The organism is Klebsiella sp. CN_Kp073 (assembly GCF_040065495.2).
In the GTDB taxonomy this organism is placed as follows: Bacteria; Pseudomonadota; Gammaproteobacteria; order Enterobacterales; family Enterobacteriaceae; genus Klebsiella; species Klebsiella aerogenes.
Genome location: NZ_CM198051.1, coordinates 3,484,891 through 3,541,762, shown reverse-complemented (window position 1 = coordinate 3,541,762; position 56,872 = coordinate 3,484,891). Strand labels below are relative to the sequence as shown.

54 protein-coding genes and 4 pseudogenes (2 of these 58 running past the window's edge) are annotated in these 56,872 nt (G+C 53.9%); 28 read left to right on the top strand and 30 right to left on the bottom strand.

All coding sequences use genetic code 11. The annotated features are described in order from the left end of the window. A protein-coding gene (locus ABLV66_RS17200; RefSeq protein WP_063415072.1) for a hypothetical protein crosses the window boundary here: on the top strand, positions 1-127 show its 3' portion. Its footprint begins 95 nt before the window's first position; the window shows 127 of its 222 coding nt (coding positions 96-222); the start codon falls outside the window, past its left edge; its stop codon occupies positions 125-127. Between the two features lie 75 nt (positions 128-202). Here the strand turns inward: ABLV66_RS17200 and ABLV66_RS17195 are convergent, their stop codons facing one another. The 4 genes from ABLV66_RS17195 to ABLV66_RS17180 form a co-directional block, all read right to left on the bottom strand. Continuing rightward, positions 203-538, bottom strand: a complete 336-nt coding sequence (locus ABLV66_RS17195) for a hypothetical protein (RefSeq protein ID WP_045396334.1) — start codon at positions 536-538, stop codon at positions 203-205. A 173-nt stretch (positions 539-711) separates the two neighbouring features. Further along, positions 712-1,410, bottom strand: a complete 699-nt coding sequence (locus ABLV66_RS17190) for a DUF6216 family protein (protein WP_348876921.1) — start codon at positions 1,408-1,410, stop codon at positions 712-714. A 383-nt stretch (positions 1,411-1,793) separates the two neighbouring features. Further along, positions 1,794-2,126, bottom strand: coding sequence for a hypothetical protein (locus tag ABLV66_RS17185; RefSeq protein WP_348876920.1), 333 nt, complete (start codon positions 2,124-2,126; stop codon positions 1,794-1,796). 105 nt (positions 2,127-2,231) lie between these two features. Beyond that, entirely contained in the window at positions 2,232-3,248 is a 1,017-nt protein-coding gene (locus tag ABLV66_RS17180) for a phage integrase (RefSeq protein WP_348876919.1), read from the bottom strand. Positions 3,249-3,396: 148 nt separating this feature from the next. Here ABLV66_RS17180 and ABLV66_RS17175 point away from each other — a divergent pair, with 148 nt between their 5' ends. Further along, complete coding sequence (locus ABLV66_RS17175) at positions 3,397-4,317, top strand: DUF2971 domain-containing protein (RefSeq protein WP_348876918.1); 921 nt, start codon at positions 3,397-3,399, stop codon at positions 4,315-4,317. A gap of 94 nt (positions 4,318-4,411) precedes the next feature. Here the strand turns inward: ABLV66_RS17175 and ABLV66_RS17170 are convergent. Then, a pseudogene (locus tag ABLV66_RS17170) lies at positions 4,412-5,391 on the bottom strand (SNIPE associated domain-containing protein); the annotation flags it as partial. Positions 5,392-5,394: 3 nt separating this feature from the next. On the opposite strand from ABLV66_RS17170, the pseudogene ABLV66_RS17165 reads away from it, so the two are divergent. Beyond that, a pseudogene (locus tag ABLV66_RS17165) lies at positions 5,395-5,892 on the top strand (contractile injection system protein, VgrG/Pvc8 family); the annotation flags it as partial. Between the two features lie 24 nt (positions 5,893-5,916). Here ABLV66_RS17165 and ABLV66_RS17160 read toward each other — a convergent pair. Continuing rightward, positions 5,917-6,249, bottom strand: a complete 333-nt coding sequence (locus tag ABLV66_RS17160) for a hypothetical protein (protein ID WP_512174201.1) — start codon at positions 6,247-6,249, stop codon at positions 5,917-5,919. On the opposite strand from ABLV66_RS17160, the pseudogene ABLV66_RS17155 reads away from it, so the two are divergent. Continuing rightward, positions 6,208-6,357 (top strand): annotated as a pseudogene (locus ABLV66_RS17155) (ogr/Delta-like zinc finger family protein); the annotation flags it as partial. The gene ABLV66_RS17160 and the pseudogene ABLV66_RS17155 sit on opposite strands and share 42 nt — an antisense overlap. Before the next feature lie 241 nt (positions 6,358-6,598). Here the strand turns inward: ABLV66_RS17155 and ABLV66_RS17150 are convergent. Beyond that, positions 6,599-8,284 (bottom strand): aspartate:alanine antiporter, encoded by a 1,686-nt coding sequence (locus ABLV66_RS17150; protein ID WP_045374103.1) that lies wholly within the window; start codon positions 8,282-8,284, stop codon positions 6,599-6,601. A 266-nt stretch (positions 8,285-8,550) separates the two neighbouring features. Here ABLV66_RS17150 and ABLV66_RS17145 point away from each other — a divergent pair, with 266 nt between their 5' ends. Then, positions 8,551-8,934 (top strand): inner membrane protein YbjM, encoded by a 384-nt coding sequence (locus ABLV66_RS17145; RefSeq protein ID WP_015367534.1) that lies wholly within the window; start codon positions 8,551-8,553, stop codon positions 8,932-8,934. Positions 8,935-8,940: 6 nt separating this feature from the next. On the opposite strand, the gene ABLV66_RS17140 is transcribed toward ABLV66_RS17145, so the two are convergent. Further along, positions 8,941-9,204, bottom strand: coding sequence for a GrxA family glutaredoxin (locus ABLV66_RS17140; protein WP_045396328.1), 264 nt, complete (start codon positions 9,202-9,204; stop codon positions 8,941-8,943). A 186-nt stretch (positions 9,205-9,390) separates the two neighbouring features. Between ABLV66_RS17140 and ABLV66_RS17135 the strand changes: the two genes are divergently transcribed. From ABLV66_RS17135 to ABLV66_RS17080, 12 genes and pseudogenes are all read left to right on the top strand, one after another. Then, a complete protein-coding gene (locus ABLV66_RS17135; protein ID WP_047065002.1) occupies positions 9,391-9,681 on the top strand; it encodes a YbjC family protein in 291 nt (96 codons plus the stop codon). Further along, positions 9,665-10,387 (top strand): annotated as a pseudogene (gene nfsA, locus ABLV66_RS17130) (nitroreductase NfsA). The gene ABLV66_RS17135 and the pseudogene nfsA overlap by 17 nt, the downstream one beginning before the upstream one ends. 66 nt (positions 10,388-10,453) lie before the next feature. After that, positions 10,454-11,356: a 30S ribosomal protein S6--L-glutamate ligase gene (rimK, locus tag ABLV66_RS17125; protein WP_032714148.1), complete on the top strand. Its 903-nt coding sequence runs from the start codon at positions 10,454-10,456 to the stop codon at positions 11,354-11,356. Between the two features lie 88 nt (positions 11,357-11,444). Beyond that, on the top strand, positions 11,445-11,930 hold the full coding sequence (locus tag ABLV66_RS17120) for a type III secretion system chaperone family protein (RefSeq protein WP_348876917.1): 486 nt from the start codon (positions 11,445-11,447) through the stop codon (positions 11,928-11,930). A 330-nt stretch (positions 11,931-12,260) separates the two neighbouring features. Beyond that, positions 12,261-13,373, top strand: coding sequence for a spermidine/putrescine ABC transporter substrate-binding protein PotF (potF, locus tag ABLV66_RS17115; protein WP_032711260.1), 1,113 nt, complete (start codon positions 12,261-12,263; stop codon positions 13,371-13,373). 123 nt (positions 13,374-13,496) lie between these two features. Then, positions 13,497-14,630, top strand: coding sequence for a putrescine ABC transporter ATP-binding subunit PotG (gene potG / locus ABLV66_RS17110; protein ID WP_015367526.1), 1,134 nt, complete (start codon positions 13,497-13,499; stop codon positions 14,628-14,630). Between the two features lie 10 nt (positions 14,631-14,640). Beyond that, complete coding sequence (potH, locus tag ABLV66_RS17105; RefSeq protein WP_015367525.1) at positions 14,641-15,594, top strand: putrescine ABC transporter permease PotH; 954 nt, start codon at positions 14,641-14,643, stop codon at positions 15,592-15,594. Continuing rightward, positions 15,591-16,436, top strand: coding sequence for a putrescine ABC transporter permease PotI (gene potI, locus ABLV66_RS17100; protein WP_015367524.1), 846 nt, complete (start codon positions 15,591-15,593; stop codon positions 16,434-16,436). Before potH ends, potI begins: the two co-directional genes overlap by 4 nt. A 58-nt stretch (positions 16,437-16,494) precedes the next feature. Further along, positions 16,495-16,983 (top strand): YbjO family protein, encoded by a 489-nt coding sequence (locus ABLV66_RS17095; protein WP_045396319.1) that lies wholly within the window; start codon positions 16,495-16,497, stop codon positions 16,981-16,983. A gap of 42 nt (positions 16,984-17,025) precedes the next feature. Continuing rightward, positions 17,026-18,153 (top strand): 23S rRNA (uracil(747)-C(5))-methyltransferase RlmC, encoded by a 1,128-nt coding sequence (rlmC, locus tag ABLV66_RS17090; RefSeq protein WP_047049062.1) that lies wholly within the window; start codon positions 17,026-17,028, stop codon positions 18,151-18,153. Positions 18,154-18,230: 77 nt separating this feature from the next. Further along, positions 18,231-18,947 (top strand): response regulator transcription factor, encoded by a 717-nt coding sequence (locus ABLV66_RS17085; RefSeq protein WP_015704857.1) that lies wholly within the window; start codon positions 18,231-18,233, stop codon positions 18,945-18,947. Further along, positions 18,944-20,416 (top strand): sensor histidine kinase, encoded by a 1,473-nt coding sequence (locus tag ABLV66_RS17080; RefSeq protein ID WP_348876916.1) that lies wholly within the window; start codon positions 18,944-18,946, stop codon positions 20,414-20,416. The genes ABLV66_RS17085 and ABLV66_RS17080 overlap by 4 nt, the downstream gene beginning before the upstream one ends. A gap of 62 nt (positions 20,417-20,478) precedes the next feature. Here ABLV66_RS17080 and artJ read toward each other — a convergent pair whose 3' ends face one another. The 8 genes from artJ to yahO form a co-directional block, all read right to left on the bottom strand. Continuing rightward, positions 20,479-21,210, bottom strand: a complete 732-nt coding sequence (artJ, locus tag ABLV66_RS17075) for an arginine ABC transporter substrate-binding protein ArtJ (protein ID WP_348876915.1) — start codon at positions 21,208-21,210, stop codon at positions 20,479-20,481. A 179-nt stretch (positions 21,211-21,389) separates the two neighbouring features. Further along, positions 21,390-22,058: an arginine ABC transporter permease ArtM gene (artM, locus tag ABLV66_RS17070; protein WP_015704859.1), complete on the bottom strand. Its 669-nt coding sequence runs from the start codon at positions 22,056-22,058 to the stop codon at positions 21,390-21,392. Next, on the bottom strand, positions 22,058-22,774 hold the full coding sequence (gene artQ / locus ABLV66_RS17065; protein ID WP_015367517.1) for an arginine ABC transporter permease ArtQ: 717 nt from the start codon (positions 22,772-22,774) through the stop codon (positions 22,058-22,060). The genes artM and artQ overlap by 1 nt, the downstream gene beginning before the upstream one ends. 6 nt (positions 22,775-22,780) lie before the next feature. After that, positions 22,781-23,512, bottom strand: coding sequence for an arginine ABC transporter substrate-binding protein ArtI (artI, locus tag ABLV66_RS17060; protein ID WP_348876914.1), 732 nt, complete (start codon positions 23,510-23,512; stop codon positions 22,781-22,783). A 19-nt stretch (positions 23,513-23,531) separates the two neighbouring features. Continuing rightward, positions 23,532-24,260, bottom strand: coding sequence for an arginine ABC transporter ATP-binding protein ArtP (gene artP / locus ABLV66_RS17055; RefSeq protein ID WP_285198814.1), 729 nt, complete (start codon positions 24,258-24,260; stop codon positions 23,532-23,534). A gap of 226 nt (positions 24,261-24,486) precedes the next feature. After that, positions 24,487-25,002: a lipoprotein gene (locus ABLV66_RS17050; protein ID WP_045396309.1), complete on the bottom strand. Its 516-nt coding sequence runs from the start codon at positions 25,000-25,002 to the stop codon at positions 24,487-24,489. A gap of 146 nt (positions 25,003-25,148) precedes the next feature. After that, positions 25,149-26,336: an OmpP1/FadL family transporter gene (locus ABLV66_RS17045; RefSeq protein ID WP_348876913.1), complete on the bottom strand. Its 1,188-nt coding sequence runs from the start codon at positions 26,334-26,336 to the stop codon at positions 25,149-25,151. Positions 26,337-26,636: 300 nt separating this feature from the next. Beyond that, on the bottom strand, positions 26,637-26,909 hold the full coding sequence (gene yahO, locus ABLV66_RS17040) for a DUF1471 family periplasmic protein YahO (protein ID WP_045396302.1): 273 nt from the start codon (positions 26,907-26,909) through the stop codon (positions 26,637-26,639). Positions 26,910-27,273: 364 nt separating this feature from the next. On the opposite strand from yahO, the gene ABLV66_RS17035 reads away from it, so the two are divergent. Both ABLV66_RS17035 and ABLV66_RS17030 read left to right on the top strand, forming a co-directional pair. Beyond that, positions 27,274-28,413, top strand: coding sequence for a GGDEF domain-containing protein (locus tag ABLV66_RS17035; protein ID WP_348876912.1), 1,140 nt, complete (start codon positions 27,274-27,276; stop codon positions 28,411-28,413). After that, positions 28,401-29,243: an N-acetylmuramoyl-L-alanine amidase gene (locus ABLV66_RS17030; protein ID WP_045396293.1), complete on the top strand. Its 843-nt coding sequence runs from the start codon at positions 28,401-28,403 to the stop codon at positions 29,241-29,243. Before ABLV66_RS17035 ends, ABLV66_RS17030 begins: the two co-directional genes overlap by 13 nt. A 45-nt stretch (positions 29,244-29,288) precedes the next feature. On the opposite strand, the gene ABLV66_RS17025 is transcribed toward ABLV66_RS17030, so the two are convergent. The 4 genes from ABLV66_RS17025 to poxB all read right to left on the bottom strand — a co-directional run bounded on the left by ABLV66_RS17025 (position 29,289) and on the right by poxB (position 34,601). After that, complete coding sequence (locus ABLV66_RS17025) at positions 29,289-30,302, bottom strand: 3-beta-hydroxysteroid dehydrogenase (protein WP_045396289.1); 1,014 nt, start codon at positions 30,300-30,302, stop codon at positions 29,289-29,291. 87 nt (positions 30,303-30,389) lie between these two features. Continuing rightward, complete coding sequence (locus tag ABLV66_RS17020; RefSeq protein WP_348876911.1) at positions 30,390-31,832, bottom strand: SDR family oxidoreductase; 1,443 nt, start codon at positions 31,830-31,832, stop codon at positions 30,390-30,392. Between the two features lie 10 nt (positions 31,833-31,842). Beyond that, positions 31,843-32,844, bottom strand: coding sequence for a low-specificity L-threonine aldolase (ltaE, locus tag ABLV66_RS17015; RefSeq protein ID WP_348876910.1), 1,002 nt, complete (start codon positions 32,842-32,844; stop codon positions 31,843-31,845). Between the two features lie 38 nt (positions 32,845-32,882). Continuing rightward, positions 32,883-34,601, bottom strand: coding sequence for a ubiquinone-dependent pyruvate dehydrogenase (gene poxB / locus ABLV66_RS17010; RefSeq protein ID WP_348876909.1), 1,719 nt, complete (start codon positions 34,599-34,601; stop codon positions 32,883-32,885). Positions 34,602-34,753: 152 nt separating this feature from the next. On the opposite strand from poxB, the gene ABLV66_RS17005 reads away from it, so the two are divergent. Further along, on the top strand, positions 34,754-35,188 hold the full coding sequence (locus ABLV66_RS17005) for a DoxX family protein (RefSeq protein ID WP_289577042.1): 435 nt from the start codon (positions 34,754-34,756) through the stop codon (positions 35,186-35,188). A 645-nt stretch (positions 35,189-35,833) separates the two neighbouring features. On the opposite strand, the gene hcr is transcribed toward ABLV66_RS17005, so the two are convergent. The 4 genes from hcr to aqpZ all read right to left on the bottom strand — a co-directional run bounded on the left by hcr (position 35,834) and on the right by aqpZ (position 40,322). Continuing rightward, positions 35,834-36,802: an NADH oxidoreductase gene (gene hcr / locus ABLV66_RS17000; RefSeq protein WP_348876344.1), complete on the bottom strand. Its 969-nt coding sequence runs from the start codon at positions 36,800-36,802 to the stop codon at positions 35,834-35,836. Between the two features lie 11 nt (positions 36,803-36,813). Continuing rightward, positions 36,814-38,466 carry a hydroxylamine reductase gene (gene hcp, locus ABLV66_RS16995; RefSeq protein ID WP_045396269.1) on the bottom strand — a complete coding sequence of 551 codons (1,653 nt, stop codon included), beginning with the start codon at positions 38,464-38,466 and terminating at the stop codon, positions 36,814-36,816. 143 nt (positions 38,467-38,609) lie between these two features. Next, positions 38,610-39,509, bottom strand: a complete 900-nt coding sequence (locus tag ABLV66_RS16990; protein WP_047065549.1) for a LysO family transporter — start codon at positions 39,507-39,509, stop codon at positions 38,610-38,612. A gap of 117 nt (positions 39,510-39,626) precedes the next feature. After that, a complete protein-coding gene (aqpZ, locus tag ABLV66_RS16985) occupies positions 39,627-40,322 on the bottom strand; it encodes an aquaporin Z (protein WP_015367500.1) in 696 nt (231 codons plus the stop codon). Positions 40,323-40,717: 395 nt separating this feature from the next. Between aqpZ and ABLV66_RS16980 the strand changes: the two genes are divergently transcribed. The 3 genes from ABLV66_RS16980 (at position 40,718) to macB (ending at position 45,589) form a co-directional block, all read left to right on the top strand. After that, the gene (locus ABLV66_RS16980) at positions 40,718-42,376 is read left to right on the top strand and encodes an ATP-dependent endonuclease (protein WP_045396265.1); all 1,659 of its coding nucleotides are present in this window, start codon (positions 40,718-40,720) and stop codon (positions 42,374-42,376) included. Positions 42,377-42,530: 154 nt separating this feature from the next. Then, complete coding sequence (macA, locus tag ABLV66_RS16975; RefSeq protein WP_045396263.1) at positions 42,531-43,646, top strand: macrolide transporter subunit MacA; 1,116 nt, start codon at positions 42,531-42,533, stop codon at positions 43,644-43,646. Continuing rightward, entirely contained in the window at positions 43,643-45,589 is a 1,947-nt protein-coding gene (gene macB / locus ABLV66_RS16970) for a macrolide ABC transporter ATP-binding protein/permease MacB (protein WP_047049037.1), read from the top strand. The genes macA and macB overlap by 4 nt, the downstream gene beginning before the upstream one ends. A 68-nt stretch (positions 45,590-45,657) precedes the next feature. Here macB and cspD read toward each other — a convergent pair whose 3' ends face one another. Continuing rightward, positions 45,658-45,879: a cold shock-like protein CspD gene (cspD, locus tag ABLV66_RS16965; protein WP_015367495.1), complete on the bottom strand. Its 222-nt coding sequence runs from the start codon at positions 45,877-45,879 to the stop codon at positions 45,658-45,660. Between the two features lie 325 nt (positions 45,880-46,204). Here cspD and clpS point away from each other — a divergent pair, with 325 nt between their 5' ends. Genes clpS through ABLV66_RS16950 form a run of 3 tightly spaced genes read left to right on the top strand, consistent with a single transcriptional unit; the run spans position 46,205 to position 49,412 of the window. Further along, on the top strand, positions 46,205-46,522 hold the full coding sequence (clpS, locus tag ABLV66_RS16960; protein WP_015367494.1) for an ATP-dependent Clp protease adapter ClpS: 318 nt from the start codon (positions 46,205-46,207) through the stop codon (positions 46,520-46,522). A gap of 30 nt (positions 46,523-46,552) precedes the next feature. Further along, complete coding sequence (clpA, locus tag ABLV66_RS16955; protein WP_015367493.1) at positions 46,553-48,832, top strand: ATP-dependent Clp protease ATP-binding subunit ClpA; 2,280 nt, start codon at positions 46,553-46,555, stop codon at positions 48,830-48,832. A gap of 19 nt (positions 48,833-48,851) precedes the next feature. Next, positions 48,852-49,412 carry a hypothetical protein gene (locus tag ABLV66_RS16950; RefSeq protein WP_131631709.1) on the top strand — a complete coding sequence of 187 codons (561 nt, stop codon included), beginning with the start codon at positions 48,852-48,854 and terminating at the stop codon, positions 49,410-49,412. Positions 49,413-49,489: 77 nt separating this feature from the next. Here the strand turns inward: ABLV66_RS16950 and infA are convergent, their stop codons facing one another. From infA to trxB, 5 genes are all read right to left on the bottom strand, one after another. Then, positions 49,490-49,708 carry a translation initiation factor IF-1 gene (infA, locus tag ABLV66_RS16945; protein WP_001040187.1) on the bottom strand — a complete coding sequence of 73 codons (219 nt, stop codon included), beginning with the start codon at positions 49,706-49,708 and terminating at the stop codon, positions 49,490-49,492. A 359-nt stretch (positions 49,709-50,067) separates the two neighbouring features. Continuing rightward, the gene (aat, locus tag ABLV66_RS16940; protein ID WP_045396250.1) at positions 50,068-50,772 is read right to left on the bottom strand and encodes a leucyl/phenylalanyl-tRNA--protein transferase; all 705 of its coding nucleotides are present in this window, start codon (positions 50,770-50,772) and stop codon (positions 50,068-50,070) included. 42 nt (positions 50,773-50,814) lie between these two features. Continuing rightward, on the bottom strand, positions 50,815-52,536 hold the full coding sequence (cydC, locus tag ABLV66_RS16935; RefSeq protein ID WP_348876342.1) for a heme ABC transporter ATP-binding protein/permease CydC: 1,722 nt from the start codon (positions 52,534-52,536) through the stop codon (positions 50,815-50,817). Further along, a complete protein-coding gene (gene cydD / locus ABLV66_RS16930) occupies positions 52,537-54,303 on the bottom strand; it encodes a heme ABC transporter permease/ATP-binding protein CydD (protein WP_047065541.1) in 1,767 nt (588 codons plus the stop codon). 114 nt (positions 54,304-54,417) lie between these two features. After that, complete coding sequence (gene trxB / locus ABLV66_RS16925; RefSeq protein WP_045396241.1) at positions 54,418-55,386, bottom strand: thioredoxin-disulfide reductase; 969 nt, start codon at positions 55,384-55,386, stop codon at positions 54,418-54,420. A gap of 532 nt (positions 55,387-55,918) precedes the next feature. Between trxB and lrp the strand changes: the two genes are divergently transcribed. Together lrp and ftsK are read left to right on the top strand one after the other, a co-directional pair. After that, positions 55,919-56,413, top strand: a complete 495-nt coding sequence (lrp, locus tag ABLV66_RS16920; RefSeq protein ID WP_000228469.1) for a leucine-responsive transcriptional regulator Lrp — start codon at positions 55,919-55,921, stop codon at positions 56,411-56,413. 135 nt (positions 56,414-56,548) lie between these two features. Next, on the top strand, positions 56,549-56,872 hold the 5' end (the start) of the coding sequence (gene ftsK / locus ABLV66_RS16915; protein ID WP_430915793.1) for a DNA translocase FtsK. It continues 3,792 nt past the right edge of the window; the window shows 324 of its 4,116 coding nt (coding positions 1-324); it begins with the start codon at positions 56,549-56,551; the stop codon falls past the right edge of the window.

The following is a 56,872-nucleotide window of genomic DNA, read 5'->3' as shown; positions in this document are numbered from 1 at the left end:
TATCGCCGCTTTTGTTTGTTTTGTTGCTCTGGATGGCTGGTTATTCAAGCTGGGTGGTTTCGCCATCTGTTTTACGCTGGTGTGCTTGATAAGCTTTATCGCCGATTATTTAAGAGGGGATATTTAAGTGGCATGTTGAGGACATATCAGTTATACAACATAGGGAGAACGTATCGTACTAATGAAAAAACTGCTTGTTAAATTAATTTGGGTAGAGTTTCTTTCTTAAGAATGTTATCGCTTTCCATGAAAGCGGGTAAGGTGTTGCTAATAGTGCAAAGGCGCAGCAAACTGCAGTCACAGTAAAGTAAGCCAGCCCATTACCGGTATTATTAGTCAGCGTCGCGTAGCTGCAAAAGATAAGCAGGGCAATGATGATGATACAGGACATGTAAAAACGACGCCTCAGTTCTTCCAACAAGGCCTGCAGGCTTTGATCTTTACGTTGTGGACTCTCAAGTCCTTTACGCAGCACATTGATCTCTTTGCTGGTAAAACCGTGCTCCTGAAGTTTTTGTTCCTGCTGTACATCAATCATGTTTTTACCTTCAACCGATATACCTGTTAATCGTTGCGGATAATAATATCAACAATTATCACAGGATGATAGGCTCTGCAGTTCCAGTAACAATATTACCGGAACTGGTAATATACGTCGTGCAAATGACAAATGTAACAGAGTTCTCACCCCCTAAGCTAAAGGTTGGAGTGCTATGTTAGATAGTCATAGGCTTTTTCATGCTCCCGGATAATGAATTGTTTAAGTCTGAGAGTATATATTAACGTTAATATTAAGCTGCTTATGAACCATATGCAGCCAACGGTAATGATCGAGATGAGAAAGGTAATGATAGGTTTATTGTGAGTGGTATCTTTAATGGATTTCTTTATTTTCTCTTTGTCATCTGCATTGGTGAAGGATTCACAAATAAATTTCCCTAGTTGTGGTGTTATTATTTTGTCATTTGCCAGTTGCGTGGCCTCGCCAGAGATACAGCTTTTTTCTGTGAGATGCCAGGAGGGATGGAATGCGTGTTCTGATGCTTCTGTTTCCGAGATTAAAAACCATTCATCCGTTTCTTTAAGAATTAAAGATGTCCAGCCCGGACGTATTTGTAATAGCTTGACGCCATAATATGAACTGGTTGCGAAACTGGCTAAAAGAAATAATAACACGACAGAAAACAATATCACATTTGCGCGAGTCAGCCTGGGTATCTCTTTTGTCGATATTTTGATCATGAAAAAGCGAATTCTCCATGTGCTTAATTTGGCTTTTTTATATATATCATCGATGTCATCTAAAGGTTTGTTTAAGTAATTTAAAATGGCTTTTATGATGGGCAGGGCGGCAATAATCGTCCCTATCATTTCTTTACTGAATATATTAATAAGACTTTGAGTTAACATCTGAATTCCTTATCAGTAGAAGTAAAGTATCAACACTACGTTTTACATAGCAGGATAAGAACGTCAATTCAATAGCAGTAACTATCGGACGTTGAGGAAGCGCTTTTCTGCGAGGAGAAAGCAAGACCAGAGACTTCTGTAAGAGTGGGGCGGTTTTCACGGGAAGGTCATTGCATGCAGAAACGAGTTGTCTGCTAAGAGGTTGATTCTAAGGAAGCTGAATTTCAGGCAACAAAAAACCCATTTATGTAAATGGGTTAGTAAAAACAACGACTTGTAGAATAATCAATAAGTTAGTTTGGTGGTGAGAAGTGACGATTACGGGGTACTGCCAACCGCTGTCGCCACTTTGTCGCCATCGGATCAACTCGGTTTGCGCCACGCTAACGGATTGAACCATCAGGATACAAATACATTCCACCTTCAAGATACATTGGTTCACCGTCTTCAACTGCAATGTCTTGATAAAGTTGAGCCATCTCATTAGGTTCATTTTCTAATAAATTATATGTATCAACATCATATCCGAGATTTTTTAACTCATCATCTGAAGTTACCCCTTGTTTTTGCTTAAGCGCAACAATATCAAAAATCCACTTTTTGCCATCTTTGACGTAATACGCTCCTGAATCATACCCACGATCATCAAGCACTTTTTCAAATCCCATCGATAATGCTCTTTTGACAGTATGTTTTTTTACGTTAACGATAGCCATGTAACTCCTTAAAGTAGTTAATAAAATGAACTGATTTATTGGCAAGAGTTTACTCTGACTTATATAGCTCAGGTAGCGGAGATGATGTTATTTTGCATAAGCAGATCACATTTCTAGCGTTGCAAGAGGGTTGAATCTCAAAGCTGTTTCAAGGTGATCGGGGGCCAGGTGAGCATAGCGCATAGTCATTTTTATATCGTGATGCCCTAGAATTTTTTGTAGTGCAAGAATGTTTCCGCCCGACATCATAAAGTGTGCTGCAAACGTATGGCGTAGGACGTGGGTAAGTTGGCCGCGCGGAAGCTCGATGGAGGTTTTCTCCATCACAGACAAAAACTGGAAGTAGCAATCAGTAAAGAACTTGAAGCCGTCCAGGGAAATGATTTCCTCGTAAAGCTCTTTACTAATCGGAATGCTTCGGTTCTTTTTGCCTTTGGTCCTGACGAACGTGATTCGGTACTTAGTGACCTGAGAACGTGTAAGGTTTACAGCCTCGCGCCAGCGTGCTCCGGTACTCAAGCAGATTTTAACGACCAGAGCGAGAAGGGCGCTTTGACGTTGGCAATCGTAAAGAAGCTCAGTGATCTGCTCATGCGTCAGCCAGGCCATTTCCTTTTCTGCAATGGTGAACTTACGCATGTTCTCAAGTGGGTTCGGCGCATTCCGTTCTCCCAGACGGGCCAGCTCGCTAAAGACTCCGCTCAGATAGCTTTGCTCAAGATTAATAGTTACCGGGCTGGCACCTTTCTTCCACTTCTCACTAAAATAGATTTCACCCGTCAGGCGTTTGTCACGGTAATGTGCGAACAATTTGGAACTGAGATCTGTAGCAAGAGGGTTTCCGAGTGCATCGACCATCAGGATTAGCTTGTCGTAAACATGCTCGCCAGCAGTCAGGGATTTGCCGTGCAGTTTGAACCAGAGTTTAACCACATCTTTCAGAGTCCGACGGTCTACCGATTCACCCAGCCAGGGCTTAGCCTCTGCCTCATCCATCGTGTGACGCTCAAAAGCCATCGCTTCGCCTTTGGTGGCGAACTGCTTACGCACACGTCGCCCACTGCGTCCAGCAGGGTAGCATTCACAAATCCATTTTCCTGTGGGGAGTTTTCGTACTACCATAAAAAAGCCCTCATGTATGAGGGCTAAATTTGACTGTGTATTTGAACAGTGGTCAATGTGTGTTTTTGAAAAATAAAACATTGCTGTATAGCTTAGCAAACATCTAAGTTATAAAATGCTCGTGAAAATTATCGAAAGAGAAAATTATATGAATAATCTTGTACGAACTACTCCGAGCATTTTGTTCAAATATAGAGATGATTCCGTAAATACAGAGAACATAATTACAAATAACAAAGTTTGGCTTTCCTCTCCAGATAATTTGAACGACCCGTTTGAATGTCGAATAGGAGAAATCCCTAGAGATTGGGAAACTAAAACAATCCGGATGATGGAAGAAGGTCAAATAATGGGGGTGATCTCAGTATTTCCAACCTTTCAGCCACCAAAAACTCTTTATTCTTTAAATGAAAAAGCCACAAAGCTATGGCTTAAACGTTTTAGAAATCTTGACCATTCTAGAAAAGTAAAGGCAATGAGGGCTCTTCAATCTGATCATGGTGTCGAATTATCCAGGCCTCAGGATGTATTTAAAGATATGCGTGAGCGCCTTGCTAAACTAGGGGTATTTAGCCTTAGTGAAACTAGTGTCAATGAATTAATGTGGGCCCATTATGGTCAAAATCATCGTGGAATTGCCTTTGGGTTTAGTACGTCTGGTAATTGTAAACTAGCACAGTCTCGTCATTGTTTACCAGTTGAATATGTCATGGATAAACCAATTTTTAAAGAAGGCTTTTCGAGTGAGGTACAAATCATGGCTCCTGGGAGTGGGATTCGAAATGTTCATAGAGTGTCATTTGAAGATACGACATTTAGATCCACTATCAGTACCAAAACACCATCTTGGGCTTATGAAATGGAATGGCGTTACATAGAGGAAACTTCAGGGTTATTTGATTTTCCAGGGGAGTTAAATCAAGTTATTTTTGGATTAAGGATGACGAAAGAACGCAGGGATTTTTATAGAGACCTTGTATTAAAACATGTTAATAGTAAAGTTTGTTTTTATGAGGTTTATGAAAACTCTAAGCTCAATGGGATTGAACTTCGAGAATTGAGATATTAATATAATTTTGTGAATATAATTAAAAATGGCTATTCTTTCATTCAATGACCTGACCTATTGATGCAAGGTCAGGTCATTGAGTGTTTACAAAATATTATGCAACTACCAATTCCTTGTTTTCTTTAAATACCATGTTGCGTTCATTCTCAATGGCTAAAGATTCTCTGTGCTCTTTTGCTTCTGCAAACATTGTCCAATGCGCATCAATACTCATTTCTTTAATCGTAGATTTTATGTCTTTTATACCAACATTGAAGAACTCTTTGCGTGAGTTAACTTTGTTCACTTGCTTATCGTTAAACACTTTGTGGAGATGATTTTCGAGTGATGGGGCATCATCACTATAGATCATTGCATGCACATCGAATGAGAAAGGCACGCTGGCATCTCCCAGTTCACGAACACGATCAAGCGGTTCAAGTCTTCGCGTCATCCCAATCTTATAAACGTTTTCTCCAAAGGAGCCGATGTTACTGATAACATATTCGTGACCTGAGCGTGTTTGCTGCGCCATCGAAATGGCCCGTTGGTTTTTGGCTTCAGCTTCTTCGTACTTAATTTGCAGCTCAGCCAGTTTCTGTTCGAGGGCTATACGCTGTTCTTCGCTTGCGAACATCAGTTCTTTAGTCGCTTTATCAATAGCTTGTTGAATAGACTTTTCTTCTTTTTCAGTTTCTTTTATCGCTTTTTCGTATTCACGACGCGCTTTTTCTTCTTCGCGCAACTGTTCTTTAATTCGTCTTTGTTCTTCTCTTTCTTCGATCATAATTTCATTTACAGCCACCCCCATCTAAGTTCGTTAAGTCGGGCTTGTAAGTAGATATCGGTGATCTTAGCGGACCTAAAGGCTGAACCGTTAAAATTAACAAGTTCAAAAGCATCTTTTATTTCTTGGGATAATTTACCGTAATTGTAATGTTTGATTTTTGAAAGGGTGCTATCGACCTTTCCATTAAAAGCATCTAGCACAAATTTAATTGCGGTGTTTCGTCTGTTCGGTTCGACATACTCACAACTTGCCGCTTTGCTCGTTTTGATAAGAGACTGAGTCAACTCCCTGGCTTTTCGCAGCTCTTACTGCCGGTCATCACTATTACCCGCCGGGAAGGTGACAGTCATCGATTCAGCCTGGCGGACAGGGGAGCGTACACCGGGGTAATTGCTCACTGGTTGCATACGCGCGAACCGGAGAAAAAAGAAACCACCAAAGTGAAGCGCCGCCGGAAGACGACAAAGCCAAAAGAGCCAGAAGCAAAGCAGGGAGATTACCTGATCGGGACGGATGAGAACGTCCTGGTTCTGAACCGGACCTATGCGAACCGCAGTAATGCGGAGCGCGCAGCAAAAATGAACTGGGAGCGGCTACAGCGTGGTGTGGCATCATTTTCCCTGCAGCTGGCAGAAGGCCGCGCGGATCTCTATACGGAAATGCCCGTGAAGGTCACCGGCTTTAAACAACCCATTGATGATGTCAGGTGGACCATCACCACGTTAACGCACACGGTAAACCCGGATAGCGGATTTACAACCAGCATCGAGCTGGAAGTGAAAATTGATGATTTAGTAATGGACTGAGGTTTTCAAAAAAGAACTTAAAGTTCACAAAATGAGATAATATTGTATCTTTATTGCGATTTCAGGAAAAGTGCAAGAACGTAAAAACGATGATTTGCCCATTGTGTGGAAGTGGAGCCCATACTCGCAGCGGTTTCCAGGTTCTTCAATGACCAATGACCAATGACCAATGACCAATGACCAATGACCAATGACCAATGACCAATGACCAATGACCAATGACCAAAGACCAAAGACCAAAGACCAAAGACCAAAGACCAAAGACCAAAGACCAATGACCAATGACCAATGACCAAAGACCAAAGACCAAAGAACAAAGAACATTATAACCAGTGCCAGAATATCAACTGCAGCCATACGTTCCTAACGTATGAGGCTTTTGTGCGCTCAATCTCTACACCTAAAGAGGCCCATCCTGTGCAGCCTCACCCCTCAAACTTAGGTCAAGCAGCACTGTTTCTTTGAGGCTGACGCCACTTTTTCGCCATTGGCTAAAATGAGGGTTTTTAACCCAATGATTTTAAAGGTTATAAAATTCAGGCAACAAAAAACCCATCAACCTTGAACCTAAACGGCGGGGTTGATGGGCTCCACAAAATGGGGACATCAAAGAAAAGCAGTGGCACTAGTTATGACTGACGTCCTGGGAAAAAGTTCTGTTCATCACCGATTTTTTTGCGAAAAAGTTAAAAATTTTCGGCCGGGGCTAGCCAAGGCCCGGCCAGATGATGACGATCAACGTACCGGCAAGGGTGAGCAGCACGTTGGCGATAGCGTAGGTGCCAGCGTAGCCGAGCGCGGGAATATTGCTCCGTGCGGTATCGCTGATAATTTCCATCGCCGGGGCGCAGGTACGCGCGCCCATCATCGCGCCGAACAGCATCGCGCGGTTCATGCGTAGCACATAGGCGCCGAACAGGAAGCAGATCACCACCGGCACCAGGCTGACGATAAGGCCGGCGGCCAGCATTTGCCCGCCAATGGCGCCCAGACCGTTATTGATACCCGCGCCGGCGCTCAGGCCGACCCCGGCCATAAACACCATCAGGCCGAACTCCTTCACCATATTCAACGCCCCCTGCGGGATATAGCCGAAGGTCGGATGGTTAGCTCGCAGGAAACCGAGCATAATGCCGGCGAACAGCAGGCCGGCAGCGTTACCGATGCCGAAGCTGAACGAGCTGAACTGGAAGGTGATCATGCCGATCATCAGGCCGACGATAAAGAAGGCGCAGAAAGCCAGCAGGTCGGTCACCTGGCTGTGAATCGAAATAAAGCCGATACGGTCAGCGACGGTTTTTACGCGGCGGGCGTCGCCGCTCACCTGCAGCACGTCGCCTTTGTTAAGCACCACATTATCGTCGATTGGCATTTCAATCTGGCTGCGGATCACCCGGTTTAAGAAACAGCCGTGATCGGTCAGCTTCAGCTGCGCCAGGCGGCGGCCGACGGCGTTATGATTCTTAACCACAATCTCTTCGGTGACGATACGCATGTCGAGCAGGTCGCGGTCAAACACCTCTTTACCGTTGCGGAAGCTTGGATCGAGACGGGCATGCGCGTCCGGGTAGCCAACCAGCGCGATATCATCGCCCATCTGTAGTACCGCGTCGCCATCCGGGTTCGCCAGGATACCGTTACGACGAATACGCTCGATATAGCAGCCGGTCTGGCGGTAAATCCCCAGCTCACGAAGATTTTTGCCGTCCGCCCACGCGACCAATTCCGGGCCGACGCGGTAGGCGCGGATAACCGGCAGATAGACTTTACGCTTGGAGTCGGTATCCAGACCGCGCTCGCGGGCGATCTGCTGGGCGCTGGTCTGCAGATCCTGATGCTGCAGCTTCGGCATATAGCGCGCGCCGACGATCAGGCTCACCAGGCCAACCAGGTAGGTCAGGGCGTAGCCGAGGCTCAGGTGGTCAAGCGACTGCGCCAGCTGATCGCTGGGCATGCCAAAGTGGCGCAGGGTATCGCCGGCGCCCACCAGCACCGGGGTGGAGGTCATGGCGCCCGCCAGCATCCCGGCGGTCAGGCCGATGTCCCAGCCAAACAATTTGCCCAGCCCCATAGCGATTAACATCGCGCTGGCCACCATCACCAGCGCCAGCATCAGATAGTTTTTGCCGTCGCGGAAAAAAATCGAAAAAAAGTTGGGGCCAGCTTCGACACCGACGCAGAAAATAAACAGCATAAAGCCAAGATTTAGCGCATCAGTGTTAATGGCGAAGTGCTGCTGACCTAATAATAAAGAAACGACTAAAACGCCAATGGAATTACCAAGTTGTACTGACCCGAGGCGAAGTTTCCCCAGGCAAAGACCCAGTGCGAGTACAACAAACAATAACAGGATGTAATTCCCGTTTAACAAATCTGCGACGTTTATATTCACGAAAGCCAACTTCTCGTTTACTAGTAAGTTGTTGAAGGAAATGGTTTTTTGGTCTAAGGTTGCTCAAGCGTTCGCACTATGCCGAACGTTATTCTGGCATCCCGTTAATACCGATAAAACAGTGCCGCTAGTTTAATCTTTCCTGGTTGCTGCGGCTAGTCACAATCGTTTTACTCTGACGGGAGCGTTATAAGCATGGACTGCCAGAATGCTATTTCTGACTGGATGAAGTGAAAGATAGTTAGAGGCGAAATCAGGAGGATGTCGTGAAATCTGAGCGCGCGTGGGCCGGTATAATTTGTGGGTTCTTTCTGTTTATTGTGGTCTGTTTATCGCTGTTGCTGCATATGAAAGGGGCTTTTCGGCAAACGGGCAACCCCGAGCTTGGGCTGCTTTTCTTTGTGCTGCCTGGGGCGGTGGCGAGCTGCTTATCCCCCGGCCGGCGCGTCATACGTCCGCTGATTGGCGCCATGCTGGCGGCACCGGTTTGTTTGGTGGTGATGCGGATGTTCTTTATTACTCATCGATCGTTCTGGCAAGAACTGGCGTGGTTATTTAGCGCGGTGTTCTGGTGCGCGCTTGGGGCGCTATGCTTTTTATTTATTTGCGTCTGGCTGGACGCCAGACGCAGGCACTCAACGGAAGAGTAAAAATTCTCAAGCGAACAGGCCGAGATTCTCTTTCGCCCAGGCTTCGAAATCCGTGCAGCCGCCGATGTGTTTCTGATCGACGAAAATCTGCGGTACGGTTTCTACCGGCTTACCGACGGTTTTTTCCAGATCGGCTTTGCTGATGCCTTCCGCGTGGATATCAATGTAGCGATAGCTGAAGTCATCGCGCTCGTTGCTCAGTTTCTCGGCCAGCTCTTTGGCGCGAACGCAATACGGGCAACCTGGGCGACCAAAAATAACGGTAAACATGCTTCTCTCCTTAAATCTCAGCCGGATGGCGAATGTGGCTATGATGCCGCGTTCCGTTAACAAGGGAAAGCAGGTTTTACCTTTTATAGCGATGGTTGCGGGTTATGCTTGATAAATATCATCTGCTGCAAGACCCTACACAGACGCGCCAGCGATACGCGTGGCATGAGTATATTGAGGAGCGTTATGCGATCGCCTGCCGCATTACCCAAAAGCATTCTGATTGTTGAGCTCGTCGGCATGGCGCTGCTGACGCTGGCCTGGCTGTCGTTGAACCAGTATGTTCAGCTGCCGGCGCCGTTTGCCAGCCCGACGGCGGCGCTTATCATGATCTTTGCCGGGATCCTGCTGATGATCCCGGCGGCGATAGCCTTAATGTGGCGAATAGCGAAAATTGTCGCGCCGCAGTTGACCGATAATAAGACCTCATCTTCTACCCCGTCCGAAAGAGAAAAACGCCATGACGCCGACCATTGATCTGCTGCGCCACCACCGTTCCATCCGCCATTTTACCGACGCGCCGATTAGCGACCAACAGCGTGAGGCGATCATCGCCGGGGCGCAAGGGGCGTCCAGCTCCAGCTTTTTACAATGTACCTCGATTATTCGCATTACCGACCCGCAGCTGCGTGAGCAGCTGGTTCCGTTGACCGGCGGCCAGCAGCACGTGGCGCAGGCGGCGGAGTTTTGGGTGTTCTGCGCCGATTTCAACCGCCACCTGCAAATTTGCCCACAAGCGCAGTTGGGGCTGGCTGAACAGCTGCTGCTGGGCGTCGTCGACACCGCGCTAATGGCGCAGAATGCCTTAATCGCCGCGGAATCCCTGGGATTAGGCGGCGTTTATATTGGCGGCCTGCGCAATAACATTGACGCGGTAACCGAGCTGCTGCAGCTGCCGAAGCACGTGTTGCCGCTGTTTGGCCTGTGCCTTGGCTGGCCTGCTGACGACCCGCAGGTTAAGCCGCGTATTCCGCCTGCGATGCTGGTGCATGAGAATCACTACCAGCCGCTTGATTAACAGGTGCTGGCGCAGTATGACGAACAGCTGGCGGATTATTATCTGTCGCGCGGCAGTAATACCCGCCGCGATACCTGGAGCGACCATATCCGCCGCACCATCATCAAAGAGAGCCGGCCGTTTATTCTCGACTATTTGCATAAACAGGGCTGGGCAACGCGCTGATTCCCTATACACTTCACCCTGCAAACGCAGTGTGCTGGCTGCCAGTTATTTTCTAAGAGGTGTTGGGTGAAAATCGCTATATTATCCCGGGATGGAACGCTTTATTCTTGCCGCCGCTTGCGTGAAGCCGCGCAAAAACGCGGGCATCAGGTCGAGATCCTCGATCCGCTCTCCTGCTATATGAGCGTCAGCCCGGTTGCCTCCTCAATTCACTATAAAGGGCGACAGTTGCCCCATTTTGATGCAGTCATTCCGCGTATCGGCACGGCCATCACCTACTACGGCACCGCCGCGCTGCGGCAGTTCGAGCTGCTGGGCAGCTATCCGCTAAACGAGTCGGTGGCGATTACCCGCGCCCGCGATAAGCTGCGCTCGTTGCAGCTGCTGGCGCGTCAGGGAATCGATCTACCGGTCACCGGTATTGCCCACTCGCCGGACGACACCAGCGATCTGATCGCGATGGTCGGCGGCGCGCCGCTGGTGGTGAAGTTAGTCGAGGGGACGCAGGGGATCGGCGTGGTGCTGGCGGAAACGCGGCAGGCGGCGGAAAGCGTGATTGACGCCTTCCGGGGTCTCAATGCGCACATTCTGGTGCAAGAATATATCGCTGAGGCAAAAGGGTGCGATATCCGCTGCCTGGTGGTTGGCGATGAAGTGGTGGCGGCGATTGAGCGGCGGGCGAAAGAGGGCGATTTCCGCTCTAACCTGCACCGCGGCGGCGTCGCCACTACGGCCACGCTTAGCGATCAGGAGCGGGAGATGGCGATTAAAGCGGCGCAAACGCTGGGTCTGGACGTGGCAGGCGTGGATATCCTACGCGCCAACCGCGGTCCGCTGGTGATGGAAGTTAACGCCTCGCCGGGGCTGGAAGGGATTGAAACCACCACTCACGTCGATATTGCCGGGCGAATGATCGCGTGGATCGAGCGCCAGGCCACGCCTGGATATTGTCTAAAAATGGGAGGGTAGCGTCACTTCGTTATCCTTTCATGGAATGCGACGCATTTTTTGCGTAAGCTATGCGTCGTTTTTTATCCAGCAAGAGGTCACAGGCACTATGGATTCACTGGTCGTTCCGGGTCTTGATACGTTACGTCATTGGCTCGACGAGTTAGGCATCAGTTTTTTTGAGTGCGACTCCTGCCAGGCGTTGCACCTGCCGCATATGCAGAATTTCGACGGTATTTTCGATGCCAAAATCGACCTGCTGGACAACGTGGTGTTGTTTTCGGCGCTGGCGGAAGTGAAGCCCTCTGCGCTGCTGCCGCTGTCGGCGGATCTGTCGGCGATTAACGCCAGTTCGCTGACCGTAAAAGCGTTCCTTGATATTCAGGATGATAACCTGCCGAAGCTGGTGGTCTGCCAGGCGCTGCCCGTTGGCGCGGGCGTCACTCTCGAACAGTTTGCCTGGTTCTTCCGCCAGAGCGAAGAGCAGGTCTCGATGGTCATTTTGGAAGCAGGCGCCAATCTACTGCTGTATAAAGCGGAAGAGCAGGAAGAAGAGGCCGCAGCCGAAGAAGTGCAATACCATTTTCTGCACTAATTAATAAAAGCAGCCGCTGCGATGGCGGTTGCTTATTTATTCTGTCTCAAACCCTTCTTTAAAGAATTATTCACTGCTGTTTTAGCGCTTCGCTTTTATCTCGTAGACCTTTATTGGCTGGAAATATGATCCAGGGCGTTTTTTTGCCTGGGCTATATCCTCTTATTCTGGCTACAGTTATTCTGGCGAGGCGTCCTTTTGCGGGCAGCCAATCAGGGAGAGGTTTCCTCTCCTTATCTCAGGCAATGAAAAATATGCATGATTCTTGCATGCGTTCAGGTTCGTCTATTGCGTCCGTGAATTAACGGGCCTTGAGAAGGAAATACAGATATGACCGCCTTGGGTAAAAAATGGTTAACAGGTGTGATTACGGGTGCGCTGATGGCCGTTTCTGCCGGCTCGCTCGCAGCGGAACAAAAAACGCTGCACGTCTATAACTGGTCTGATTATATTGCGCCGGACACGGTCGCCAATTTTGAAAAAGAGACCGGTATTAAAGTGGTGTATGACGTATTTGATTCCAACGAGGTGCTGGAAGGTAAATTAATGGCCGGCAGCACCGGGTTCGATCTGGTGGTGCCATCGGCAAGCTTCCTTGAACGCCAGCTGGCGGCCGGAGTGTTCCAGCCGCTGGATAAAAGTAAACTCCCGAACTGGAAAAACCTCGACCCGAAAGTTTTACAACTGGTGGCGCGTCACGATCCCGATAACAAATATGCGATGCCGTACATGTGGGCGACTACCGGCATCGGCTATAACGTCGATAAAGTGAAAGCGGCGCTGGGTAAAGACGTACCGTTGAACAGCTGGGATCTGGTGCTCAAACCGGAAAACCTTGAGAAGCTGAAAAGCTGCGGCGTCTCCTTCCTTGATGCCCCCGAAGAGATTTTCTCGACGGTGCTGAACTATCTCGGCAAAGATCCAAACAGCACCAAAGCCGATGATTACACCGGACCGGCAACCGATCTGCTGTTGAAGCTGCGGCCCAATATCCGTTACTTCCACTCTTCGCAATATATTAATGACCTGGCAAACGGCGATATCTGCGTCGCTATCGGCTGGGCGGGCGATGTCTGGCAGGCGGCGAACCGGGCGAAAGAGGCGAAGAACGGCGTCAATATCTCCTACTTTATTCCGAAAGAGGGGGCGCTGGCCTTCTTTGATGTCTTCGCCATGCCGGCGGATGCCAAAAATAAAGACGAAGCCTATCAGTTCCTGAACTATCTGCTGCGCCCGGAGGTCATCGCCCACATCAGCGATCACGTCTACTACGCTAACGGCAACAAAGAAGCGACGCCGCTGGTCAGCGCCGACATCCGCAACAATCCGGCGATTTACCCGCCGGAGGATGTCTTCGCCAAGCTGTTCACCCTCAAGGTGCAGGATCCGAAGATTGACCGCGTGCGCACCCGCGCGTGGACCAAAGTGAAAAGCGGAAAATAACGCCATCAGGCCCGGTACGCCGGGCCTGTAAAGGCCTGACCGACTGTTCGCTGGTGAACATAGAACTGAAGAATGTATGGCAACCGGGCCATACGGTGATTGTATTTGCCGGAGAGCACCCGAGTGAATGACGCAATGCCCCGCCCACAGGCGAAAGCCCCCAAAGCGCTGACCCCGCTGCTGGAAATCCGTAATTTAACCAAATCCTTCGATGGGCAACACGCCGTCGATGATGTCAATCTCACTATTTATAAAGGTGAAATATTTGCCTTACTGGGCGCGTCCGGCTGCGGTAAATCGACGTTGCTACGCATGCTGGCAGGTTTTGAGTTGCCCACCGCCGGGCAGATTGTGCTGGATGGCGTCGACCTGGCGCGCGTGCCGCCGTATCAGCGGCCGATCAATATGATGTTCCAGTCTTACGCGCTGTTTCCCCACATGACTGTTGAGCAAAATATCGCCTTTGGTCTCAAGCAGGACAAGCTGCCGAAGGCGGAGATTAACGCCCGCGTCCAGGAGATGCTGGCGTTGGTGCATATGCAGGAGTTCGCCAAACGCAAGCCGCACCAGCTTTCCGGTGGCCAGCGCCAGCGCGTGGCGCTGGCGCGAAGCCTGGCGAAGCGGCCGAAACTGCTGCTGCTTGATGAACCGATGGGCGCGTTGGATAAAAAACTGCGCGACCGGATGCAGCTTGAGGTGGTGGATATTCTTGAGCGCGTCGGCGTCACCTGCGTGATGGTCACCCATGACCAGGAAGAGGCGATGACCATGGCGGGCCGTATCGCCATCATGAACCGCGGAAAGTTCGTGCAGATAGGCGAGCCGGAGGAGATCTATGAACATCCGACGACCCGCTATAGCGCCGAGTTTATCGGTTCGGTAAACGTCTTCGAAGGGCTGGTCAAAGAGCGACTGGAAGATGGTCTGGTACTGAATGCGCCGGGGCTGGTGCATCCGCTGAAAGTCGATCCGGATGCCTCGGTGGTGGATAACGTGCCGGTCTGGGTGGCGCTGCGTCCGGAGAAAATCATGCTCTGCGACGAACCGCCAGCGGACGGCTTTAACTTTGCGGTAGGCGAGGTTATCCATATTGCCTACCTCGGCGATCTGTCTATCTATCATGTCCGTCTGAAAAGCGGGCAGATGATTAGCGCCCAGCTGCAAAACGAACATCGCCATCGCAAAGGCATGCCGACCTGGGGTGATGAAGTTCGTTTGTGCTGGGACGCCGATAGCTGCGTTGTTCTGACGGTGTAAGGAGAGGGCGATGAGCACATTAGAACCTCCAGCCGGCGGCAAAAAGCCCGGCGGTTTTGCCCTGTGGCTGGCGCGCCAGCAGATGGCCCACGGGCGTAAGCTGGTGATTGCGCTGCCGTATCTGTGGTTAATCCTGCTGTTTTTACTGCCATTCCTGATCGTTTTTAAAATCAGCCTGGCCGAAATGGCGCGGGCGATCCCGCCCTATACCGAGTTACTGTCGTGGGCCGACGGTCAATTGACGTTGACGCTTAATCTCGGCAACTTCCTGCAGCTGACCGACGATCCGCTGTACTTTGAGGCTTATCTGCAGTCGCTGCAGGTGGCGGCAATTTCCACCTTTTGCTGTCTGCTATTGGGCTATCCGCTGGCGTGGGCGGTGGCGCATAGCAAGCCCTCGACGCGCAATATCCTGCTGCTATTGGTGATATTACCTTCGTGGACCTCATTCCTCATTCGCGTTTACGCCTGGATGGGGCTGCTGAAAAGCAACGGGGTGCTCAATAACTTCCTGTTATGGCTTGGAGTTATCGATCAACCGCTGGAGATTTTGCATACCAACCTGGCGGTGTACATCGGTATCGTTTACGCCTACCTGCCGTTCATGGTGCTGCCGATTTATACCGCGCTGACGCGTATCGACTATTCGCTGGTGGAAGCGTCGCTGGATCTCGGCGCCCGGCCGTTAAAGACCTTCTTCCAGGTGATTGTTCCGTTAACGAAAGGCGGCATTATCGCCGGCTCGATGCTGGTGTTTATTCCGGCGGTGGGCGAGTTCGTCATCCCGGAGCTGCTCGGCGGACCTGACAGCATTATGATTGGCCGCGTGCTGTGGCAGGAGTTCTTTAATAACCGCGACTGGCCGGTAGCATCGGCGGTGGCGATTGTGATGCTGCTGCTGTTGATCGTGCCGATCATGTGGTTCCACAAACATCAGCAAAAACAGATGGGGGATCATGGATGAATGACTTACCGGTAGTACGTTCGCCATGGCGAATTCTGATCCTCGTGCTCGGTTTTACCTTTCTGTATGCGCCGATGCTGATGCTGGTTATCTATTCATTTAACAGTTCGAAGCTGGTGACGGTATGGGCGGGGTGGTCGACGCGCTGGTATAGCGAGCTGTTTCATGATGACGCGATGATGAGCGCGGTGGGGTTAAGCCTGACCATTGCCGCCTGTGCGGCGACGGCGGCGGCGATCCTCGGTACGATTGCCGCGGTGGTGCTGGTGCGTTTTGGCCGTTTTCGCGGTTCCAACGGTTTTGCTTTTATGATCACCGCGCCGCTGGTGATGCCCGATGTGATTACCGGGCTGTCGCTGCTGCTGCTGTTCGTCGCGTTGGGGCATTCCATCGGCTGGCCATCGGATCGCGGCATGTTGACGATATGGCTGGCGCACGTCACCTTCTGTACCGCCTACGTGGCGGTGGTGATCTCTTCACGTCTGCGCGAGCTGGACAGGTCAATCGAAGAGGCGGCGATGGATCTCGGCGCCGCGCCGCTGAAGGTGTTCTTCGTGATAACCTTGCCGATGATTATGCCGGCGGTCATTTCCGGCTGGTTGCTGGCCTTTACCTTGTCGCTTGATGATCTGGTGATTGCCAGCTTCGTTTCCGGGCCGGGGGCGACAACGCTGCCGATGCTGGTCTTCTCCAGCGTGCGGATGGGCGTTAACCCGGAAATTAACGCACTGGCGACCTTAATCCTCGGCGTGGTGGGAATTGTCGGTTTTATCGCCTGGTATTTAATGGCTCGCGCAGAAAAGCAGCGCGTGCGCGATATCCAGCGTGCAAGAAGGGGCTGAACCCACTAAAATCGCTAACAGAGCCTATTATCGGCGCCGCACACGTGGCGCCGTTTTCATGGATGACTTTACGTTGGGATTGTTTACAAAAACTCGATCGTCTCATGCTCGTCTTAACGTCCCTGTGCTGGTACAGGTGGCGGCCTTTGCTATTATCTTAATTCGCGGTCTCGACCTGTTAATGATCCTCAATCAGCTTGGCGTGCAGGGAATTGCCGATTTTATCCATCGTAGCGTGCAAACCTGGGCCCTGACGCTGGTGTTTCTGGCGAGTCTGGCGTTGGTGTTTATCGAGATCTGGTGCGCCTTTTCGCTGGTGAAAGGCCGTAACTGGGCGCGCTGGCTCTACCTGCTGACGCAAATTATCGTCATCTCTTATCTGTGGGCGGCCTCGATTGGCTATGGCTATCCGGAACTGTTCAGCGTTGCCGGGGAGTCAAAGCGGGAAATTCTCCATGCGCTGTTTCTGCAGAAGCTGCCGGATCTGCTGGTGCTGGCGCTATTGTTTATCCCGGCGTCGTGCCGACGGTTTTTCCGCTTGCAATAACGGTGATACAATCCCCGCCCCGGTTTTTTTGAAGGTCTTCTTATGCACTGCGCACTTTACGACGCGGGCCGCTGCCGTTCCTGTCAGTGGCTGGAATTGCCATTGACGCAACAGCTCGCCGATAAAATGGCGAACCTGCGCGAACTGCTGGCGGGTCAGCCGGTGATGACATGGCTTGCTCCGGTCTCAGGTCCGGAGACGGCGTTTCGCAACAAAGCGAAAATGGTCGTAAGCGGTAGCGTAGAGCGCCCGCTGCTCGGCATGCTGCATCGCGATGGCACGCCGGAAGATCTCACCGATTGCCCGCTGTACCCGCCGAGTTTCGCGCCGGTTTTCGCCGCGCTGAAGCCGTTTATCGCCCGCGCCGGACTCACCCCCTATAACGTTGCCCGCAAGCGCGGCGAGCTGAAGTATTTGCTGCTGACCGAAAGCCAGCAGGGCGGCATGATGTTGCGTTTCGTCCTGCGCTCTGCGGATAAGCTTGCACAACTGCGCGCCGCGCTGCCGTGGCTGCAGCAGCAGTTGCCGCAGCTTAAGGTGATTACCGCCAATATTCAGCCCGTGCACATGGCTATCATGGAAGGGGAGCAGGAGATTTTCCTCAGCGATCAACCGGCGCTGGCGGAGAACTTTAACGGCGTACCGCTGTGGATCCGCCCGCAAAGCTTTTTCCAGACCAACCCGACGGTGGCGAGCCAGCTCTACGCTACCGCCCGCGACTGGGTGCGCGCGCTGCCGGTCAACCACATGTGGGATCTGTTTTGCGGCGTCGGCGGTTTTGGTCTGCACTGCGCCACCCCGCAGATGCGCCTTACCGGTATCGAAATCGCTCCGGAAGCCATCGCCTGCGCGAAGCAATCCGCGGCCCAGTTGGGGTTAAGCAATCTCCATTTTCAGGCGCTGGATTCCACGCAATTCGCGACGCATGAAGACGATATTCCACAGCTGGTGCTGGTCAACCCGCCGCGGCGCGGCATCGGCGCCGAACTGTGCGATTATCTAAGTCGCATGGCGCCGCCGTATATCATTTACTCGAGCTGTAACGCCCGGACAATGGCCGCAGATATTGACCGTCTGCAGGGCTATCGCGTTGAGCGTGTACAGTTGTTCGATATGTTCCCACATACCGCGCATTATGAAGTGCTGACGCTGCTGGTTCGTGAAGTTTAAACAAAATGTGAACTCTTTAAGCGGCTGAAATCGGGTAAGCTTTATGAAACGAGCGTGAAATTCGTGGAGCGAATCTGATGAGTAAAAAAATCCTGCTGGTGGAAGATGATGATGATATCGCGGCTTTGTTGCGCCTGAATCTGCAGGATGAAGGGTATCAAATCGTGCATGAAGCGGACGGCGCGCAGGCGCTGCGCCAGTTGGATAACGGCGTCTGGGACGCGGTGATTCTTGACCTGATGTTGCCCAACGTCGACGGGCTGGAGATTTGCCGCCGCATCCGCCAGCAAACGCGCTATCTGCCGGTGATTATTATTAGCGCCCGTTCCAGCGAAACCCAACGCGTGCAGGGGCTGGAGATGGGCGCCGATGATTATCTGGCGAAACCTTTTTCCCTACTGGAGCTGATTGCCCGGGTGAAGGCGGTGTTCCGCCGTCAGGAAGCGATGGGACAAAATCTCTTGATGGATGCTGGACGTATCGCCTGCCACGGCCTGAATATCGACCCGCTGTCCAGGGAAGTCAGGCTACGCGGTGAACTGGTGGATCTCACGCCGCGCGAATTCGATCTGCTCTATTACTTTGCCCGCCATCCCGGCGAAGTTTTTTCGCGCCTGGCGCTGCTGGATAGCGTCTGGGGCTATCAGCATGAAGGCTATGAACATACGGTCAACACGCATATTAATCGTCTGCGCACGAAAATAGAGCGCGACCCGGCAGAGCCGGACATTATTCTTACCGTCTGGGGGAAGGGCTATAAATTTGCCCCCTACAGCGCCGGGGCGCAGTCATGATCCGCCGACTCAGCCTCAGCCAACGGCTGTCGTTGGTGTTTATCGGCTTGCTGCTGCTGTGCGCGCTCTCCGTCTGCCTGCTCCAGCTCTATAGCAGCGCGCAGTACGGTAACGTCATGGTGCAGCGGCTTTCCGCCGGGCTGGCGCAGCAGATTGCTGCTCGCGAGCCGCTGCTCAACGCCCGCGGCGAGGTCGATCGCGCGGCATTGAAACCACTATTTGACCGTCTGATGGTGTTTAACCCAAGCGTCGAGCTGTACCTCGTTTCGCCGGATGGCGAGCTGCTGGCGGATGCCGCGCCGCCGGGGCACATTAAACGCCAGCGCATTGCCATGGCGCCGGTGCAGGCGTTTCTCTCCGGCGGCGCGTGGCCGATTTATGGCGACGATCCGCGCAGCATGGACCAGCAAAAAGTGTTTAGCGCCGCGCCGCTACGCCTTGACGGCCAGCTACGTGGCTATCTTTATATTATTCTGCAGGGCGAAACGTTTAATGAACTGGCGCAGAGCGCCTGGCAGAAGACGCTGTGGAGCTTGCTGCTATGGACCCTGCTGCTGGTGGCGCTATTTGGCCTGTTGGCCGGCGGCCTGGCGTGGTACTGGGTAACGCGCCCGGTACGCCAGCTGACGGCGCTGGTGGCGGCGGGGGATAGCGACAGCATTCGCGCAATCAAAGCGCTGGCGGCGCAGGCGCCGGACCCGTATCCCGGAAATGAAGTGGCGCTGCTGCATAACCGTTTTATCGAACTGGCGCAGCAGATCGCCGGGCAGTGGGATCGGCTGGCTGATAGCGATCGTCAGCGCCGGGAGTTTATTGCCAATATTTCGCATGACCTGCGTACGCCGCTGACTTCGCTGCTGGGGTATCTGGAGACGCTATCGCTTAAGGATGATCGCCTGACGGCGCAGGAGCGCAAGCAGTATCTGAATATCGCGCTACGCCAGGGAAATAAAGTTCGTCATCTCTCACAACAGCTATTTGAGCTGGCGCGCCTTGAACACGGCGGTATTAAGCCGCAGCCGGAAAAGTTTATCCTTGCCGAGTTGATTCAGGACGTGGCGCAAAAATTCGATCTGGCGATTGCCACCCGCGAAATCCGTCTGCGCCTGGAATTGGCGTCAGGTTTGCCGTTGGTTGAGGCAGACCTCTCGATGATGGAGCGGGTATTAACCAATCTGCTGGATAACGCCATTCGCCATACTCCGCACGGGGGCGAAATTCGTCTCTCCTCGCGCCAGCAGGGGGCACAGGTGGTGGTCGAGGTGGCCGATAGCGGCCCGGGCGTCGCCGGTGAATTACGGGCCAATCTGTTTGAGCGGCCATCGGTACTGGAACCGGGGCAGCAGAGCGCCTCACGAGGCGGGCTGGGGTTGATGATTGTTCGGCGGATGCTGCAACTGCACGGGGGCGATATTCGCCTGCTGGAAGTACCGGCAGGGGCCTGTTTCCAGTTTATCCTGCCGCTGTAAGGGGGAGCGTTGCCGTTTGACCCGGCTCAGGCGGTTGCGCCGTAAGCCGGGAAGCGCAGGTCTTACTCCGGGAACCACTGGTTGCTAATTTTCTGGTAGGTTCCGTCAGCTTTAATCGCTTTCAGCGCGGCGTTGAGTTTTTCCAGCAGCGCTTTATTATCCGGGCGCACCGCAATGCCAAGACCGGTACCGAAGTACTGCGGGTCGGTCACTTTCGGCGTCGCCGCGCCTAACTGCGGGTTGGTCTTCAGCCATTCGTTGACCACCGCGGTATCACCGAAGACGCCATCGATACGGCCGTTTTTCAGGTCGATAATGGCATTCTGATAGCTATCGTAAGCGACGGTTTTCACTTCCGGGTGCTTATCCTGCAGGTATTTCTGGTGCGTAGTGCCGTTTTCCATGCCGATACGCTTACCCTTCAGGTCATCAAAAGAGTGGTACGCGTCTTTTTTGGCGATCACCAGCGCCGAGTTGGCATAGTACGGGTCGGTAAACGCGACCTGTTTGCTACGCTCAGGCGTGATGTCCATGCCGGAAATTACCGCATCATACTTTTTAAATTTTAGCGCCGGGATCAGGCTGTCGAAAGCGTGGTTGGTAAAAGTACAGTCGGCCTGCATTTGCTTACACAGCGCTTTAGCCAGATCGAGATCGAGACCGACAATCTGGTTATTCGCATCCATGGATTCAAATGGCGGATAGGTCGCGGAAACGCCAAAGCTGATTTTTTCCGCGGCAGCGGCGCCAAAGGCGAAAGAGCTAAGCAGAGCGGCCAGAACTAACTTTTTCATAGTGGGACTCCCGTCGGTCAATCTTATGATGTTGTGCCGGTTTACGGCTGAAGTTCACAATGCCATTAAATGAATTTATATGCAATAAAGTTGTATGTTTATTTTATTGGTTGTAAAAAAAACGGGTAAGCATTGGCACTTACCCGTTTCATTATTTACTGTTTATGCATTTCGTAATGTTAGTTACGACGCTCGAAGGCCAGCGCTTTTCTTTCCACCAGACGCATCAGCAGCGTCAGCAGGCCGTTCACCACCAGATAAATGATACCGGCTGCGCCGAAGACCATCACGTCATAGGTGCGCCCGTACAGCAGCTGGCCATGACCCATCACTTCCATCAGGGTGATGGTGTAAGCCAGCGAGGTGCTCTTAAAGACCAGTACCACTTCGTTAGAGTACGAGGAGAGGGCGCGTTTAAAAGCATACGGTAGCAGAATCGCCAGCGTATCCTTCTTGCTCATCCCCAGCGCGCTGCAGGACTGCCACTGGCCGTCCGGAATGGCGCGGATGGCGCCGTAGAACAGCTGGGTAGTATAAGCCGCGCTGTTTAACGATAAGGCGATCAGCGCGCACAGCCAGGGCTCAGAAATCAGATGCCACAGCACCGGGTAATTCTGCAATGACGGGAACTGTCCTGGCCCGTAGTAGATCAGGAAGATCTGCACCAGCAGCGGCGTCCCGGTAAACAGGGTGATATAGCCGCGGACGATCCACACCACCACCGGCGTTTTTAACGTCAGGACGATAGTAAAGATCAGCGCCAGGATCAGCGCCACGACGATCGATGCCGCGGTCAGCGTCAGGCTGGTATGCAGCCCTTTCAGCAGTTCGGGTAAGTAATCGAGCATCAACCTGGTCTCCGTTCGAAGCGCGTCGCACGCTGGTCAATACGCTTGAGGATGTATTGACTCAACAGGGTGATGACGAGATAAATCGCTGCCGCAATGATGTACCAGTTAAACGGCTCCTGAGTACGGGTAGCAATACTCTTGGTTTGCAGCATCAGGTCGTTGACGCTGATAAGGCTGACCAGCGCGGTATCCTTCAGCAGCACCAGCCATTGGTTGCCCAGACCCGGCAGAGCATGGCGCCACATCTGCGGCATCACCAGGCGAAAGAATATCGCCGCCTTCGACAAACCCAGCGCTTGTCCGGATTCCCACTGCCCCTGCGGCACCGCTTTCAAGGCGCCGCGCAGGGTCTGCGAGGCATAGGCGGCATACAGTAGGGAAAGCGCAATGGCGCCGCAGAGGAACGGGCTGACGTCGAAATTCTCAATTTGCATCTGTACCGGAATCTGCACAAACCCAAGATTGAGAGTAAAACCGTCAGACAGCGTCAGCAGCAGCTGTGAGGAACCAAAGTAGATAAACAGCACCACCAGAATTTCCGGTAGGCCGCGTAAAATCGTGACGATGCCGGTCGCCAGCCATGCCACAGGACGCCATTTCACCGACTCCAGCACGGCGAAAAGCATCGCCAGCACCAGGCCGATGACCAGCGCGCAAACGGCAAGGCCGACGGTCATCCCGGCGGCGCTTGCTAATGGAAAAAATTCGTTCATTCAGCGTTACTTCTGGAACCATTTGCTATAGATGGTCTGGTACGTCCCATCTTTCTTCACTTTTTCCAGCGCAGCGTTAAATTTCTGCTGCAGCTCGGTATTGCCCTGACGAACCGCAATGCCGAGGCCGGTACCGAAGTAGTCTTTATCCGTCACTTTATCACCCACTGGCGCCAGCTTCGGATTGCTCTTCAGCCATTCGGTCACTACCGCCGTGTCGCCGAAGACGGCGTCAATGCGGCCGTTTTGCAGATCCAGTTTGGCATTCTGGTAGCTGTCGTAAGGAACGGTGGTGATTTCCGGATGCTTTTCAGTGATGAATTTCTGGTGGGTAGTGCCGTTCTGCACGCCAACTTTTTTGCCTTTAAGCTGGTCAATGCCGGTGAACTTGCCCTGCTGGCCGACGAACAGCGCCGAGTTTTCATAATACGGGGTGCTGAACAGTACCTGTTTTTCACGCTCAGGGGTGATATCCATACCGGCCATGACGGCGTCGAAGCGGCGGAATTTCAGCCCTGGGATCAGACTATCGAAAGCCTGGTTAGTAAAGGTGCAGGTCGCGTCCATCTCTTTGCACAGCGCGTTAGCCAGATCGACGTCAAAGCCGACGATTTTGTTGTTGGCGTCTACCAGCTCAAACGGAGGGTAGGAGGCCTCGGTGGCGAAACGGATGGTCTGGGCTGCGGTAGCGGAAAGGCTCATGCCCGCGAGCAGAGCGGCAATCAGTACTTTTTTCATCGTTATTTCCCCGAAAACATCAATGTGAAAGATAGTTTTTAAAGGCGTCGGTTTGCGGATGCGCGAAGCAGTTAGCATCCCCTTGCTCAACGATATGCCCGTTTTCCATATACACCACGCGGCTGGCGGTTTTACGCGCCACTTCCACTTCGTGGGTAACGATAACCTGGGTGATTCCGGTCTCCGCCAGTTCGCGAATGATGCTGACGATCTGGGCAGTGATTTCCGGATCCAACGCGGCGGTGGGTTCATCAAATAGCAGCACCTGAGGCTCCATCATCAGCGCGCGGGCAATCGCTACGCGCTGCTGTTGACCGCCTGACAGATGCAGCGGATAGCGGTCGCTGTAAGGTTTAAGGCGTAAACGCTCGAGTAGTTTTTCGGCGCGCACCAGCGCCTGATCTTTGGTTAATCCCAGCACGCGGCACGGGGCTTCGATCAGGTTTTGCACCACGGTCAGGTGTGGCCACAGATTGTACTGCTGGAAGACCATCCCGACATTCTGGCGCAGCTCGCGAATAGCTTTGTCAGACGGCGCTTTGGTGAAGTCGAATTGATTACCGGCGATGTTTAAGGTACCGGAACGCGGCATCTCCAGCAGGTTGAGTACGCGAAGCAGCGAGCTTTTACCGGCGCCGCTTGGGCCGAGGAGCACCAGCGTTTCCCCCTGCGGGCAATCCAGCGTGATGTCGAACAGCGCCTGGTGCGCGCCGTAGAAGCAATTAATGCCGTTTAGTTTAATACTCATCTGGGCAGTCTGATACGAATAGCTATTGAGGCCGCAAATAGTACCTTTGACAGAATAGTTATGCAATATTTATGCGTTAAAAGTTAAATGTAAACCACATTTATCACTAAAGTTAGCACAAAATATGGGTTCGTGTGGTAGGGGGGAACAAATGTCGGCATTACCGCACGGAATACCGACATTTTACCGGGGTTATCGTTTCAGCGGGGTGGCTTTAACGCCGAAATCAGCGTTTCTCAAGACTCTGACGCAGCGTACCCGCCGGAGCGTGGCTGTTTATGCCAAGGTAGCGGACATCGTCAACCGCCCAGCACTGGCCTTCCTGAATCATCAGCACTTCATCTTTCCAGCTCTGCGTACCCTGTTTCAATTCGACGCGCAGCGGAATATTGCGCGCATCGCGGTTCGGGATGGTCGAGGCGCTGGCGACGTCGGCGCTATCCGCCGGGGTGGAACTGCTGGAGAATGGATTTGATTGCAGCAGCGCGTTACGCGATGGATCCTGACGGGCGTCGTTCAGCAGTTTAGCCAGATCGTCGCTCAGATACGGGCGCAGCGCGGTGAGATCGTTATTTCGGTGCTGGATTTGATAATCATAGAACTGCTGCGCTACCTCGTCCGGGCCGCCCTCGATGCAGGAACCGCTGCGGGTGCCGTTGTCTTTATAAGCCGGGGTCACGGTGGTACAGGCGCTCAGCGCCAGTGCGCAAGGCAAAACAAGTGCAAGAATGTTGTAGCGCATGATGATTTCCTTATGAACTCACTACGTTGTTAGATTCTGCTAAAGCATAGCGTAAGCGCGCCAATTGTACTTGACGCAAAGAGCTAAGACCTTGATGTGACAACGACCATCGGCTGCCCGCGCCTCTTGTGCGGGCAGCCGGCGTATCAGAACTGATAACTATAGTTGACGCTGGCGAACCACAGGTAAGGGCGATCGTAGCTGCCGGAGATGATTTCCGGTGATTTTACGTGGGAAGATTGCATGTGCAGATAAGAGACCGCGACGCCGATATTGCTGGCGGGGGTTATCTGGTATTGCGCGCCGGTGGCGAAGCGCCATTCATCGCCGGTTGGCAGGGAAAGCGCCGTGTCGCTTTGCGAATCATAAACCGTACTGTCGAAACCGACACCGGCGTTCAGACGCCACTGCTCGGTCGGCCGGTACTGCACGCCGACGGCGGTATGCCAGGAGTCCTTCAGGCGGTTATTTTTATTACTTTCGTGACCGGCAACGGTGATTTGCGGGCTGCCGAACTGGCTCCAGTCCTGCCAGCCGAGATCGCCCATCACCGACCACTGTTTATTAATATCGTGGACCATGCTGAGCATGATCTGCTGCGGCGCGCGGACCTGGGCGGAGATAGGCAAATCATACGAAACGTTCGGTAAATTGGGGAAACGCGCTTTCCCCTTAACGTTAAAGTCATAATCGGTTTTACTGTTCCAGGTGATGCCAGCGCGGGTCTGTTCGGTTAACTGCATCAGCAGACCCAGACGGTAGCTCATCGCCCAGTCATGGTCTTTATCTTTCTCGTCATTACCGTCGACGTTACGCGTCAGCGATAAATAACCATAGTTCAGGTTGGCGGAGGCGCCGACAGAGAGACGATCGTTAAGTTTCCACGCCAGCGACGGGCTCAGCGTCATCGCCACCATGGTGCTTTTCTTGATAAGACGATCGCCGGCCCAGTTGCCAAAATCGATGCCTAAACCGTAGTTGCCGTACAGGCCGATCCCGGCATACACCTCATCATTAATCTTCTGCGCATAAAAGCCGCTGGCGTTAGGAAACAGATTCATCACGTTTCCAGGGCTATTGCCGCCGTGGTCATTATCCATCTGATAGGAGATATCGCCGCCCATCAGCTGCGCGCCGCCGGTAAACATATGGTCAGGCAACCGGGTCATGCCGGCAGGATTGGTGACAATGGTGGAGGCGTCCTGCGCGCGGGCGGCCTGGCCTGCGCCTGCCAGGCCGACGTCTTCGGTGCCGATTTCATAAAAATAGAGCGCGCTGGCATGGGTAAAGCCAGAGCAGAGCAACCCAGAAATAAGAAATGCGATTTTTTTCATTTGCCACCTGCGGTAATTTAAACGCGAGCATCTTCTTATGCCCAAAAGTATAGAGGACATCTCTTTTTTGGCGTCGAATTTATACTGATAGTCCAGGGGAATATATTGCGAGTCCGATAACGGAGTGGATTAACTATTTTAGACGTTATCCGGATTAGCATCCTGATGAAGGCGCATATTTGATATGACTAGTCGCGGATGGTAAATGAGAAAGGCGTATAAAAATAAATGTTCGCAGGAAAATTAAAAAGAAGCATTATCATCCTCAGATGATAATGCTCTTATAATGCGAAAAACTAATTATTTCTTCTTATAGATATTCGCGGATACGTGCAGTTTCTTGTCGGTATTGCCGGAAGAGAGAACTACAACGTCAGCGCCTTTTTCATCGGCTTTTTTGATCAGTTCTTCGCGCGCATCGCTTGGCGCAGTTTGACCGGTAGAGGAGATGGTACCAATTTTGTGGTATTGACCCTGTACTTTAGCGAAATCTTCTTTGCTCAGAATTTCTGCAGAAAATGCGTTCGCGGTTAAAAACAATGCTGCACCTGCCACTAAAGCTGCATATTTCATATTATTAATCTCCATTGTTTATCTTGCTATCATCATGCCCTTGTTTTAACTAACCAATGAGCGCCATCAGATTGAATCAAGCCCGTCTTTTTTTCAAGCGAAATGCTGCATTTTTATGACCTTTAATTAACGATTTTTTAAAGAAAAGATGACGTGGTTCTCATTGATAACGCTTGCTTTTTATTGCGCAATAGACTGTATCGGGGCGTAAGATCTTTTTCATCTGTCGTTAGCTGAAAATGACGTTAAGCGGCGAGTGGCTGAAGCGGCCGGCAACAGACATTCCCGGATTGATGGTTTATCATATAGAAAAGTTACCGCGGGCAGCTTAACGCATTGTCCAGATGCTGAAAAAGGAGTAGCTATGCCGACAGAACAACGGCTGGATCCGCGCGAAAATCGAACGATGCTGTGGGCCAGTCGCGAAAATGTGCAAAAACACGCGCTGTCGCGCAGCATGCCGTGGCTGGCGTTCGTCAATATTGCCTTTGCCTTGATGGTCATCTTCCGCAACGTTCTGTTCACCGAGTTCAATCATCAAAGGTTGACTAATCCAGATATTATCCCTTATCTGGAGATGGCGCTCGGGGCCATTATCGTTTTCTCGCTGGCGCTTTGCGTGATGGTTATCTCCGGGCGAATATTAAGTGGTATTTATGCCACTAAAGTGATTTCTGCTATCTTATTGATCCTCAGCTTATGTTGGGCGATGAGTAGTTACTGTTTCATCATTTTATGGTCGCTGCCGTTCGCCTGGCCGCTGCTGGTTATTTTAATGACCACCGGTCTTGCCGCGCTCTATTATTTCCCGGTGGGCCTTGTAGCTTACCTTGTTCCTTTATGGGGTACTTCATTACTCGCTGGGGTGCAAATACATCACGGCGTCGATTTACGTTTTTTAATTCTTTGGGTAATTTGTACCGCTATTATGGTATACGGCCGTCAGATATTGCAGCGCTGGTATGATGAAGCCTGGAATACCCATCAGGAGAATATGCAACTGATTAACCGGCTGGAAAACATGGCTAATCAGGATGCGTTGACGGCGACGGCTAACCGCCGGGCGCTGGACAATTTTTTGGCTCAGGCCTGGGAACGTAAAGAACCGCTGGCGCTGATCATTCTCGATGTCGACTTTTTTAAACGTTATAACGACCACTATGGTCACCAGGCCGGTGATTACTGCCTCTCCTGCATCGCCTCAGTGCTGAAGATGTCGGTGCGCGCGCAGGATGATATGGTGGCGCGCTATGGCGGCGAGGAGTTTGTGATTGTCCTGCCGCTGCAATCATTAGATAGCGCTACGGCGGTGGCGCAGCGGATCCAACAGAAAATTCGCGAAGCGGCGCTGCCGCATGCCAAATCCGATGTTGGGCCGCTGGTGACGGTCAGTATGGGGATTGTCGCTTCAGAGGGAGGCACCCCGCCTTCAGAGTTGATCGCGCAGGCGGATGCGGCGCTGTATAAAGCCAAGCAAGAAGGGCGTAATCGATGGTCTTATTAGGAAAGCGCATTATCCAGCTTGCGCTTGCCGCGTTGCTGCTGGCAGGCTGTGCGCAGGAGCAGGGCATTGTCGACAAACAGGGTTATCAGCTGGATACCCGTCATCCGGCGCAGGCGGCTTATCCTCGTATTAAGGTCCTGGTCATTCACTATACCGCCGATAACTTTGATGTCTCGTTGGCGACCCTGACCGATAAAGAGGTCAGTTCGCACTATTTAATCCCCGAACAACCGCCGCTGCGCCACGGTAAACCGCGTATCTGGCAACTGGTGCCGGAGGAAGATTTAGCCTGGCACGCCGGCATCAGCTTCTGGCGCGGCAGCACGCGGATCAACGATACCTCGATTGGTATTGAGCTGGAAAATCGCGGCTGGCAAAAAAACGGCGATATAAAAAGTTTTACCCCATTTAATCCAGCGCAAATTGCAGCGCTTATCCCGCTGGCGAAAGATATCATCGCCCGCTATCACATTCAGCCGCAGAACGTCGTCGCCCATGCCGATATCGCGCCGCAGCGTAAGGACGACCCCGGCCCGCTGTTCCCGTGGCGAGCGCTGGCGCAGCAGGGGATTGGCGCCTGGCCCGATGATGCGCGTGTCGCTTTTTATCTGCAAGGGCGCCCGAGCTGGCAGCCGGTCGATCGCGGCGAATTGTTAGACCTGCTGTCGCGCTACGGCTATCAGGTCACCCCAGAGATGACCCCGGCGCAGCAAAAACGGGTGATCATGGCTTTCCAGATGCACTTCAGGCCATCACGCTGGGACGGCGTGGCCGATGCGCAAACGCAGGCCATCGCCGAGGCGTTGCTGGAAAAATATGGACAGGGGTGAACATTTGGCAGCAAACAGGATGGTTTGCTGCCGTAATCGACGGTTTTAATCGTGCAGTTTACCGTGGTCTTTTAACCACGCTGCGGTGCGCGAAACGCCCTCATCCAGGGTAACGATCGGCTGATAGCCAAGTTCCTGCTGGGCGCGGGAGATATCGAGGGTAAAGTCGAAATTGAGCTTTGAGACGCCGTAATGGGTGAAGGCCGGTTCTTTTGCCGATTTATTACCGAAATGCTCCATGCTACGGGCGATAATATCCAGCATCGGATAGGGCACCGAACGGATTCGGCACTTGATGCCCAGCTCGTCAATAAGCTTCTGCACAATGCTGCGCAGCGTCCGCGGCTCGCCGTTGCTGATATTCCACGCCCGCGCGGAAGGTAAGTGGTCGCACTGCGGCTGACTGGCCAGCCACATCGCATGCACCGCATTTTCGTAGTAGGTCATATCCACCAGCGCGTTACCGCCGCGCGGCAGGAGCACGCTGCCGTAGTGGCGCATCATCTGCACCATTCGTGGAATAAAGACCTTATCATGCGGCCCGAACAGGCTTTGCGGGCGCAATATCGTAAAGCGGGTATGCGGGTTCGCCTGCGCCAACAGATTGATAACCTCTTCGCTGGCCGCCTTGCTGCGGGCGAATTCATTGGCGAAGCGGTGCGGGCGGAAATCTTCCTGAATATCGCGATGGTGGTGATAATCGAAATAGAGCGAAGGCGAGGAAATATGGACGAAATTGCGTACGCCCCAGGCCACGGACCATTCGCCAAGGCGGCGCGTTGCGCGAACGTTGGCTAAATCGAAGGCTTGCTGGGTTCCCCACGGCGAGGTAAAGCTGGAACAGTGCCATAGCGTATCGATACCGGCGAGCATCACTTTAGCCTGCGAAGAGACCAGTTCGGTTAGATCAGCAGGAATAAATTCCGCGCCCATTTTGCTCAGAAGCTTACCCATCGCTTCGTTGCGCCCGGTTGCTCGCACGCTGATGCCCTTGTTGCGCAGATATTCCACCGCATTACGGCCTAATCCGCTGGTCGCACCGGTAACCAGTACCTTCATATCAATCTACTGTCCCAGAAAAGAATTTCGTGCGCATTTTTCCGTGATTCTCCCGAGTATGCAATGAGAATCATGAAAGAATAACGCTTAATCTTCGTTTTTGCCTGTGATTTGCTCGGCCTGGCGGGCGATGCGTCGCGCCATGCCGCGAAAAATAAACAGATGCGCCGGGATCATCAGCAGCCAGTAGAACAGGCCAGGCATGCCGTGTGGATGCCACCAGGCGCGAACGTCGAGCTCGCGATGGTCGCCTTTATCGCGAATGGTAAAGCTTAAACGACCAAGACCGGGAGCTTTCATGCCAAACAATAGGGTTAACTGTTGTTCTTCTTCCACAATAATCACTTTCCAACTGTCGACCGTATCGCCGGTTTGCAGATAGTCATGCCGCGGTCGCCCCTTGGCCAGGCGGTGGCCGACCAGCAGATCCATGGCGCCGCGGATTTTCCACAGAATGTTGCCGAAGAAATAACCCTCTTTACCGCCGATTTGGTTCACCACTCGCCACAACGCCTTACGGCTCGCCCGGGTGCTAACGGTGCAGCCTGCCTGCTTGGGGTAATAGCCATACTCCGGCCGCCAGCGGGCGAAAGCCTGAGCGTCGTAGCCCCAATCGCTGGAGTTCACCAGCTGTTCTTCCTCTTTCAGGGTACGACGCACCGCCTGATCGAAGGGAATCAAGGTTTGCGGGATCAGCGCGCGTAGCGAACGATCGTCGGCGATCAGATCGTGCTTGAGCCCCTGAATTAGTGCTTTAGCGATGGTGGGGGGCACCGAGGTGATAACGTTCAGGAACCACACCGAAATCCAGCGGGTCGGAAAGGGGATAGGGATCAACAGGCGATGCTTACCGCTGACCGCCATAAAATGGGTGAACTGCTGCTGATAGCTGAGAACATCCGGGCCGGCGGCCTCGAAAACGCGGTGTTCACGGGCCGGATGGTTGAGTAACTCCACCAGATAGTAGAGCAGGTTTTCCAGCGCGATGGGCGTGGTGCGCGATCGAACCCAGCGCGGCGGCGTCAGCACCGGCAGGTTGTAAACCATGTCGCGCATCACTTCAAAAGCGGCGGATCCGGCGCCGACGATGATACCCGCCCGTAACTCGGTGACGGGGATCCCTGACTCGCGTAGAACATCGGCCGTCACCTGGCGGGCGCGCAGATGGTCGGACTGCTCCTGCGCCGGAGCCTGCAGCGAGCTGAGAAATATCACCTGGCGCACCGGCGTCTGACGCAAAGCATCGCGCACGTTAACGGCGACCCGGCGTTCATGAGCGATGAAATCACCGCCTTCGCCCATGCCATGCACCAGGTAGTAAAGGGTATCGACCCCGCGAAGCAGAGCAGGGAGATCCTGCGGCTGATTGAGGTCGATAGTGTGGCAGGTGACGCCGGGAAGATCGAGCTTCTGCAGCCTGTCGATATGGCGTGCCGCCGCCAACACCGGATAACCTCGCGCGCTTAATTCGCGCACCAGATGCTGGCCAATATAGCCGCTGGCGCCAAGCACCAGAATAGATTGCGACACGCCTGACTCCTTAGCGTTGTAAAAAGGCTTGCCAGTGACCGACCACTTCCGTCAACTGCTGGCGGTTAACATCGAGATGCATGACCAGACGCACGACAGGCGAGGCGTTGATCAACACGCCGCGGGCCTGCATGAATTCGCCGAGCGCCCGAGCCTGCTCCTCACCGACGCGCACGAACAGCATGTTGGTGTCGTGGCGCATCACGTCAGCGCCGACGGCGCGAAGCTGTTCCGCCATCCACGCGGCGTTGTCGTGATCCTCCTGCAGACGGGAAACGTTATTCTGCAGAGCATACAGACCGGCGGCGGCCAGAATGCCTGCCTGACGCATCCCGCCGCCGACCATTTTACGCCAGCGAATGGCGCGGCGGATGTACGCTTCGTTGCCCAGCAGCAGAGAACCGACCGGCGTACCGAGCCCTTTTGACAGGCAAATGGTGAACGAATCGCAGTACTGCGCGATATCGCGCAGCTCGCAGCCGTACTCTACAACGGCGTTGAAGATACGCGCGCCATCGACGTGTAGCGCCAGATTGCGCTGGCGGGTGAACGCCCAGGCCTCTTGCAGATAGCCGCGTGGCAGCACCTTACCGTTGTGCGTGTTCTCCAGGCTTAACAGGCGGGTGGGGGCGAAATGGATATCGTCGGGCTTTATTTTGGCCGCCACTTTATCCAGCGGTAGCGAACCGTCCGCCGCGGCATCGATCGGCTGCGGCTGAATGCTGCCCAGCACCGCAGCGCCGCCGGCTTCATACAGATAGTTATGCGCGCCCTGGCCGACGATGTACTCTTCGCCGCGCTGACAGTGGCTAAGCAGGCCAACGAGGTTGGCCTGGGTGCCGGTAGGCAGAAACAGCGCCGCCTCTTTACCTGCGAGCTCAGCGGCATAGCGCAGGAGTTCATTGACGGTCGGGTCGTCGCCATACACATCGTCCCCGACCGGGGCGGCCATCATGGCCTCCAGCATGGCGCGCCCGGGGCGGGTTACGGTATCACTGCGAAGATCTATCACGGCATATCCTTGTTCTGATTCAGGGTGATAGCATTGTTTTACCTGAGCCAGTTGGTTTTCGCTAGTTCAATGACTTCGTCTCCGCGTCCGCTGATGATCGCGCGCAGCATATACAGGCTAAAGCCTTTAGCCTGCTCCAGCTTAATTTGCGGCGGGATCGCCAGCTCTTCCTTAGCGACAACTACATCGACTAATACCGGACCGTCGGTGCTAAAGGCGGTCTGCAGCGCCTCATCAACCTCAGAGGCTTTCTCGACGCGTATCCCTTTGATCCCGCAGGCTTCGGCAATGCGGGCGAAGTTGGTGTCGTGCAGTTCGGTTCCATCGGTCAGATAGCCGCCGGCTTTCATCTCCATCGCCACGAAGCCGAGAATGCTGTTATTAAAAATGACGATTTTTACCGGCAGCTTCATCTGCGCCAGCGATAAAAAGTCACCCATCAGCATGCTGAAGCCGCCATCACCGCACATCGCGATGACCTGGCGATGCGGCGCGGTCGCTTTGGCGCCAATAGCCTGCGGCATGGCGTTGGCCATCGAGCCGTGGTTAAACGAACCCAGCAGGCGGCGTTTGCCGTTCATTTTCAGATAGCGCGCCGCCCAGACGGTAGGGGTACCGACGTCGCAGGTAAAGATCGCGTCGTCGTCGGCAAAGCGGCTAATCTGCTGCGCCAGATACTGGGGATGGAGCGCTTTCTCGCTGGGTTTGGCGAGATCGTCAAGCCCTTTACGCGCTTCGCGATAGTCCTCCAGCGCTTTATCGAGGAAGCGGCGATCGGTTTTCTCTTCCAGCAGCGGCAGCAGCGCTTTCAGGGTCGATTTGATATCGCCCACCAGCGCCATATCCACCTTACTGTGCGCGCCGATGCTACCGGGGTTGATATCGATCTGGATAATTTTGGCGTCGGTGGGATAGAACGCGCGATAGGGGAACTGGGTGCCGAGCAGGATCAGCGTGTCGGCGTTCATCATGGTATGGAAACCGGAAGAGAAGCCGATAAGCCCGGTCATGCCAACATCGTAAGGATTATCGTATTCGACGTGCTCTTTGCCGCGCAGAGCATGGACGATAGGGGCCTTAATTTTCGCCGCAAACTCCACCAGCTCCTGGTGCGCGCCGGCGCAGCCGCTGCCGCACATCAGGGCAATATTACTCGAGTAACGGATAAGCTGCGCCAGCTTGTGCAGCTCTTCGTCCGCCGGGGTGACCGTGGGCTGCGGCGCATGATACCAGTGGCTGCTGGCGCTTTCCGGAGCCGGTTTCAGCGCTACGTCGCCGGGCAACACAACTACCGAAACGCCGCGGTTAATGACCGCCTTACGCATGGCGATAGCCAACACCTGCGGAATTTGCTCCGCAGTGGAGACCAGCTCGCAGTAGTGGCTGCATTCGCGGAACAGCTCTTGTGGATGGGTTTCCTGGAAATAACCGCTGCCGATTTCGCTCGAGGGAATATGGGCGGCGATGGCCAGCACCGGTACGTGGTTGCGATGGCAATCGAACAAACCGTTAATCAGATGAAGGTTGCCCGGCCCGCAGGAACCGGCGCAGACCGCCAGCTCGCCGGTGAGTTGGGCTTCGGCACCGGCGGCAAAGGCGGCAACCTCTTCATGCCGGGTCGGCATCCATTCGATGGTCCCCATGCGGTTTAAACTGTCGCTCAAGCCGTTGAGGGAATCCCCGGTTACGCCCCAAATACGTTTAACGCCAGCTTGTTCAAGGGTTTTTGCAATATATGACGCCACGGTCTGTTTCATGGTTTTCCATCTCCTTTTTGTGATAACGCTATCAAGCTTAGATGAAACTACAGGTCGCGTTGCCGATTGCCCCTTATTTTTCGCTGGTTTTATTGGCGGAATATTGCGCATACTCTGGGAACACATAGGGTGTAAAACAGGAAGCACATCAAATGGTTAAGGGATTGTTAAACACAGTAAATAAAACGCTATCGCATGAAGATGCCGGTAAACTCTTGTTACGACTTGCCGTTGGCGGCTTAATGTTGTTTCACGGTCTGCATAAGCTAATCGACGGCGTGGATGGCATCAGCGGGATGCTGGTCGCGAAAGGGCTACCGGGGTTCATTGCCTACGGCGTGCTGGTGGGGGAAGTCGTCGCGCCTTGTTTACTTATTCTTGGCGTCTTGACGCGCCCGGCGGCGCTGATGTTGGCGTTCACCATGGCGGTCGCCTGGTTGATGGTTGGGACGGGTAAAACTTTCGCGCTGGATGCCGTCGGCGCATGGGCGATTGAAAGCCTGGTCTATTTCTTTATCGGCGCGTTGGCGATTGCGCTATTAGGGGCTGGGCGTTATTCGTTGGCCGGTCAGTCGGCCTGGCGGTAAAAAAGTGCCGGATGGCGGCATTAATGCCGCCATCCGGCCTACGGTCCGTGCGGCCTGCCTTTAATTTATTCACCACGCTGGCTGACACTATTGGTGCTGGTGATCTCAAAATCCCCCGGTGGCGCTAGCGCTTACCGGGGCTACAGCACGATGCGATTTGGTAGCCCGGAGAAGGCGCAACGCGCCGCGTCCGGGAAAACCCTTAAAAAAGTTGCAAACCGATAACAGTGCGGCCTGCCTTTAATTTATTCACCATGCTGGCTGAAACTGTCGGTGTTGGCGGCCTCAAAATCGCTGAGACGTTCCCGGAAGGCCGGGGCAGCCCGCATGGATGCGGGCTGAGGGCCGTGTTTTGCAAGGACGCTGCCTCGGCCCGACCCGAAGCCTGTAGGGATAAGTCGAAGGTACCACGAAGTGGCGATTTTGGCGGCCAGAGCCCGGGGGTACAGGGGGCGGCGGCGACTGGCCGCCCCCTGTACGCTCCCTGCGCCATGAGGGGCATAACGCAGAAGAAATATCGGAGCGCAATGTGCTCAGAATTAACACAAAGCACATGTTTTCCCCGACCAAAACCGTTGCAAACCGATAACAGTATCTACGGCCCTGTAACCCCGGTAAGCGGTAGCGCCCCCGGGGATTTCAACCTCAGGCGAGAACCAGATCGCTCTGCGGGTGGCAGGAACAGGCCAGCACGTAGCCATCGGCGATTTCCGCATCGGTCAGCGTCATGGTGCTGGTAACGCTGTATTCGCCGGCAACCACTTTGGTTTTGCAGCAGCCGCAGACGCCAGCGCGGCAGGCGACGGTCACCGGTACCTTATTGCTTTCCAGCGCTTCCAGCAACGTGGTGCCGACCGGTGCGTAGAACGTTTTCGCCGGCTGCAGCTTAGTGAATTTCAATCCGTTGGAAGCGGCTTCCGCCACCGGGGTAAAGAACTTCTCTTTAAAGAAACGCGTCACGCCAAGCGCCGTCACTTCCTGTTCCACCATCTCCATATAAGGCGCCGGGCCGCAGGCCATCACGGTACGGCTGGCTAAATCCGGCACGCTTTGCAACAGCTCGCGGGTGAGGCGCCCGGCGATAAAGCCCGGCGTCGCGTCGTTTTCCGCCACCAGCGTGACCGGGTATTGACGCCACTCTTCGGCAAAAATCACATCCTTCGGCGAACGCACGTTAAAGATAACCTGCACATCCGCCTGCGGGCGGTACTTCGCCAACCAGCGGCGCATCGACATAATCGGCGTCACGCCGCAGCCGGCGGCCAGCATCAGAAAACGATCGCTTGTTTTATCTTCACAGGTAAATTCGCCCATCGCATCCGACAGCCAGATATAGTCGCCGCGTTTTACGTCGCGGGTTAACCACTGTGAGCCTGCGCCATCATCAATACGACGAACGGTCAGCGTAATGTATTCACTGACCCCGGGCGTTGAGGAGAGCGTGTAGGCGCGCAGCGTATCCGCCGAATGGCGCACGCTAACCAGCGCGTACTGCCCGGCGCGATAGGGATAGTAGTCGTGGCACAGCAACGAAATCGTCCATACGTCCGGCGTTTCCTGCTGAATATGATGAACCTGCATTCGCCACGGGCACTGTTGAGTTGGCATTGTCATGCGGTGACTCCTTATGCGCTCAGCAACTGCTGCATATCTTGTTCTACGGTAGTGACGGAACGCAGACCGAACTTCTCGTTGAGGACAGCCAGCAGGTCCGGGGTGAAGAAGCCTGGCGCGGTCGGGCCGGTGACGATGTTTTTCACCCCGAGCGACAGCAGCGTCAGCAGGATGACGATGGCTTTTTGTTCGAACCAGGAGAGTACCAACGACAGCGGCAGATCGTTTACGCCACAGCCCAGTTTTTCCGCCAGCGTTACCGCGAGAATAATCGCCGAGTAGGCATCGTTACACTGACCGGCGTCGACCAGACGCGGCAGGCCTTCGATATCGCCGAAATCCAGCTTGTTGAAGCGGTATTTACCGCATGCGAGGGTTAAAATCAGGCAGTCGTCCGGTACGCTGGTGGCGAAATCAGTGAAGTAGTTACGTTCGCCGCGCGCGCCGTCGCAGCCGCCGACGAGGAAGATGTGGCGCAGTTTTTCACGGCTGACCAGATCAATCAGCGTATCCGCCGCGCCGAGCAGCGTCTGGCGGCCGAAGCCGACGGTGATCAGATGCGGGATTTCGCTATACGGGAAGCCGGCCATTTGCTGCGCCTGGGTGATAACCGGGGAGAAATCTTCGCCTTCCAGATGGTTGACGCCCGGCCAGCCGACGATGCTGCGGGTCCAGATGCGATCGTCGTAAGCGCCTACGGTCGGGTCGATGATGCAGTTGGAGGTCATCACGATGGGGCCCGGGAAGCGGGCGAATTCAACCTGCTGGTTCTGCCAGCCGCTGCCGTAGTTGCCGATCAGGTGTTTGAACTTACGCAGTTCCGGATAACCGTGCGCCGGCAACATTTCGCCATGGGTATAGACGTTAACGCCGGTACCTTCGGTCTGCTCCAGCAGGTTATAAAGATCTTTCAGATCGTGGCCGGAGATCAGGATGCACTTACCTTCGGTGGCTTTAACGTTGACCTGAGTCGGCGTCGGGTGGCCATATTTCGTGGTTTCACCGGCGTCGAGGATGCTCATCACTTTGAAGTTCATCTGGCCGATTTCCATCGAACATTCCAGCAGAGCGTTCATATCGGCAGGCCAGGTCCCCAGCCACGCCATGATTTTATGGTACTGGGCGTAAATGTCGTTGTCGTACTGGCCGAGCACGTGCGCGTGTTCCATATAGGCCGCAGCGCCTTTCAGGCCGTACAGGCACAGCAGGCGCAGGCCGAGGATATTTTCACCGATCGCGGCTTTGTCTTTATTTGGCGTATAGTCCGCCGCCTGACGTTGCAGATCGCCCAGATCATCGCTAACCAGCTGCAGATCGGCGACCGGGCTGTCGACGGCGGCGTTGGCGTCAATATTCAGGCATTGCGCTTTCAACGCCTCGCGCATCGCGATCGCCTGACGGGCGTAGCCGACGATACGCGGCGAGTCGAAGTTCACGTTGGTCAGAGTAGAGAAGAACGCGCGCGGGGCGAAATTATCCACCTCATGATCGATGATGCCATATTCACGTGCCTTAACGGCCCATGCGGAGAGCCCCTGCAGCGAAGCAATCAGCAGATCCTGCAAATCGGAGGTTTCAGCGGTTTTACCGCACATACCCTGCGCGTAAGAACAGCCATTTCCTGCCGGCGTACGGATAGTTTGTTCACATTGCACACAAAACATGATCACACCCTTTAAAGTTATATTTTAGATACATGTTTAAGGTTATGCCTGTGTCTGTACGGAGAAAAGGTATTTCTGATACAACTTAAAGGGAGATTGATTTAGCGCAATTTTGGCGGTAGGGATCTACCGCCACAGGGGGATCAGGCTGAGAAGAACGCCATCAGCACCGGCACCAGCAGGCTGAGGATAAAACCGTGTACGATGGCTGCAGGCACGATTTCCACGCCGCCGGAGCGCTGTAGCACCGGCAGAGTAAAGTCCATCGAGGTTGCGCCGCACAGCCCAAGCGCGGTGGAGCGGCTACGCATTACCATGCCCGGGATCAGCATAATAGCCAGCAGCTCACGGGCCAGATCGTTAAAGAATGTGGCGCTGCCTATGACCGGGCCGTAGGATTCGGTCATCAGGATCCCCGAAAGGGAGTACCAGCCGAATCCGGACGCCATCGCCAGACCGGTTTTAATGGGCAGACCAAGAATAAGGGCATTAATCACTCCGCCAAATAATGAACTGGCTGCGACCACTACCGCGACAATCATGCCACGACGATTAAGGACTATTTGCCGTAATGTCATTCCATTATTACGTAGCTGAATACCGATAAGGAATAATAAGAAAATTAAAGTATATTCGCTGGCTTCGGTCGCATGTTGTAAAAAAGAGAGGCCGCTTAACCCCAACAGAAAACCAATTAGCACGACGCCAAGCAGCTGCAGCGACTCGAGAGCCATCGCCAGGCGCGAGGGTAATTTTTCCGGACGATGCTTAACCCGCCACGGCATTTTTTTATCCAGCCATAGCAGTGCTGCAATATTGCACAGAATAATAACTACAATGCTGACCGCGGAGTAATGCAGTATTGATAACAGATTGCTGCTGAGATTATCGAGGAAGGCAAGGCTAATCCCCATGAAAAAGAGGATGACGTAAACAATCCAGCTAAGCAGCCGGGTAATCAGTTTCAGTGCGGAAGGGTGACGCAGAGGAATCAGATAGCCGACAATCAACGGCAGCAGAATGATTAATAGTCCCGAAAACATGAACGGCAAGGTCCTTGCAAATTAAGAATAGCGCCAATGACACTACCCAATTCGCCAGGCCGAGTAAAGCTGTCGGCAAAAAGAAAAAGCCCGGCATCGCCGGGCTTCTTGCGAGGATTAGTCGCGTTTTTCGAGCAGGGTGCGGTACAGCACGCCGCCGAGGATACCACCGATGATTGGCATCACCCAGAACAGCCACAGCTGCTGCAGCGCCCAGCCGCCCTGGAAGATAGCGACCGCGGTGCTACGCGCCGGGTTTACGGACGTGTTGGTGACCGGAATGCTAATCAGGTGAATGAGGGTCAGCGCCAGGCCGATGGCGATCGGCGCAAAGCCCGCCGGGGCGTTTTTATCGGTCGCACCGTGGATAACCAGCAGGAATCCGCAGGTCAGCACGATTTCGATAACGATAGCGGACAGCATCGAGTAGCCGCCCGGGGAGTGTTCGCCGAAACCGTTTGAAGCGAAGCCGCTCGCGGCAGCGTCAAAACCGGCTTTACCGCTGGCGACAACGTACAGCACCGCGGCGGCAATAATACCGCCGACCACCTGGGCGATAATATAACCGATGACGTCTTTAGCCGGGAAACGACCGCCGGCCCACAGACCTAAAGTTACCGCCGGGTTAAAGTGACCGCCGGAAATATGACCCACGGCAAAAGCCATGGTTAATACGGTTAAACCGAAGGCCAGGGCGACGCCGGCAAAACCAATTCCCAATTCCGGGAACGCTGCTGCCAGCACTGCGCTGCCGCAGCCGCCGAATACGAGCCAGAATGTGCCGAAGCACTCTGCTGCTAATTTTCTGAACATAACCACCTCAAATAATAATGTAAACGAACACGTTATGACGTGCCGGTCTTTATTTATCGACGCAAAGGATGACGATAAAAATAAAGCGTCGCTATTTTAGGGACGAACGCCACCCTCGGACTAGTTAAATAAATTGATGTAATTTGATTTAGAGCAATGAGATGATTTTCCTTTCACCATGCATGATTTATGCAAGTGTAGAACACAACGCTGAAAAATAAACTACTACCGAAGATGAATTAATTTATTAATTATATGAAATCAAGAGCCGATACCTTACAAACTCATTTGCTTCTGGATTCCATTGTCGGCGTGGGAAGCAGGGGGTGCCATGTCGTCTGCGCCTCGCTATACTGCTGATTACTGAAGGAGAATGTGGGCCAGGCGGAGGGGATATGCATCTTGAGCGTGTAGAGATCGTCGGATTTCGCGGTATCAACCGTTTATCGTTGATGCTCGAGCAAAACAATGTGCTAATCGGCGAAAACGCATGGGGTAAATCCAGCCTGCTGGACGCTCTGACGCTGCTTTTATCGCCTGAGTTTGACCTGTACCATTTCGTGCGCGATGACTTCTGGTTTCCCCCCGGCGATATTCAGGGGCGGGAGCATCATCTACATATCATTTTAACTTTCCGCGAGAATGAACCCGGGCGCCATCGCGTGCGCCGTTTTCGTCCGCTTAGCGATTGCTGGGTGCCGTGCGATGACGGCTACCAGCGTATTTTCTATCGCCTTGAGGGCGAGCTGGCGGATGACGGCAGCGTCATGACCCTGCGTAGTTTTATTAACTGCCAGGGAGAGGCGCTGGAGCTGCATGATATTGACGATCTGGCGCGCCACCTGGTACGCCTGATGCCGGTGCTGCGCCTGCGCGACGCCCGCTTTATGCGCCGAATTCACAACGGTACCGTGCCGCATTCGCCGCAAATTGAAATTACCGCCCGGCAGCTGGATTTTCTTTCCCGCGAGCTGGTCAATCACCCGCAAAATCTCACCGATGGGCAAATCCGCGAAGGGCTGTCGGCGATGGTGCAACTGCTAGAACATTATTTCGCCGAGCAGAGCAGCGCGCAAAGCCGCAATCGCCTGATGCGCCGACGTTCTCATGATGAACAACGCAGTTGGCGCTATCTCGATATTATTAACCGAATGATTGATAAACCCGGTGGTCGTAGTCACCGGGTGATCCTGCTTGGGTTGTTCTCCACTTTATTGCAGGCGAAGGGGACCGTCCGCCTCGATCGCGATGCGCGGCCGCTGCTGCTGATTGAGGACCCGGAAACGCGTCTGCATCCGATCATGCTTTCGGTCGCCTGGCATTTACTGAATCTGTTGCCGTTGCAGCGAGTCACCACAACCAATTCCGGCGAACTTTTGTCGTTAACGCCGGTTGAACAGGTGTGTCGGCTGGTACGTGAATCGTCCCGCGTCTCGGCGTGGCGGCTCGGTCCCGGCGGGATGAATGCGGAAGATAGTCGCCGCATTGCGTTTCACATTCGCTTCAACCGCGCGTCATCGCTGTTCGCCCGCTGCTGGTTGCTGGTGGAAGGCGAAACGGAAACCTGGGTTATCAACGAACTGGCGCGCCAGTGCGGGCATCATTTCGACGCTGAAGGGGTGAAGGTTATCGAGTTTGCCCAGTCCGGACTTAAGCCGCTGATTAAATTCGCCCGCCGGATGGGGATTGAATGGCATGTGCTGGTTGACGGCGATGAGGCCGGTAAGAAGTATGCCGCTACGGTGCGCGGGCTACTCAACAACGATAACGAACTGGAACGCGTGCACTTAACCATGCTTCCGGCGATGGATATGGAACACTTTATGTATCGTCAGGGGTTCGACGATGTTTATCATCGGGTGGCGCAGATCCCGGATAATATGCCGATGAACATGCGCCGGGTGATCACTAAAGCTATACATCGTTCATCGAAACCCGATCTGGCGATAGAGGTCGCGATGGAGGCTGGGCGGCGGGGAATTGACGCCGTCCCGACGTTGCTGAAAAAGATGTTTTCCCGCGTGCTGTGGCTGGCGCGCGGGCGCGCTGATTAGCCCAGCGGCGAAAACCGTGCCATGTTACGCCGCAAGACAAAGCCGCAGCCCAACATCAATAAACATTAAGCATTGCTAAAATTCTGGCTTCTGTTCGCCGCCGCTTCCGTTAGAATCATCCTCCGGGCTGCGGGGAATAGATCAGGAATTTTTTATGACATTGAATGGAAAACGCAGGAAAGTCTGGTGGCTGTTGGCGCTGGTGGTGGTTATTGCGGCTATCTGGGGGTGGCGGATTCTGAACGCGCCGTTGCCGCAGTATCAAACGCTGGTGGCGCGTAAAAGCGATCTGCAGCAGAGCGTACTGGCGACGGGCAAGTTAGATGCGCTGCGTAAAGTCGACGTCGGCGCGCAGGTCAGCGGCCAGTTGAAGACGCTGCGCGTCAATATTGGCGATAAAGTACAGAAGGACCAGTTACTGGGGGTTATCGACCCGGAGCAGGCTGAAAACCAGATTAAAGAAGTCGAAGCGACGCTCATGGAGCTGCGGGCGCAGCTTAAACAGGCGCAGGCCGAACGTAAGCTTGCGCAGGTAACCTTAGCGCGCCAGCAACAGTTGGCGCAGCGCCAGCTGGTATCACGCCAGGATCTGGATACCGCCGCCACCGATGTGGCGGTGAAAGAGGCGCAAATCGGCACCATCGAGGCGCAGATCAAGCGCAACCAGGCGACCCTCGACACCGCGAAAACCAACCTCGACTATACGCGCATCCTGGCGCCGATGTCCGGCGAAGTGACACAAATTACCACCCTGCAGGGGCAAACGGTGATTGCCGCCCAGCAGGCGCCGAATATTCTGACCCTGGCTGATCTCAGTACCATGCTGGTGAAGGCCCAGGTTTCGGAAGCGGACGTAATCCATCTTAAGCCGGGGCAAAAGGCGTGGTTTACGGTACTCGGCGACCCCCTGACCCGCTACGAAGGTACGCTGAAGGATATTCTGCCGACGCCGGAAAAGGTCAATGATGCCATATTTTATTATGCGCGTTTTGAAGTCCCTAACCCGCAGGGGATCCTGCGTCTTGAGATGACCGCGCAGGTGCATATCCAACTGGCGGAAGTGAAAAATGTGATTACTATTCCGCTCAGCGCGCTGGGCGATGCCATCGGCGATAACCGCTACAACGTGCGTCTGCTGCGCAACGGGGAAGTGAAAGAGCGTGAAATTGTTATCGGCGCGCGTAACGATACCGATGTGGCGGTGGCGAAAGGGCTGGAAGAGGGCGATGAGGTCATTATCAGCGAAAGCACGCCCGGAGCGGCAAAATGACGGCGCTGCTCGAACTGCGTGATATTCGCCGCAGTTACCCCTCGGGCGACGGCGAAGTTGAAGTGCTAAAGGGCATCACCCTCAGTATTGCCGCAGGGGAAATGGTGGCAATCGTTGGGGCTTCCGGTTCCGGTAAATCAACGCTGATGAACATCCTTGGCTGCCTTGATAAGCCCACCAGCGGCACCTATCAGGTTGCCGGGGTCGACGTGGCGCATCTGAGCGGCGATGAACTGGCCAGGCTACGCCGTGAGCACTTCGGTTTTATTTTCCAGCGTTACCATCTGTTGTCGCATCTGACGGCGGCGCAAAACGTCGAGGTTCCTGCCATCTATGCCGGTAAAGAACGACGGGTTCGCCTTGAACGCGCGCGCGATTTGCTCTCTCGTTTGGGGCTGGGCGAGCGGGCGGAATACTTCCCTTCGCAGCTTTCCGGTGGCCAGCAGCAGCGCGTGAGTATCGCCCGCGCCCTGATGAACGGCGGCGAGGTGATCCTCGCCGATGAACCGACCGGGGCGCTGGATAGCCGCTCAGGCGAAGAGGTCATGGCCATCCTGCATCAGCTTAAGGCGCAAGGGCATACGGTGATTATCGTCACCCACGACCCGCAGGTCGCGGCGCAGGCGGAAAGAATCATCGAACTGCGTGACGGTGAAATTGTGCGTAACCCACCGCCGTTATCGCTGGAGAAAGGCGGCGTGCTTCGCGCCGAAAACCGTGCGGAGCCTTCCATCTGGCGTCAGTTCAGCGGTGGTTTTCGCGAGGCGCTGGTGATGGCCTGGCGGGCGATGGCGGCGAATAAAATGCGTACGCTGCTCACCATGCTTGGCATCATCATTGGTATCGCTTCGGTAGTCTCTATCGTAGTCGTCGGCGATGCCGCGAAACAGTTGGTCTTAGCCGATATTCGCGCCATTGGCACCAATACCATCGATGTTTATCCCGGCAAAGATTTCGGCGACGACGATCCGCGTTATCAGCAGGCGTTAAAATATGACGATCTGCTGGCGATTCAAAAACAGCCGTGGGTGAGCTCCGCAACGCCGGCAGTATCGAAAAGCCTGCGCCTGCGCGCCAATAACATCGACGTGGCTGCCAGCGCCGAAGGCGTTGGCGCGCAATATTTCAACGTTTACGGCATGACGTTCAGCGAGGGAAATACGTTCAATGAGCTGCAGCTGAATAGCCGGGCGCAGGTGGTGGTGCTGGATAGCAACGCCCGTCGCCAGTTATTCCCCCATAAAGCAAAAGTGGTCGGCGAGGTGATTTTGGTCGGTAATATGCCGGCGACGATTGTCGGCGTGGCCGATGAGAAACAATCGATGTTCGGCAGCAGCAAAATTCTCCGCGTCTGGCTGCCTTATTCCACTATGGCCGGACGGGTGATGGGGCAATCGTGGCTTAACTCGATAACCGTCCGCGTGCAGGAGGGCTACGATAGCGCCGCTGCTGAGCAGCAGCTGGTGCGGTTGCTGGAACTCCGCCATGGCAAAAAAGATGTTTTCACCTGGAATATGGACAGCATCTTGAAAACGGCGGAAAGGACCACACATACTTTACAGCTGTTCCTGACCCTGGTGGCGGTGATCGCGCTGGTCGTCGGCGGGATTGGGGTAATGAATATCATGCTGGTGTCAGTCACGGAACGCACCCGTGAAATCGGTATCCGCATGGCGGTTGGCGCCCGGGCCCGGGATGTACTGCAGCAGTTTCTTATTGAAGCGGTACTGGTTTGCCTGGTGGGCGGCGCCATCGGAGTGAGTTTGTCGTTGATGATCGCGTTCATTCTGCAACTGTTCTTACCCGGTTGGGAAATCGGTTTTTCGCCGCTGGCGCTGTTGACCGCATTTTTGTGTTCGACGTTAACCGGGGTGCTGTTTGGCTGGTTGCCGGCGCGTAATGCGGCGCGATTAGACCCGGTGGATGCGTTGGCGCGGGAGTAATGAGATAAAAATGCCAGTCAGAAGGACTGGCATTTTATTAGCAGGATGTACACAATGAAGCAAAAGAGTTATGCAGCCGTTTCTGCTTCCACAGGAACAATCACGCTGGCGTGATTGCCTTTCGGCCCCTGGTGAACATCAAACCGAACGGATTGCCCGGCTTTTAGCGTTCTGTAACCATCCATCTGGATGGTGGAGTAATGGGCGAAAATGTCTTCGCCGCCGCCCTCAGGGCAAATAAAACCGAACCCTTTGGCATTGTTGAACCACTTAACAGTACCCATTTCCATACTTCGACATCCTTCGTAAATCTTTATAAGTAAGATGGAATGAACCGGTAGGGGAGTCACGAGTTGTACAATTGCTCGCCAACTCTCGCCAGTACAATTTAGAGAAATACGGAAATGCGTCAAGCAATTGACGAGGGTGAACGGTGAAAAATGCGTCAAAATTTGAAGCAGTTAACGCTATTGCTGGGGAATGTGACAGGCGTCGCGGATGGAAGCAATAGATGATAGTTATCTATGATCTATTGTAGATTTGTAACGTACATAACCTCAGATCATCGACAGGCCGCGGCCTGTTGGCAACAGCAACCGATGACGAACATTGACGATGAGTAAGAGAGATTGGCTGGACTTCGATCAACTGGTAGAAGATGAAGTTCGTGATGCGCTTAAACCACCATCTATGTATAAAGTGATATTAGTCAATGATGACTACACTCCAATGGAGTTTGTTATTGACGTGTTACAAAAATTCTTTTCTTATGATGTAGAACGTGCAACGCAACTGATGCTCACGGTTCACTATGAAGGTAAGGCGATTTGCGGCGTTTTCACCGCCGAAGTTGCGGAAACCAAAGTCGCTATGGTGAACCAGTACGCGAAGGAGAACGAGCATCCATTGCTGTGTACGCTAGAGAAAGCCTGATTACAGGCATGAAAATTGGGGGAGGTGCCTATGCTCAATCAAGAACTGGAACTCAGTTTAAACATGGCTTTCGCCAGAGCGCGCGAGCACCGTCATGAATTTATGACCGTCGAGCACTTGTTGCTGGCTTTACTCAGCAACCCCTCGGCACGCGAAGCGCTGGAAGCCTGTTCCGTGGACCTGGTCGCTTTGCGTCAGGAACTTGAAGCCTTCATCGAACAGACCACTCCCGTCCTTCCGGCAACGGAAGAAGAGCGAGACACCCAGCCGACGCTAAGCTTCCAGCGCGTGCTGCAGCGTGCGGTTTTTCACGTCCAATCCTCCGGTCGCAGCGAAGTGACCGGCGCCAACGTACTGGTCGCGATTTTCAGCGAGCAGGAGTCGCAGGCCGCCTATCTGCTGCGTAAACATGAAGTCAGCCGCCTTGATGTGGTGAATTTCATCTCTCACGGCACGCGCAAAGACGAGCCCAGCCAGCCTTCGGAAAACAACGCGAGCCAGCCGGGTAACGAAGAGCAAGCAGGCGGGGAGGATCGTATGGAAAACTTCACCACCAATCTTAACCAGCTTGCGCGCGTGGGCGGCATCGATCCGCTGATTGGCCGCGATAAAGAGCTGGAGCGTGCCATACAGGTATTGTGCCGCCGCCGTAAGAACAACCCGCTACTGGTGGGTGAATCCGGCGTCGGCAAGACCGCGATTGCGGAAGGGCTCGCCTGGCGTATCGTCCAGGGCGACGTACCGGAAGTGATGGCGGATTGCACCATTTACTCGTTGGATATCGGTTCGCTGCTGGCTGGGACCAAATATCGCGGCGATTTTGAAAAACGCTTTAAAGCGCTGCTGAAACAGCTTGAGCAGGATACCAATAGCATCCTGTTTATCGATGAGATCCATACCATCATCGGCGCAGGCGCAGCCTCGGGCGGTCAGGTTGATGCGGCTAACCTTATCAAACCGTTGCTGTCCGGCGGCAAGATCAGGGTGATTGGCTCCACGACTTACCAGGAGTTCAGCAACATCTTTGAAAAAGATCGCGCGCTGGCGCGTCGTTTCCAGAAAATCGACGTGACCGAACCTTCTGTCGAAGAGACGGTGCAGATCATCAACGGCTTGAAACCGAAGTACGAAGCGCACCACGATGTGCGTTATACCGCCAAAGCGGTACGTGCGGCGGTCGAGCTGGCGGTGAAATACATCAACGATCGTCATTTGCCGGATAAGGCGATTGACGTGATTGACGAAGCGGGCGCACGGGCGCGGCTGATGCCGGTCAGCAAACGCAAGAAAACGGTCAATGTGGCGGATATCGAGTCCGTGGTTGCGCGCATCGCGCGTATTCCGGAGAAGAGCGTCTCCCGCAGCGATCGCGATACGCTGAAGAACCTTGGCGATCGCCTGAAAATGCTGGTCTTTGGTCAGGATAAGGCGATTGAAGCGCTGACTGAAGCGATCAAGATGGCGCGTGCCGGGCTTGGCCATGAGCATAAACCGGTTGGTTCTTTCTTGTTCGCCGGGCCGACCGGGGTAGGGAAAACCGAAGTCACCGTGCAGCTGGCGAAAGCGCTGGGCATTGAGCTGTTGCGGTTTGATATGTCTGAGTATATGGAACGTCATACCGTTAGCCGCTTGATTGGCGCGCCTCCGGGATACGTCGGTTTCGATCAGGGCGGGCTGTTGACCGATGCGGTGATCAAACATCCGCACGCGGTGCTGCTGCTTGATGAGATCGAAAAAGCGCATCCGGATGTCTTCAATATCCTGCTGCAGGTGATGGATAACGGTACGCTGACCGATAACAACGGCCGTAAAGCGGACTTCCGCAACGTGGTGCTGGTGATGACCACCAACGCCGGGGTGCGTGAAACCGAGCGTAAATCGATTGGTCTTATCCAGCAGGATAACAGTACCGATGCGATGGAAGAGATCAAAAAGATCTTTACGCCGGAGTTCCGTAACCGTCTCGACAACATCATCTGGTTCGATCACCTCTCTACGACCGTGATCCATCAGGTGGTCGATAAGTTTATCGTCGAGCTGCAGGTACAGCTGGATCAGAAAGGCGTGTCGCTGGAAGTGAGTCAGGAAGCGCGTGACTGGCTGGCTGAGAAAGGCTATGACCGGGCAATGGGTGCGCGTCCAATGGCGCGGGTGATTCAGGACAACCTGAAGAAACCATTGGCGAATGAGCTGCTGTTTGGTTCGCTGGTGGACGGCGGTCAGGTCACCGTTGAGCTGGATAAAGCTAATAACGTGCTGACTTACGGCTTCCACAGCGCGCAAAAGCACAAACCGGAAGCGGCGCATTAAATAAATTCTGAATTGTTCAGTGATAAAGACCGGGCTGGTGACAGCCCGGTCTTTTTTTATTAGCGTTAAAACGGATGGATGTAACCACAAGGACGAAATGATGAAATGTGCAAAAATGTCGTGCTGCGCCTCGCTGGTGCTGCTTTCTTTTAATGCTCTGGCGCAATGTCCGGATATGACGGGTAGCTACCGCTTTAGCGGTGCTGATAGCCCGTTTTACCTGGTCAAAATCTCGGGGCAGTCAACCTATCACGCTTATTTTCCCGCCGGTTCGGATAAATATGTGCACTCTCGCAGCGTCGATGTGCCTGCGGAAAAACGCAAAGAGGAGCAAATTCCCGCGTGCGCCCTGTTGCTCAAAGGGGCAGGAATGCTGGTAAAAATGGAGAAGGGAAAGAAAATTAACACCATGAGCCAGTCACAAAACTATATGACGGAGAAAACTATTACTACCGATTATGGCTTAATGGTGTATTCCGGCTTTGCCTCAGACTTTATCGGTGTCGATAAACTGAGTGCCCATGTGCCGAAAGAAGCGCTAAACAATACCCTACCGATAGCTAAAGAGATGGCTGAGTAAATCGGCGCGGTAGGCAGAAATGAAAAGACCGGGCATTGCCCGGCCTTCAGCATCTGACGCCTTAGCGGCGGAAACAATTAGCGACTACGGAAGACAATGCGGCCTTTGCTCAGGTCGTACGGGGTCAGCTCAACAGTCACTTTGTCGCCCGTCAGAATGCGGATGTAGTTTTTACGCATTTTACCGGAAATATGCGCAGTTACCACGTGACCGTTTTCCAGTTCTACGCGGAACATAGTGTTAGGCAACGTTTCAAGTACGGTGCCCTGCATTTCAATATTGTCTTCTTTGGCCATCTAGTCCTCTGGGGTATCACTACCGTAGTTTTGAACCGGCAAGATAATGCCGAAGTTCATCAAGTATGTAAAGTTTTACGTATACCCAAAACAGTTCGCGTCGCAGGCTGGCGATAAATAATTACGCGCAGCCAGCGCCTGTAGCTTAAAACATGACGGGTATAAATCGCCGAAGTAGTTTTGGCGCATTGCCCGGAATACACGCGGTGAAACCACATGACAGGCGCAAACGTAAAGGGCAGTGACAGAACGATGGGCGTTATCTGACTCTTATTATTCCCAAACGGCGGCGGGGCAACAGGCAGAAGCTACTCTACCGCGCAATTATACCACCACGCTAAGAAATGTGCTGAAAACATTTATCCATTACCGGTAAATAGCACCCGTGGTACCCAAAATCGCTCCGGTAAGCGGTAGGTGCGTAATACGGAAAGGTAATCGAGATAATCGCGGCGCGGAATTTCAATCGCCCCTAAAGAGGCGGTGTGCGCGTTAAGTACCTGACAGTCAATTAATCTACCGCCATCCTGGGCAAAAGCCTGACAGAAGATCATCAGCGCGGTTTTAGAGGCATTTTCCGCCCGGCTGAACATCGATTCGCCGCAAAACAGCGCCCCCTGCGCCACGCCGTACATGCCGCCGACCAGCGTCTCCTCATCCCACACTTCTATTGAATGAGCATGACCGAGTTCATGTAACTGGTGATAGGCCTGAACGATGCTGGGAGTGATCCAGGTGCCTTCATCACGATGGCTGGCGCAGCCCTCGATAACCTGGCCGAAGGCGTGGTTAAGCGTCACCCGATAGGGAGAGCGTTGATGAAAGCGCTTCATGCTGCGGCTAAAGTGGAATTGCTCCGGCCACAGCACGGCACGTGGGTCGGGCGACCACCATAAAATAGGGTCGCCGGGAGAAAACCATGGAAAAATACCGCGCTGATAGGCCATGAGCAGGCGAGCGGGACTCAGATCGCCGCCCAGCGCCAGCAGGCCATTTGGTTCACGCAGGGCGCCTTCCGGGGAAGGGAAGGCGATAGAGTCACGAGAGAGCTGAACCAGACGCATTTTTGACCTCAATACGCACCAGCAATTGTTGACAATAATAGCTTACAGACGTTGCTTAAACTGGTAATAGCGGCCCTGTTTCGCCAGCAGCTCTGCGTGACTACCTTGCTCAATAATTTGTCCGTTGTCCATGACTATTATCTGATTAAACCGCGCCAGTCCACGCAGGCGGTGGGTGACCATCAATACGGTTTTATCGCGCATCACTTCGCTAAGTAAATCAAGGATCTGGCTTTCCGTTGTCGCATCGAGGCCTTCGGTAGGTTCATCAAGCAGCATTAGCGGCGCATTGTGCAATAGCGCGCGGGCGATAGCCAGTCGACGTAACTCGCCGCCGGAAAGCTGACGACCGCCCTCGCCGAGCCAGCTATTCAGGCCGCCATCTTCCAGCAGTTTGTCGAGACCGACGCGCTTGAGCGTATCGCTGAGCTCGCCGTCGCTGGCCTGCGGCGCGGCAAGCAGCAGATTATCGCGCAGCGTCGCGCTGAACAGATGTACTCGCTGCGGTACGACGCTCATCGCCTGGCGCAGAGTCGTTTCCGACAGATCGCTAAGAGGCTGACCATTTAGCTGAATCTGGCCGCTGGCCGGATCCCAGGCGCGGGTCAATAACTGTAGCAGAGTCGATTTACCGCAGCCGGTACGGCCAAGAATGGCGATATGCTCGCCCGCCGCGACCTGTAGCGAAATATCGTTCAGCGCCGGTATCGACTGCTGCGGATAGCGGAAGGTTACCTCGTTCAGGGTAAGCGCTACCCGGGAGATGCTTTGCGGCGCCTGCTGGCTGAACGTCACTTCGGGCTGCTGCTCGGTGATCTGCGTAATGCGACGCGCTGACGCGATGACCTGGCCGAGATGCTGGAAGGCGCCGGTGACCGGCGCCAGCGCTTCAAATGCCGCTAAGGCGCAGAAAACGAAGAGGGCGATGAGCGCCCCCGGCTGGTTATTACCGCCAACGCCGTCGGATGCCATCCACAGCATGGCGATCACCGCGATGCCGCCAATCAGCAGCATCAGCGCCTGCGATAGGGCGGTGAGCTCAGCCTGGCGGCGCTGCGCCTCTTGCCAGCGCTGTTCCGTTTTTTCCATCTGTTTACGGTAGCGATCGCTGGCATTAAACAGCATTAACTCGGCTTGCCCCTGTAGCCAGGAGGTGAGTTGCTGGCGATACTGCCCGCGGAGCTGGGTGATCTGCTCCCCGGTCGGTTTACCGGCACGGTAAAACAGCGGCGGCAGCAGGAGTAGCGTCGCCAGCATAATGCCGCCAAGCGTTAGCGCCAGGGTGACGTCAAGTACGCTTAAGCCGATGGTTACCACCAGGATGACCACCAGCGCGCCAACCAGCGGCGAAATCACGCGCAGATAGAGGTGATCCAGCGTGTCGACATCAGCCACGATGCGGTTGAGTAACTCGCCCTGGCGAAAACGCGCCAGCCCGGCGGGGGAGAGCGGCAGTAGTTTGCTAAACGTGGCGACGCGCAGATGCTGCAATACCCGGAAAGTGGCGTCGTGGCTTACCAGACGCTCAAAGTAGCGGCCGGCGGTACGAATAATCGCCGCGCCGCGAACGCCCGCGGCGGGCAGCATATAGTTAAAACTGTAAATGCCGGCGACTCCGACCACGGCGGAGGCAGACAGGAACCAGCCGGAAAGCGTCAACAGCCCGATACTTGCCAAAAGAGTGACGATAGCCAGTACCACGCCGAGAGTCAGCAGCCATTTGTGGCGTTTGTATAGCGCCAGATAGGGTAACAGTGCGCGCATTTAAATTTCCTCCTGGCGATGGGCTAACAGTGAGGCAAACGCGCCGCCGGCGGCAGAAAGCTGCGCATAGTCGCCTTGCTCGACAATCTGACCATTCTGCATTACCCAGATAGCATCCCAGTCGGCCAGTCCTGCCAGTTGGTGAGTGACCATCAGCGTGGTCTGCTCGGTCGACGCGTTAGATAGCGCCTGCATGACACGCTGTTCGCTGTGGGCATCAAGGCTGGCTGCTGGTTCATCCAGTAGCAACAGGCGGCACGGTACCAGCAGCGCGCGTGCAACGGCAACTCGCTGGGCCTGGCCGACCGAAAGGCCACCAGCCTGATCGCCAACCGGGGTATTAATACCTTGCGGTAGTTGGGAGATAAACTCGCTAACCCAGGCCTTATCCAGGGCCAGCTGTAGCTGCGCTTCCGTGGCTTCTGGCCACGCCAGCAGCACGTTTTCCCGCAGAGTGGCGGCGGGCAGCTGCGGGTTCTGTCCGACCCAGCTAATTAGCCGACGCCAGCGTTCAGCATCGAGATCGCGCAACTCGACGCCGTTGACCTGTAGCGAACCTTCATAGGGAAGAAAGCCGGTCAGCGTATTCAGCAGCGAGCTTTTACCGGAGCCGCTCTGGCCAACCAGTACCACACGTTCTCCGGCGTTCAGGGTGAAAGTAAGCGGGCCTGCCAGCGTTTTGCCATCCGGTGATTTGACTATCAGATCGCGGGCTTCAAGGCGAATCAGTTCATGATCGCTCAGCGTTTTCTCGCCCCTTTGAGCCTGCGCCAGCGGAGTTTCCATAAAGGTCTTCAGGCTATCCGCGGCGCCAATGGCCTGCGCCTTGGCATGGTAAAATGTACCTAAATCACGCAGCGGCTGGAAAAACTCCGGCGCCAGAATCAGGGTTAAAAAACCGGACATCAGCGTGACGCCGACGCCGTAGTGTCCGAAGTCGAGCTCGCCGAGGTAGGAAAAACCGAAATAGACTGCCACCAGCGCGATGGAAAGCGAGGTAAAGAACTCCAGCACGCCGGAGGAAAGAAAGGCCAGACGCAGGACTTCCATCGTCCGCTGGCGAAAATCCTGCGATGCGTCGCGGATATTATTGATTTCCGCTTCGCCGCGGTTGAACAGGCGCAACGTTTCCATGCCGCGCAGGCGGTCGAGGAAGTGGCCGCTAAGGCGACCGAGGGCGAGGAAGTTACGCCGGTTAGCATCGGCGGCGCCCATTCCTACCAGCGCCATAAAGAGCGGGATCAGCGGGGCGGTGCCGAGCAAAATTAGCGCGGCAGCCCAGTTGCTGGGGAAGATAGTGATAACAATTAGCAGCGGCACGCAGGCGGCCAGCGTCATCTGCGGCAGATAGCGCGCGTAGTAATCATGCATATCATCGATTTGCTCAAGGATGAGCGTCGCCCAACTGCCGGCGGGTTTTCCCTGAATCCAGGCCGGGCCCGCCTGCTGAAGGCGGTCCAGCACCTGGCGGCGAATTTCATAACGGATATGCTGGCCGGCATGGAAGCCGACGCGTTCGCGTAGCCACACCACCCAGGCGCGCAGGATCAGCACCAGCGCCAGCAAGGTAAACGGCAGCAGCAGCGCCGTCGCCGGGATATTTTCCATAATCATTCGGTGAAGTATTCGCGCCAGGAACCACGCCTGAGCGACGATCAACAGACCGCTCACGACGCCCAGCAGGCGAGAAATCATCAACCAGCGACGGGAGATAATGCTTTTTTCTTTTAACCAGCGGGTTAACTCTTGTTGACGGGTTTTATTCATTGCGCGCTTAGCAGGTGTCGTTATGAGATTTTTGGGCACGGCAATGTTACAACGAGGCAAAAATAAAGGCGACTTTTCGTCGCCTTCTTTACCTTTGTTACTGACTTGTAAAGATTATTTGCAAGCGTCAGCTAAACCATCCAGGTAGCGTTCCGCGTCCAGCGCGGCCATACAGCCGGTACCGGCGGAGGTAATCGCCTGACGGTAGATATGGTCCATCACGTCGCCTGCCGCGAAGACGCCAGGGATACTGGTCTGCGTGGCGTTGCCGTGGATGCCGGATTGTACTTTGATATAACCGTTTTCCAGCGCTAACTGACCTTCAAAGATAGCGGTGTTCGGGCTGTGTCCAATGGCGACGAACAGGCCGGCAACTTCCAGAGTCTCAACGTTATCGCTGTTTTTGGTATCGCGCAGACGCAGGCCGCTGACGCCCATCTGGTCGCCGGTGACCTCTTCCAGTGTGCGATCGGTGTGCAGGACAATGTTGCCGCTTTCCACTTTATCCATCAGGCGTTTGATGAGGATTTTTTCCGCGCGGAAGGAGTCGCGACGGTGGATCAGATGCACTTCAGCAGCAATGTTGGACAGATACAGCGCTTCTTCAACCGCCGTGTTGCCGCCGCCGATAACCGCGACTTTCTGGTTGCGATAGAAGAAACCGTCGCAGGTGGCGCAGGCAGAGACGCCGCGGCCTTTAAAAGCTTCTTCAGAAGGCAGACCCAGATAGCGGGCGGAAGCGCCGGTAGCGATAATCAGCGCGTCACAGGTGTACTCGCCGCTGTCGCCGACCAGGCGGAACGGACGGTTCTGCAGATCGACGCTGCTGATGTGATCGAAAATAATTTCAGTTTCGAACTTGGTGGCATGCTCGTGCATACGTTCCATGAGCAGCGGACCGGTCAGATCGTTTGGGTCGCCTGGCCAGTTTTCCACTTCAGTGGTGGTGGTCAGCTGACCGCCTTTTTCCATGCCGGTGATCAGCACCGGCTGCAGGTTTGCGCGCGCAGCATAGACCGCCGCGGTATATCCTGCAGGTCCAGAACCTAGAATAAGCAGTTTACTGTGTTTGGCTGTGCCCATGAGATCCCCATATTTTATTGGCATACATTGCGCTGGATTGTAGGGAATTTGCGGGCGTAAAAAAAGAGCGTAGCGATTTTGTTAACGATATGTGCAATAGAACCCGCCGATGAATTGGCGATTTAACGAGCGGAAAATATAATTAATTCTACTGTTAGCGCCCTGATTATAAGATGAAAACATGAGATTCAGAGGGGGTTGATGATGAATATCTGGCATCTTGTACTAAAAATCGATGTTTTGCTTTGACAATCCCCTGTGCTTTTGCGAAAACATTCATGGAAGAAGAAAAGCAGTGTTTAGCGTGTGGCGAATGTTCATGCACGCAAATGCCATTTTTATCCGGGTCAGCGAAATCTACGCATGGTGTGGACAGACGCCATGCGTGATGTCGGTGACTGCCATCAGGCAACGGGCTTCTCACGTACCCCTGGGTTACTCAACGTCGTACGGGTAATAACGGGATGGGCTCTGGCAGTGAAGGCGCAGAGTCAGAACAGGAGTAGGGAAGGAATACAGAGAGACAATAATAATGGTAGATAGCAAGAAACGCCCTGGCAAAGATCTCGACCGCATCGATCGTAACATTCTGAATGAACTGCAAAAAGACGGGCGTATTTCCAACGTCGAGCTTTCCAAACGGGTGGGACTTTCTCCGACGCCTTGCCTTGAGCGCGTGCGTCGACTGGAAAGACAGGGTTTTATTCAGGGCTATACGGCGCTGCTCAACCCGCATTATCTGGATGCATCACTTCTGGTATTTGTTGAGATTACTCTGAATCGTGGTGCGCCGGATGTGTTTGAGCAATTTAACGCCGCAGTGCAAAAACTTGAAGAAATTCAAGAGTGTCATCTGGTATCCGGTGATTTTGACTATCTGTTGAAAACCCGCGTACCGGACATGTCAGCGTATCGTAAATTGCTGGGCGAAACCCTGCTGCGCCTGCCGGGCGTAAACGACACCCGTACCTACGTGGTTATGGAAGAAGTCAAGCAGAGTAATCGTCTGGTAATCAAGACGCGCTAACACGGAACAGGTGCAAAATCGACGTAGTTTGATTACACTCCTGTTAATCCATACAGCAACAGTGCCGGGGAGACCCGGCGCTGTTGTCCGTTTTAGCAGCAGGCAGGAAATTGCCTGATACCTGGAGAGCCTTTCTTGAGCCAGGAATACACCGAAGACAAAGAAGTCAAACTAACGAAGCTAAGCAGCGGGCGCCGCGTTCTTGAGGCGTTACTCATCCTTTGCTCTCTTTTTGCCATCTGGCTGATGGCGGCATTACTGAGCTTTAATCCATCCGATCCCAGTTGGTCACAGACCGCCTGGCATGAGCCTATCCATAATCTGGGCGGCATGCCCGGAGCGTGGCTGGCGGACACGCTATTTTTCATCTTTGGCGTAATGGCGTACACCATCCCCGTGATTATCATCGGCGGCTGCTGGTTTGCATGGCGTCATCAGGAAAATGACGAATACGTCGAT

Bases quoted from the DNA above. Each gene is read 5' to 3' on its own strand.
- ABLV66_RS17195 (WP_045396334.1), bottom strand. From the start codon at position 538: ATGATTGATGTACAGCAGGAACAAAAACTTCAGGAGCACGGTTTTACC.
- ABLV66_RS17190 (WP_348876921.1), bottom strand. From the start codon at position 1,410: ATGTTAACTCAAAGTCTTATTAATATATTCAGTAAAGAAATGATAGGG.
- ABLV66_RS17185 (WP_348876920.1), bottom strand. From the start codon at position 2,126: ATGGCTATCGTTAACGTAAAAAAACATACTGTCAAAAGAGCATTATCG.
- ABLV66_RS17180 (WP_348876919.1), bottom strand. From the start codon at position 3,248: ATGGTAGTACGAAAACTCCCCACAGGAAAATGGATTTGTGAATGCTAC.
- ABLV66_RS17175 (WP_348876918.1), top strand. From the start codon at position 3,397: ATGAATAATCTTGTACGAACTACTCCGAGCATTTTGTTCAAATATAGA.
- ABLV66_RS17160 (WP_512174201.1), bottom strand. From the start codon at position 6,249: ATGGCTGCAGTTGATATTCTGGCACTGGTTATAATGTTCTTTGTTCTT.
- ABLV66_RS17140 (WP_045396328.1), bottom strand. From the start codon at position 9,204: ATGTTTACCGTTATTTTTGGTCGCCCAGGTTGCCCGTATTGCGTTCGC.
- ABLV66_RS17135 (WP_047065002.1), top strand. From the start codon at position 9,391: ATGCGATCGCCTGCCGCATTACCCAAAAGCATTCTGATTGTTGAGCTC.
- ABLV66_RS17120 (WP_348876917.1), top strand. From the start codon at position 11,445: ATGGATTCACTGGTCGTTCCGGGTCTTGATACGTTACGTCATTGGCTC.
- potF (WP_032711260.1), top strand. From the start codon at position 12,261: ATGACCGCCTTGGGTAAAAAATGGTTAACAGGTGTGATTACGGGTGCG.
- potH (WP_015367525.1), top strand. From the start codon at position 14,641: ATGAGCACATTAGAACCTCCAGCCGGCGGCAAAAAGCCCGGCGGTTTT.
- potI (WP_015367524.1), top strand. From the start codon at position 15,591: ATGAATGACTTACCGGTAGTACGTTCGCCATGGCGAATTCTGATCCTC.
- ABLV66_RS17095 (WP_045396319.1), top strand. From the start codon at position 16,495: ATGGATGACTTTACGTTGGGATTGTTTACAAAAACTCGATCGTCTCAT.
- rlmC (WP_047049062.1), top strand. From the start codon at position 17,026: ATGCACTGCGCACTTTACGACGCGGGCCGCTGCCGTTCCTGTCAGTGG.
- ABLV66_RS17085 (WP_015704857.1), top strand. From the start codon at position 18,231: ATGAGTAAAAAAATCCTGCTGGTGGAAGATGATGATGATATCGCGGCT.
- ABLV66_RS17080 (WP_348876916.1), top strand. From the start codon at position 18,944: ATGATCCGCCGACTCAGCCTCAGCCAACGGCTGTCGTTGGTGTTTATC.
- artJ (WP_348876915.1), bottom strand. From the start codon at position 21,210: ATGAAAAAGTTAGTTCTGGCCGCTCTGCTTAGCTCTTTCGCCTTTGGC.
- artM (WP_015704859.1), bottom strand. From the start codon at position 22,058: ATGCTCGATTACTTACCCGAACTGCTGAAAGGGCTGCATACCAGCCTG.
- artQ (WP_015367517.1), bottom strand. From the start codon at position 22,774: ATGAACGAATTTTTTCCATTAGCAAGCGCCGCCGGGATGACCGTCGGC.
- artI (WP_348876914.1), bottom strand. From the start codon at position 23,512: ATGAAAAAAGTACTGATTGCCGCTCTGCTCGCGGGCATGAGCCTTTCC.
- artP (WP_285198814.1), bottom strand. From the start codon at position 24,260: ATGAGTATTAAACTAAACGGCATTAATTGCTTCTACGGCGCGCACCAG.
- ABLV66_RS17050 (WP_045396309.1), bottom strand. From the start codon at position 25,002: ATGCGCTACAACATTCTTGCACTTGTTTTGCCTTGCGCACTGGCGCTG.
- ABLV66_RS17045 (WP_348876913.1), bottom strand. From the start codon at position 26,336: ATGAAAAAAATCGCATTTCTTATTTCTGGGTTGCTCTGCTCTGGCTTT.
- yahO (WP_045396302.1), bottom strand. From the start codon at position 26,909: ATGAAATATGCAGCTTTAGTGGCAGGTGCAGCATTGTTTTTAACCGCG.
- ABLV66_RS17035 (WP_348876912.1), top strand. From the start codon at position 27,274: ATGCCGACAGAACAACGGCTGGATCCGCGCGAAAATCGAACGATGCTG.
- ABLV66_RS17030 (WP_045396293.1), top strand. From the start codon at position 28,401: ATGGTCTTATTAGGAAAGCGCATTATCCAGCTTGCGCTTGCCGCGTTG.
- ABLV66_RS17025 (WP_045396289.1), bottom strand. From the start codon at position 30,302: ATGAAGGTACTGGTTACCGGTGCGACCAGCGGATTAGGCCGTAATGCG.
- poxB (WP_348876909.1), bottom strand. From the start codon at position 34,601: ATGAAACAGACCGTGGCGTCATATATTGCAAAAACCCTTGAACAAGCT.
- ABLV66_RS17005 (WP_289577042.1), top strand. From the start codon at position 34,754: ATGGTTAAGGGATTGTTAAACACAGTAAATAAAACGCTATCGCATGAA.
- hcr (WP_348876344.1), bottom strand. From the start codon at position 36,802: ATGACAATGCCAACTCAACAGTGCCCGTGGCGAATGCAGGTTCATCAT.
- hcp (WP_045396269.1), bottom strand. From the start codon at position 38,466: ATGTTTTGTGTGCAATGTGAACAAACTATCCGTACGCCGGCAGGAAAT.
- ABLV66_RS16990 (WP_047065549.1), bottom strand. From the start codon at position 39,509: ATGTTTTCGGGACTATTAATCATTCTGCTGCCGTTGATTGTCGGCTAT.
- aqpZ (WP_015367500.1), bottom strand. From the start codon at position 40,322: ATGTTCAGAAAATTAGCAGCAGAGTGCTTCGGCACATTCTGGCTCGTA.
- ABLV66_RS16980 (WP_045396265.1), top strand. From the start codon at position 40,718: ATGCATCTTGAGCGTGTAGAGATCGTCGGATTTCGCGGTATCAACCGT.
- macA (WP_045396263.1), top strand. From the start codon at position 42,531: ATGACATTGAATGGAAAACGCAGGAAAGTCTGGTGGCTGTTGGCGCTG.
- macB (WP_047049037.1), top strand. From the start codon at position 43,643: ATGACGGCGCTGCTCGAACTGCGTGATATTCGCCGCAGTTACCCCTCG.
- cspD (WP_015367495.1), bottom strand. From the start codon at position 45,879: ATGGAAATGGGTACTGTTAAGTGGTTCAACAATGCCAAAGGGTTCGGT.
- clpS (WP_015367494.1), top strand. From the start codon at position 46,205: ATGAGTAAGAGAGATTGGCTGGACTTCGATCAACTGGTAGAAGATGAA.
- clpA (WP_015367493.1), top strand. From the start codon at position 46,553: ATGCTCAATCAAGAACTGGAACTCAGTTTAAACATGGCTTTCGCCAGA.
- infA (WP_001040187.1), bottom strand. From the start codon at position 49,708: ATGGCCAAAGAAGACAATATTGAAATGCAGGGCACCGTACTTGAAACG.
- aat (WP_045396250.1), bottom strand. From the start codon at position 50,772: ATGCGTCTGGTTCAGCTCTCTCGTGACTCTATCGCCTTCCCTTCCCCG.
- cydC (WP_348876342.1), bottom strand. From the start codon at position 52,536: ATGCGCGCACTGTTACCCTATCTGGCGCTATACAAACGCCACAAATGG.
- cydD (WP_047065541.1), bottom strand. From the start codon at position 54,303: ATGAATAAAACCCGTCAACAAGAGTTAACCCGCTGGTTAAAAGAAAAA.
- trxB (WP_045396241.1), bottom strand. From the start codon at position 55,386: ATGGGCACAGCCAAACACAGTAAACTGCTTATTCTAGGTTCTGGACCT.
- lrp (WP_000228469.1), top strand. From the start codon at position 55,919: ATGGTAGATAGCAAGAAACGCCCTGGCAAAGATCTCGACCGCATCGAT.